This window comes from Streptomyces sp. MZ04, assembly GCF_004684775.1.
Taxonomy (GTDB): Bacteria; Actinomycetota; Actinomycetes; order Streptomycetales; family Streptomycetaceae; genus Streptomyces.
In genome coordinates, this window is the sequence record NZ_SRIC01000005.1 from 1 (window position 1) to 57671 (window position 57671).

General features: G+C 68.8%; 61 protein-coding genes and 1 pseudogene (1 of these 62 running past the window's edge). 54 read left to right on the forward strand and 8 right to left on the reverse strand.

Annotated features, from left to right (window positions below):
• Positions 1–18 precede the first annotated feature (18 nt).
• From E2651_RS02290 to E2651_RS02330, 8 genes are all read left to right on the forward strand, one after another.
• Entirely contained in the window at positions 19–2628 is a 2610-nt protein-coding gene (locus E2651_RS02290) for a hypothetical protein (RefSeq protein WP_135329253.1), read from the forward strand.
• Complete coding sequence (locus E2651_RS02295; protein ID WP_135329254.1) at positions 2628–4868, forward strand: hypothetical protein; 2241 nt, start codon at positions 2628–2630, stop codon at positions 4866–4868. The genes E2651_RS02290 and E2651_RS02295 overlap by 1 nt, the downstream gene beginning before the upstream one ends.
• A 16-nt stretch (positions 4869–4884) precedes the next feature.
• Complete coding sequence (locus E2651_RS02300) at positions 4885–5346, forward strand: hypothetical protein (RefSeq protein WP_135329255.1); 462 nt, start codon at positions 4885–4887, stop codon at positions 5344–5346.
• A 133-nt stretch (positions 5347–5479) separates the two neighbouring features.
• A complete protein-coding gene (locus E2651_RS02305) occupies positions 5480–6055 on the forward strand; it encodes a helix-turn-helix transcriptional regulator (protein WP_167828664.1) in 576 nt (191 codons plus the stop codon).
• Positions 6052–6477 (forward strand): hypothetical protein, encoded by a 426-nt coding sequence (locus tag E2651_RS02310; RefSeq protein WP_135329257.1) that lies wholly within the window; start codon positions 6052–6054, stop codon positions 6475–6477. Before E2651_RS02305 ends, E2651_RS02310 begins: the two co-directional genes overlap by 4 nt.
• 235 nt (positions 6478–6712) lie before the next feature.
• Positions 6713–7225, forward strand: a complete 513-nt coding sequence (locus E2651_RS02315) for a hypothetical protein (protein ID WP_135329258.1) — start codon at positions 6713–6715, stop codon at positions 7223–7225.
• A 120-nt stretch (positions 7226–7345) separates the two neighbouring features.
• A complete protein-coding gene (locus E2651_RS44995) occupies positions 7346–8542 on the forward strand; it encodes a hypothetical protein (RefSeq protein ID WP_245238514.1) in 1197 nt (398 codons plus the stop codon).
• Between the two features lie 196 nt (positions 8543–8738).
• Positions 8739–10055: a hypothetical protein gene (locus E2651_RS02330; RefSeq protein WP_135329259.1), complete on the forward strand. Its 1317-nt coding sequence runs from the start codon at positions 8739–8741 to the stop codon at positions 10053–10055.
• Positions 10056–10132: 77 nt separating this feature from the next.
• On the opposite strand, the gene E2651_RS02335 is transcribed toward E2651_RS02330, so the two are convergent.
• Complete coding sequence (locus tag E2651_RS02335; RefSeq protein ID WP_348541600.1) at positions 10133–11692, reverse strand: ADP-ribosylglycohydrolase family protein; 1560 nt, start codon at positions 11690–11692, stop codon at positions 10133–10135.
• Positions 11693–12032: 340 nt separating this feature from the next.
• On the opposite strand from E2651_RS02335, the pseudogene E2651_RS02340 reads away from it, so the two are divergent.
• A pseudogene (locus E2651_RS02340) lies at positions 12033–12365 on the forward strand (HU family DNA-binding protein); the annotation flags it as partial.
• 321 nt (positions 12366–12686) lie between these two features.
• A complete protein-coding gene (locus E2651_RS46080; protein WP_209446045.1) occupies positions 12687–12848 on the forward strand; it encodes a hypothetical protein in 162 nt (53 codons plus the stop codon).
• Between the two features lie 33 nt (positions 12849–12881).
• Here the strand turns inward: E2651_RS46080 and E2651_RS02350 are convergent, their stop codons facing one another.
• Together E2651_RS02350 and E2651_RS02355 are read right to left on the reverse strand one after the other, a co-directional pair.
• Positions 12882–13316, reverse strand: a complete 435-nt coding sequence (locus tag E2651_RS02350) for a hypothetical protein (protein WP_135329261.1) — start codon at positions 13314–13316, stop codon at positions 12882–12884.
• 157 nt (positions 13317–13473) lie between these two features.
• Positions 13474–14814: a tetratricopeptide repeat protein gene (locus tag E2651_RS02355; RefSeq protein ID WP_245238515.1), complete on the reverse strand. Its 1341-nt coding sequence runs from the start codon at positions 14812–14814 to the stop codon at positions 13474–13476.
• Positions 14815–14991: 177 nt separating this feature from the next.
• Between E2651_RS02355 and E2651_RS02360 the strand changes: the two genes are divergently transcribed.
• The 17 genes from E2651_RS02360 to E2651_RS02445 all read left to right on the forward strand — a co-directional run bounded on the left by E2651_RS02360 (position 14992) and on the right by E2651_RS02445 (position 25969).
• Positions 14992–15426 carry a hypothetical protein gene (locus E2651_RS02360; RefSeq protein WP_245238516.1) on the forward strand — a complete coding sequence of 145 codons (435 nt, stop codon included), beginning with the start codon at positions 14992–14994 and terminating at the stop codon, positions 15424–15426.
• On the forward strand, positions 15423–15614 hold the full coding sequence (locus E2651_RS02365; RefSeq protein WP_135329262.1) for a hypothetical protein: 192 nt from the start codon (positions 15423–15425) through the stop codon (positions 15612–15614). Before E2651_RS02360 ends, E2651_RS02365 begins: the two co-directional genes overlap by 4 nt.
• A gap of 263 nt (positions 15615–15877) precedes the next feature.
• The gene (locus E2651_RS02370; RefSeq protein WP_135329263.1) at positions 15878–16306 is read left to right on the forward strand and encodes a hypothetical protein; all 429 of its coding nucleotides are present in this window, start codon (positions 15878–15880) and stop codon (positions 16304–16306) included.
• A 78-nt stretch (positions 16307–16384) separates the two neighbouring features.
• The gene (locus E2651_RS02375) at positions 16385–17137 is read left to right on the forward strand and encodes a class I SAM-dependent methyltransferase (protein ID WP_135329264.1); all 753 of its coding nucleotides are present in this window, start codon (positions 16385–16387) and stop codon (positions 17135–17137) included.
• Between the two features lie 23 nt (positions 17138–17160).
• Positions 17161–18054, forward strand: a complete 894-nt coding sequence (locus E2651_RS02380; RefSeq protein WP_135329265.1) for a hypothetical protein — start codon at positions 17161–17163, stop codon at positions 18052–18054.
• Between the two features lie 169 nt (positions 18055–18223).
• A complete protein-coding gene (locus E2651_RS02385; protein WP_135329266.1) occupies positions 18224–19198 on the forward strand; it encodes a restriction endonuclease in 975 nt (324 codons plus the stop codon).
• A gap of 519 nt (positions 19199–19717) precedes the next feature.
• The gene (locus E2651_RS02395) at positions 19718–20272 is read left to right on the forward strand and encodes a hypothetical protein (protein ID WP_135329267.1); all 555 of its coding nucleotides are present in this window, start codon (positions 19718–19720) and stop codon (positions 20270–20272) included.
• Positions 20273–20463: 191 nt separating this feature from the next.
• Complete coding sequence (locus E2651_RS02400; protein WP_135329268.1) at positions 20464–21084, forward strand: GNAT family N-acetyltransferase; 621 nt, start codon at positions 20464–20466, stop codon at positions 21082–21084.
• Between the two features lie 46 nt (positions 21085–21130).
• Positions 21131–21430, forward strand: coding sequence for a hypothetical protein (locus E2651_RS02405; RefSeq protein ID WP_135329269.1), 300 nt, complete (start codon positions 21131–21133; stop codon positions 21428–21430).
• A gap of 281 nt (positions 21431–21711) precedes the next feature.
• Complete coding sequence (locus E2651_RS02410) at positions 21712–22176, forward strand: hypothetical protein (protein WP_135329270.1); 465 nt, start codon at positions 21712–21714, stop codon at positions 22174–22176.
• 102 nt (positions 22177–22278) lie between these two features.
• A complete protein-coding gene (locus tag E2651_RS02415) occupies positions 22279–22578 on the forward strand; it encodes a hypothetical protein (RefSeq protein WP_135329271.1) in 300 nt (99 codons plus the stop codon).
• A gap of 154 nt (positions 22579–22732) precedes the next feature.
• Positions 22733–23023 carry a hypothetical protein gene (locus E2651_RS02420; protein ID WP_135329272.1) on the forward strand — a complete coding sequence of 97 codons (291 nt, stop codon included), beginning with the start codon at positions 22733–22735 and terminating at the stop codon, positions 23021–23023.
• 158 nt (positions 23024–23181) lie between these two features.
• The gene (locus E2651_RS02425) at positions 23182–23778 is read left to right on the forward strand and encodes an N-6 DNA methylase (RefSeq protein ID WP_135329273.1); all 597 of its coding nucleotides are present in this window, start codon (positions 23182–23184) and stop codon (positions 23776–23778) included.
• A gap of 82 nt (positions 23779–23860) precedes the next feature.
• A complete protein-coding gene (locus E2651_RS02430) occupies positions 23861–24136 on the forward strand; it encodes a hypothetical protein (protein ID WP_135329274.1) in 276 nt (91 codons plus the stop codon).
• Between the two features lie 134 nt (positions 24137–24270).
• Positions 24271–25110, forward strand: a complete 840-nt coding sequence (locus E2651_RS02435; RefSeq protein ID WP_245238517.1) for a DUF4007 family protein — start codon at positions 24271–24273, stop codon at positions 25108–25110.
• A 26-nt stretch (positions 25111–25136) separates the two neighbouring features.
• Complete coding sequence (locus E2651_RS02440) at positions 25137–25322, forward strand: hypothetical protein (protein WP_135329275.1); 186 nt, start codon at positions 25137–25139, stop codon at positions 25320–25322.
• A 161-nt stretch (positions 25323–25483) separates the two neighbouring features.
• The gene (locus E2651_RS02445; RefSeq protein ID WP_135329276.1) at positions 25484–25969 is read left to right on the forward strand and encodes a hypothetical protein; all 486 of its coding nucleotides are present in this window, start codon (positions 25484–25486) and stop codon (positions 25967–25969) included.
• 807 nt (positions 25970–26776) lie between these two features.
• On the opposite strand, the gene E2651_RS43635 is transcribed toward E2651_RS02445, so the two are convergent.
• Positions 26777–26944, reverse strand: coding sequence for a hypothetical protein (locus E2651_RS43635; protein WP_167828665.1), 168 nt, complete (start codon positions 26942–26944; stop codon positions 26777–26779).
• A complete protein-coding gene (locus E2651_RS43640) occupies positions 26944–27093 on the reverse strand; it encodes a hypothetical protein (RefSeq protein ID WP_167828666.1) in 150 nt (49 codons plus the stop codon). The genes E2651_RS43635 and E2651_RS43640 overlap by 1 nt, the downstream gene beginning before the upstream one ends.
• A 429-nt stretch (positions 27094–27522) precedes the next feature.
• Between E2651_RS43640 and E2651_RS02455 the strand changes: the two genes are divergently transcribed.
• The 25 genes from E2651_RS02455 (at position 27523) to E2651_RS02575 (ending at position 53542) form a co-directional block, all read left to right on the forward strand.
• Positions 27523–28416, forward strand: coding sequence for a hypothetical protein (locus tag E2651_RS02455; RefSeq protein ID WP_135329325.1), 894 nt, complete (start codon positions 27523–27525; stop codon positions 28414–28416).
• A 262-nt stretch (positions 28417–28678) separates the two neighbouring features.
• Complete coding sequence (locus E2651_RS02460; RefSeq protein ID WP_135329278.1) at positions 28679–29053, forward strand: hypothetical protein; 375 nt, start codon at positions 28679–28681, stop codon at positions 29051–29053.
• A gap of 49 nt (positions 29054–29102) precedes the next feature.
• Positions 29103–29654, forward strand: a complete 552-nt coding sequence (locus tag E2651_RS02465) for a hypothetical protein (RefSeq protein WP_135329279.1) — start codon at positions 29103–29105, stop codon at positions 29652–29654.
• 38 nt (positions 29655–29692) lie between these two features.
• Positions 29693–30310 carry a hypothetical protein gene (locus E2651_RS02470; RefSeq protein ID WP_245238518.1) on the forward strand — a complete coding sequence of 206 codons (618 nt, stop codon included), beginning with the start codon at positions 29693–29695 and terminating at the stop codon, positions 30308–30310.
• Between the two features lie 475 nt (positions 30311–30785).
• Positions 30786–32549, forward strand: coding sequence for a hypothetical protein (locus tag E2651_RS02475; RefSeq protein WP_245238519.1), 1764 nt, complete (start codon positions 30786–30788; stop codon positions 32547–32549).
• A gap of 439 nt (positions 32550–32988) precedes the next feature.
• Entirely contained in the window at positions 32989–33984 is a 996-nt protein-coding gene (locus E2651_RS02485) for a hypothetical protein (RefSeq protein ID WP_245238520.1), read from the forward strand.
• Positions 33985–34083: 99 nt separating this feature from the next.
• Positions 34084–34809 carry an HNH endonuclease family protein gene (locus tag E2651_RS02490; protein ID WP_135329281.1) on the forward strand — a complete coding sequence of 242 codons (726 nt, stop codon included), beginning with the start codon at positions 34084–34086 and terminating at the stop codon, positions 34807–34809.
• Entirely contained in the window at positions 34806–35780 is a 975-nt protein-coding gene (locus E2651_RS44570) for a hypothetical protein (RefSeq protein WP_209446046.1), read from the forward strand. The genes E2651_RS02490 and E2651_RS44570 overlap by 4 nt, the downstream gene beginning before the upstream one ends.
• Entirely contained in the window at positions 35770–36207 is a 438-nt protein-coding gene (locus tag E2651_RS02495) for a hypothetical protein (protein ID WP_209446047.1), read from the forward strand. Before E2651_RS44570 ends, E2651_RS02495 begins: the two co-directional genes overlap by 11 nt.
• Before the next feature lie 110 nt (positions 36208–36317).
• Entirely contained in the window at positions 36318–36839 is a 522-nt protein-coding gene (locus tag E2651_RS02500; protein ID WP_245238527.1) for an AAA family ATPase, read from the forward strand.
• Positions 36836–37504, forward strand: coding sequence for a 2'-5' RNA ligase family protein (locus tag E2651_RS02505; RefSeq protein ID WP_135329283.1), 669 nt, complete (start codon positions 36836–36838; stop codon positions 37502–37504). The genes E2651_RS02500 and E2651_RS02505 overlap by 4 nt, the downstream gene beginning before the upstream one ends.
• A 1030-nt stretch (positions 37505–38534) precedes the next feature.
• Positions 38535–39128, forward strand: coding sequence for a hypothetical protein (locus tag E2651_RS02510; protein ID WP_135329284.1), 594 nt, complete (start codon positions 38535–38537; stop codon positions 39126–39128).
• A 275-nt stretch (positions 39129–39403) separates the two neighbouring features.
• On the forward strand, positions 39404–40096 hold the full coding sequence (locus E2651_RS02515) for an ATP-binding protein (protein ID WP_245238521.1): 693 nt from the start codon (positions 39404–39406) through the stop codon (positions 40094–40096).
• A gap of 20 nt (positions 40097–40116) precedes the next feature.
• Entirely contained in the window at positions 40117–40806 is a 690-nt protein-coding gene (locus E2651_RS02520; RefSeq protein WP_135329286.1) for an SAF domain-containing protein, read from the forward strand.
• Positions 40806–41627: a hypothetical protein gene (locus E2651_RS02525; RefSeq protein WP_135329287.1), complete on the forward strand. Its 822-nt coding sequence runs from the start codon at positions 40806–40808 to the stop codon at positions 41625–41627. The genes E2651_RS02520 and E2651_RS02525 overlap by 1 nt, the downstream gene beginning before the upstream one ends.
• A 179-nt stretch (positions 41628–41806) precedes the next feature.
• On the forward strand, positions 41807–43192 hold the full coding sequence (locus E2651_RS02530) for a CpaF/VirB11 family protein (protein ID WP_245238522.1): 1386 nt from the start codon (positions 41807–41809) through the stop codon (positions 43190–43192).
• Positions 43189–44118, forward strand: coding sequence for a type II secretion system F family protein (locus E2651_RS02535; RefSeq protein ID WP_135329289.1), 930 nt, complete (start codon positions 43189–43191; stop codon positions 44116–44118). The genes E2651_RS02530 and E2651_RS02535 overlap by 4 nt, the downstream gene beginning before the upstream one ends.
• On the forward strand, positions 44115–45017 hold the full coding sequence (locus tag E2651_RS02540; RefSeq protein ID WP_135329290.1) for a type II secretion system F family protein: 903 nt from the start codon (positions 44115–44117) through the stop codon (positions 45015–45017). The genes E2651_RS02535 and E2651_RS02540 overlap by 4 nt, the downstream gene beginning before the upstream one ends.
• Positions 45018–45047: 30 nt before the next feature.
• Positions 45048–45248, forward strand: coding sequence for a hypothetical protein (locus E2651_RS02545; protein ID WP_135329291.1), 201 nt, complete (start codon positions 45048–45050; stop codon positions 45246–45248).
• A complete protein-coding gene (locus tag E2651_RS02550) occupies positions 45245–45661 on the forward strand; it encodes a TadE family protein (RefSeq protein WP_135329292.1) in 417 nt (138 codons plus the stop codon). The genes E2651_RS02545 and E2651_RS02550 overlap by 4 nt, the downstream gene beginning before the upstream one ends.
• On the forward strand, positions 45658–46098 hold the full coding sequence (locus tag E2651_RS02555) for a TadE/TadG family type IV pilus assembly protein (RefSeq protein ID WP_135329293.1): 441 nt from the start codon (positions 45658–45660) through the stop codon (positions 46096–46098). The genes E2651_RS02550 and E2651_RS02555 overlap by 4 nt, the downstream gene beginning before the upstream one ends.
• A complete protein-coding gene (locus E2651_RS02560; protein WP_245238523.1) occupies positions 46091–46564 on the forward strand; it encodes a Tad domain-containing protein in 474 nt (157 codons plus the stop codon). Before E2651_RS02555 ends, E2651_RS02560 begins: the two co-directional genes overlap by 8 nt.
• Entirely contained in the window at positions 46564–50310 is a 3747-nt protein-coding gene (locus E2651_RS02565) for a LysM peptidoglycan-binding domain-containing protein (protein WP_245238524.1), read from the forward strand. The genes E2651_RS02560 and E2651_RS02565 overlap by 1 nt, the downstream gene beginning before the upstream one ends.
• Positions 50311–50500: 190 nt before the next feature.
• Positions 50501–52141: a DUF2637 domain-containing protein gene (locus tag E2651_RS02570; RefSeq protein WP_135329294.1), complete on the forward strand. Its 1641-nt coding sequence runs from the start codon at positions 50501–50503 to the stop codon at positions 52139–52141.
• A gap of 99 nt (positions 52142–52240) precedes the next feature.
• Positions 52241–53542: a hypothetical protein gene (locus tag E2651_RS02575; protein ID WP_135329295.1), complete on the forward strand. Its 1302-nt coding sequence runs from the start codon at positions 52241–52243 to the stop codon at positions 53540–53542.
• Between the two features lie 106 nt (positions 53543–53648).
• On the opposite strand, the gene E2651_RS02580 is transcribed toward E2651_RS02575, so the two are convergent.
• The 3 genes from E2651_RS02580 to E2651_RS02590 all read right to left on the reverse strand — a co-directional run bounded on the left by E2651_RS02580 (position 53649) and on the right by E2651_RS02590 (position 55594).
• Complete coding sequence (locus tag E2651_RS02580) at positions 53649–54434, reverse strand: SAM-dependent methyltransferase (RefSeq protein ID WP_135329296.1); 786 nt, start codon at positions 54432–54434, stop codon at positions 53649–53651.
• Between the two features lie 63 nt (positions 54435–54497).
• The gene (locus tag E2651_RS02585) at positions 54498–54728 is read right to left on the reverse strand and encodes a DUF397 domain-containing protein (protein ID WP_135329297.1); all 231 of its coding nucleotides are present in this window, start codon (positions 54726–54728) and stop codon (positions 54498–54500) included.
• Positions 54725–55594: a helix-turn-helix transcriptional regulator gene (locus E2651_RS02590; RefSeq protein ID WP_135329298.1), complete on the reverse strand. Its 870-nt coding sequence runs from the start codon at positions 55592–55594 to the stop codon at positions 54725–54727. The genes E2651_RS02585 and E2651_RS02590 overlap by 4 nt, the downstream gene beginning before the upstream one ends.
• Before the next feature lie 495 nt (positions 55595–56089).
• Here E2651_RS02590 and E2651_RS02595 point away from each other — a divergent pair, with 495 nt between their 5' ends.
• Together E2651_RS02595 and E2651_RS02600 are read left to right on the forward strand one after the other, a co-directional pair.
• Positions 56090–57520: a hypothetical protein gene (locus tag E2651_RS02595; protein ID WP_245238525.1), complete on the forward strand. Its 1431-nt coding sequence runs from the start codon at positions 56090–56092 to the stop codon at positions 57518–57520.
• Between the two features lie 14 nt (positions 57521–57534).
• On the forward strand, positions 57535–57671 hold the 5' end (the start) of the coding sequence (locus tag E2651_RS02600) for a 2'-5' RNA ligase family protein (RefSeq protein ID WP_135329299.1). It continues 622 nt past the right edge of the window; only the first 137 of its 759 coding nucleotides appear in the window; the start codon lies at positions 57535–57537; its stop codon lies beyond the right edge, outside the window.

A 57671-nucleotide genomic window follows, 5' to 3' on the forward strand; every position in this document is an offset into this window, starting at 1 on the left:
GCCCCGGGGTGACGCCTGATGGGTACCGGCAGCAAGTCCAGCCACGCCTCCTACGCGGTGGGGCCCACCGCCGTGGCCGAGGGCTCGGGGGAGGCCGTGGCCGAGGCGTCGGCGCAGCCGATGTCCGGCGAGGAGATCCAGGCCAAGGCCGACCTGCTGATGGCCATAGACAACATGAAGGAGCTCATAGAGCCCTTGGCCGATCTCGGCTGGGAGGAGCTGCCCCCCAGCGACCCGGTGGAACGGTACGAGCAGTTCGTCAACCAGGTTGAGCAGGCCCAGGGGGCCATCGAGGAGCTGGAGGAGGCGGGCGCCTCCGAGGAAGAGGTCGAGGCTCACACCAAGGCGCTCAAGGCGCACACTGTCGCGTTCTTGAACTCCCTTGACGAGGACGACCTGCGGGAGATCGCCGCGGCCAAGGGATTCGAGCACCCCGCCTTGGTGGGTCTGTCGGGCAAGGGCCAGCATCCCCTGGTCCACTGGCTCGACCCGGCGTACCCCAGCGACCTCCTGTCCAAGCAGAAGATCCAGGCCGCTGCTCTCGACCGGTACCAGCAGCTGCTCGCCGGCGGGACCGTCGGCGGATTGACGCTGGCCGACTATCACTACCTCGAAGGCACCGAGCCGCCCGTCAGCGGCGGATCATGGTCAGCAACGCCAGGAGAAGTGCTGGCCGCCGGAGGAGACCTCGCCGACGCCATCAGTGCCTACAAGCACGCCGCGAAGTACACGGCCGACGGGACTCAGGGCGAGGCTCTGCAAGCCATGCTGGCCGCCGAGCACAAGGTGGCGACGGTGGACTGCCCTGAGCTCGGCGAGGAACTCGACAGCGCGAAGGCCAAAGCTGCGTCCAAGGTCGGCCATGCGATCAACCTCAACCCGGTTCTGCCGAGCGATCTGCAGCCCCTGGTTGAGCAAGCCCTTGCGACCGGAGACCTGACAGAGACCGAGGCGAAGCATCTCACCGCGTGTCAACTCGTGACGCTCCTGCGGACAACGACGCCGGAGACCGAAGTGACGGCCCTGAAGGACATTGCCGTCCAGCGGCAGGATTCGCTCGCCGATCTCGACGCCGCCTACGCAGCCCACTCTGCTCTTGCCCCCGGGAGCGGGGAATCGCTGGCCCTTCCGCCTGCGGGAGAGCCAGCGGCACCGCAGAAGATCGCCGTTTGGGCGGAGAACGCCGGTGAGCTCCAGCACTTGCAGCAAGCAACGAAGTGGTACACCAACAGCCAGCAGGCCCTGAGCGGTGAGCCGTTCGCCGAGCACCCGGGTGTCGATGCAGCGAAGTACGTGCACCCCGAGAGCCTCACCAACGACTTCAAGGCGTGGGCAAAGGGGCAGAAGCTCGCCGACCTGCGCACCGTCGCCGGCGAGATGGGGCTGGACAACAGCGCCCAGGCCTCGCGCGCGCAGGTGCAGAACTACATCGCGGCGAGCTTCAACCCGAAGTACGACCAGGAGGACATCAAAGAGAAGGTCGCGGCCGCCACCGCGAAGAAGGCCGCCGCCAAAGCCGCGGCACCGGCGGCCAAGCCCGGTGGTGAACCGGCCTCCGACGAAGCGGTTCAGGCCCTTGCGAGCAAGCTGCCGAACAACGGCGCCGGCGCCGCCTCGAACGCCTCCGTGAAACCTGCGGCACCCCCCTCGCCGAAGCCTGTGAAGGCTCCCAAGCCGGGGTCGTTCAACGCCAACATCCAGGCGCTGATGGCCGAAGTCCAGCACGCGAAGGCGACCAGCCAGGACGTGCCGACCCGCATCGACGCCAAGGAGGTCGCCGGGTGGACCTTCGGGCCCGGCACGAAGGCGTCGAATCTCGGCGGAACGTACGTCAAGACCGTGCACGACGGCCCCGACGGCTCGAAGTGGCTGTTCAAGACCGACCATAACCACGGTGGCGCCCTGGGCCACACAGAGGCCGCCGCGTCCCACGTTCTGTCGCTGGGGGGCGTCCCGGCGGTGCCCGTGTACCACCACAAGCAAGCGGACGGGACGGCCGGCTGCGTCCAGCCGCTGCTCCAGGGTGCGAAGCCGTTCACGTCCAGCCCGAGCCAGTGGTCGCAGAGCCAGGTAGACGCGATCGTCCGCTCCCACGTCGGCTCGTGGTTCATCGGTGAACACGACGGCCATCAGGACAACTGGCTGGAGACCCCCTCTGGGGGACTGGTACAGGTCGACCGCGGCCAGGCCTGGAAGCACTTCGGCCAGGACAAGTTGTCGATCGGCTATGCCCCCAGCGGCGGCGGTGGGTTCACACCCGTCCACCAGAAGCTGTACCAGGCCGCTCTCGAAGGGGGCCTCGCCAAGGGCGTCAAGATCAACCCGGCTGCGGCACACCCGGTGATCAAGAAGTTCGAGTCCATGCCGGACGCGCAGCTGCGCTCAGTCCTGCACTCCACCGCTCACGAGGGTGCCAAGTCCGGCGTGGCGTGGGTGCCACAGATGCGCAGCCGGGCCGCCAAGGCCCTGAAAATCCCCCAGTCCCAGGTGACGCACGAGCAGATCGCCGACATGTTCCTGGACCACGCAGTCGAGAGGAAGAACTCCTTGCGTCAGAACTTCGCCAACTTCTTCGTCAAGCAGGTCATGCTGCCCTCCGGCGCCTCCCTCAAGCACGGCGGTAGCTGATGGGAACCGGGTCAAAGTCCAGCCACCAGAGCTATGCGGTCAGCCCGACCGCGGTCGCTGAAAGCCCTGCTGCCCCGGTGGAGTTGGGCGGTGCACCGACCGCGAGCGAGGGTGGCGAACTCGCGGGTACAGCGGGCGGCGCAGAGATCGAGATGCCGGAGCAGCCGCTGCTTACACCAGATGTTCCCGCGGAGTCGGCCGACGATGTCGATCTGGGTGTCGCGGACGAGCTCCTCAAGGAGATCGAGGTAGGCCAAGCCGGGCCCGGCGCTTCGCCCGAGGAGGACGTCCAGGCAGCACCCGATGACCTCGCACCCCCTGCGCTCAAGGAGGAGGAACAGACCAGCGGCGAGGCGCCGGCCGGTGACGAGGCGCTGCTGACCACGGAGGAGGCCGCGAACGAGGAGGACGAGGAGGAGACCGATCCGGCGCTGACGCCGGTGCCCGCAGAGCCTCCGGTCGGGCAGCCGACGGGCGCACCGATCCTGGTGGGCGGGGATGACTTCATCAACTCCGAGGCCGCGCTCGTCGCGTACGACTCGGCGGACGGTCCGCGGGAGGTACTCCTCACGCACGTCGCCGAGGAGGCGGAGGAGAAGCTGCTCGACGCGCTGAGCATCCCCGGCACGCACATGGCCGAGGTCGAGGTCGAGGAGGAGGTCAAGGAGCGGCTCACCCTCGACAAGGACAAGAAGCTGGGCGAGTTGACCTCGACGGCGGTCGCCTCGGTGCAGCACAAGCTGAAGAACGGCCTGCCGGCGTCGGAACAGTCGATCGCCAAGCAACAGGCGGCCGTCGACGCCGTCCACGCGGTGCTCAACGATCCGTCGACCAGCGACGACGAGAAGACGATGGCCCAGCACTACATGGACCAGCTGGACCTGGTGGAGGACAAGATCCACAACGGTGGGGCACCGCTGCCCTGGATGGCCCCGTACGAGGTGACCGGGACCAAGATGGTCACAACACAGGTTCCGGTGTCCGACGGAGATCCGGAGCCGGGAACGCTCCCGGCGGCTGTACGCAAGGCCAGCCGGATCAAGGCCACCTTGGATCCCGAGACCGGGCAGAGCTCCTGGGACGGAGTGACCCGCAGCTCCGCGGACGGGACTGAGTACGAGATTGACATGGGTGACGGCTGGAAGGCCGTCTACCGGCCGTACAAGGAGAACGATCCTTCCAGCACGGAGTACTCGCTGCGCGGGCAGCTTGAGGTCCACGCACCGCCCGGTGCCGGCCACGGCAAGGAGCTCGTGGAGCGGCTGGAGCAGCTGCACTTGATGAACAAGCCCGTGACCGCAGCCGAGGGCGAATGGACGTACCTGTCCAACAACATCAAGGCCCAGGGCCTGGACAATGCGGCCGGCATGAAGACGGCCACGGAGACGGCCCAAGGGCTTCAGGACCTCCAGGTCCAGGAGATCGTGCACCAGCGCATGGAGACCCTGATGGGCCTCGACAGCGAGGCCCTGCAGACCCAGATGAAACGGATCCATCTGGAGGCAGCCCACAAGGTCCTACCGATGAAGGTCGAGGTGATGCGGGATGCGGTCGCCAAGGCGTCCGGGTTCTCGAGCGGCGCCGAGCTGGCGGCCAGCCCGGGCTACGAGCCGACACCTGCGACGACCGGGAAGTGGCTGTCCTGGTCGCGTTTCGACGTCACCGGAAAGCAGGAAGAGGTCACGTCGGCCTTCAAGGGACGGTCGCTGACTCACAGACTCGGCGGCGGCGGCCTCGCCAGCTTGCTAGGCACCGGTGTGCTGGCCTCAACAGAGAAGCGGGCCCTCATGGGCATCGGTAGCGGCGTGGGCCAGAGCGAGGAGAAGGACAAGATGACCGGCGGAGCCAACTCCGTGTTCCTGCGGGTCCAGCCCAGTGGCTCGTACCTCGGAGGAGGCACGCTGATCTGGGACGACCCCACCGTTCTCATGCGCCGCAGCGACTACTACGGCTACAACGGCGACCACTACGGCGCGATCAACCCCGCGCATAGCGAGTACAGCAAGAAGGCGATCACCCGAGACCCGATGAAGATCGCCAAGTTCGCTGGTGACAGCAACGAGGTGATGTTCAGAAACGGAATCGACCTTCTCGGGGCTGAGGCTCCCAGCCGGATTGTGTGCACGTCCGTCGGCGAACGCAACACGATCCTGGCCTCATTCTCCTCCCGGGGCATCACGGAACTCGGCGGCAAGTCGGTCGAGGATGTCCTGTGCCTGGACGACCACTACTACAGCTGATGCAAGGAGCTGCACGATGACATCGGACAACCAGTGGCGGCAGCGGTTCACAGACCTCCTCGCCGGCACCCACAGCACCACGGGCGATCCCGTCGACGCCGGCGCGCGCCTGGTCGTCCTCGACCCCGATGGCAGTGAAGCTTTCCGCGCCGCCCTCGCCCGCCACCACCGCTTCGTCGACGACGACCAGATCGTGTGGATCCGGCCGCTGATCGGCGGTCAGGACACCACAGACGGGTACCTGTTCGATCTCGGCGTAACACGGCGCCGTTCCCTGCACTGGGCGACCGCCCGACTCGTCGATGAGGCGGTCGAGATAGACCTCGTCAACGGGCAACGGGCCCGCATCGAACCGGCAGACGGGGCCGATCTGACGGAGCTGAGCCGGTGGGACGACTTCACCAACCGGCTCACTCCGGATGAGGATGCGGAACTGCGGCGCCTGGAGGCGGATTCCTGGCAGGGCCGCTATGCCTGATGGACAGCTCGAAGGCGAAGGCCGGAGGCGAAGGTGCCGGCAGGCGTATTGGCATGATGGCCTCCCAGTCTCGCCTACCACGAGGCATCAGTCGGCTCCTCGGCCGACACAGCACATCAGGGAGGTGAGCAGCGTGGCAGCACGGCGTCGTGGCGTACGCGGTTTCGACGGAGCGGTGCTCCGGGCCGCCCGCATGCGCCGTGGCATGGCGGAGGAGGACCTCGGGCGTGCCACGGGGATCGCCGCCTCCTTGATCTGCGCCTACGAAGACGGCCGGCGCGCCCCGGAGTGGAAGACGCTGGCCGCGTTCGCGACCGCTCTCTCGTGCGCGATCGACGAGCTGCGGCCCGGGCACGCCACCACGATGGAGGATCTGCGGTGCGGCGCCGGCCAGAACCAGGCTGGGGCCGCCGCGGCCGCGGGACTGACGCGCAGCGGGTACGCCATGCTCGAGAACGGTTACACCCGCACCCTGAAGTCCGATGTTGCGGCCAAGCTGGCGTCCGCGTGGAACGTCGATAAGGACGAGGTGGCCGGGGCCCACGCGGCGGCCATCCAGGCCGTCGGCGAGCCGGCGCCCGTTCTTGAGGGCGCCGTCCTCGACGGCCTCGCCGTCCACTTCGGTGTCTCCTCCGAAGCCCTGCTTGCCCTGGCCCGCACCATGCAGAGCCGGACCGGCCGAAACCAGACCGAGGGGAGGAGTTCATGACCGTGCACCGCGGACACCCGGTGACAGACGCCCGGCACTCAGCGCTGCGAAGCCCGCTGGCCGAGCATGAGCGCGATCTACCTGTCGACGCGGCATGGCTGCGTCGGCGCGCCAAGCAGTTCGCGCATGTCTCCCAGCGGCCGTTCCACCTGGTCGTCGACCTCCAGGCGTACGCCTCGGTCACCGGGCTGCCCTTCTACGCGCACTACGCGGCCCAGGTCTACCGAGGCCCGGAGAGCGCCCGGTTGACCGTTCCGCTGATGGCCGTCAACCTGTCGCTGGTCACCACGCGCGAGGAAGCAGACCGCGCGTTGGCGCACGAAACCATGCACCTGGTCGTGCCCTCGTACGGCCACAAGGAGGCGGCATTCGCCCGCGCCCAGCTCCTGCTCGACGAAGTCGGGCAGCTGACCGTCGCGTAGAACGCCGAGCTGCCAGGGCGGCCAGCCGTGCACTACCGGCGGCCGCCCGCCCCAAGCCCTAGACACCACCCAGCGCGTTGCACATTCACGTTTCAAGCGGTATTGTGGTTTTCGTGAGGCGGGGGAACCCGCCCAGTCCAGGGCCGCCGTCAGCGGTTCCTGAAGTCCGCTCGGGCATCACAGGCCGCCAACGCGCCCGTGCTCCCGGACGCCCATCCTCATCTCGGAGAAGCTCATGCCGAGCACAACGATGAATTCTGTCTTCAACCCTCTCGAGCTTGCAGCTGTCACGGCAGCGATCAACCGCGCACGGACCGGCCGATCCGCTCCGCTGGGACCGGAACCGGGCATTCACAGCGAGAAGGACGGCGAGCTCGCATGGGTGGAGCGGGTGCTCCGCCACCGCCTCCGCCTCGATTCCCTCAACCGCCCTGTCGCCGTCCGGACCGAGTACGGCTGCATCCAGCCGCTCCTGACGGGTGGTCAGCACTATCGCGCGGCCGTCCTGACCGTCCCGTCCCGGGGGAACGCACTCAGCTTCCTGGCCACGTACGACGAGCAACGGCGCCTCAGCTTCGACCTCGTCGACCTGTGCTCGCTCTGCCAACAGCAGGTCCCCACCGAGGAGATCACCTGCTTCGAGGATCTGGGCGACTACCTACTCCAGGCCCGCGACGCCCTCGGCGGATCCCCCCGATTCCGCTACTCCCCCGCGCACGCCGCCGACTGCCCCGCACACGGCGACTGACCTGACCGATTCAGCTCTCCTCTCCACCTGGCGCCCCCGGCTCACAGAGCTGGGGGCGCCCTGCATGCAACCCGTCCACACCGCCTCGCCAGCGGCGCGGCCCGAGCGGGAGACACCGCCATGAAACTTCTCAACTCCCACCAGAGCCAGGGCCCCTTCGGCCTGGTAGTCGAGTCCCCGGGAAGCGCAGCCCCGCGCATCTGGACGGACTGGCTCCTGTTCATGGTCCCGCTGTTCATCGCACAGATGCAGGAGCAGGACATCAGCGACACCCGGGCCGCCCGGATGCGCGAAGAGGCCGCGGACCTGATTGCCGAGCACGGCGACGACGCCCAGCACGGCGGTCGGCACCAGGCCGGTGCGCGCACCGCCATCGCCAAGGGTCTCGCCCTCCTCGCTTGGGCCGAGGGCGGCGTGACCGCGCTCGGGATCCACGCATGCGTCCGGCCGCACGCCTGCTGCCCCGGCCGGGCCAACGCCACTCCTCACCTCACCCCACCTCACCCCACCCCACCCCACCCCGGAAGTGAAGAAGTGACAGACATGGCCGATGCAACCGACACGAAGAAGCGAAGCCCGCGCAAATGGCTCCTCACCCAGAATTCAGATCTGCGACGAATCGGCGTATTTAATTGGACACTTCCCGCTTTCGCAATTCAGCTTCCGGATGGCAGCAATTTTAACGTGTGCCCTCAGGCCGGAGCCTGTGCCCAATTGTGTTATGCGCGCGTCGGGACCTACCGGTTCAAGAACGTTCGCGCCGCCCACATGCGCAATCTCCTCCTCTGTCGGGACTCCCCGGAAGAGTTCGAGAAACGCATGACCGAGGAATTGAAGCACAGGAGATACACCGCGAAGTGGATTAGGCTGCACGACTCCGGAGATTTCTTTTCCGACGAGTATCTTCTGACATGGATGCGCATTATGGAAAATTCTCCAGGCGTGTCATTCTACTGCTACACCAAGGAGATCAGCCGCTTCAAACGGATCGTAGAGGGGAAATCCCCTGGCAACTTCCTCTGGTGCTACAGCCTCGGAGGGAAAGAGGACCACCTCCTCAACCTCGCCTCGGAGAGGCACGCAGACGTGTTCCCCGACGTGGAGTCGCTGATCGCCGGCGGATATTCTGACCAGACAGAGTCCGACCTCCTGTCCGTGCTCGGAGAGTCGCCGCTCGTGGGAATTCCGGCCAACCGGATCCCGCATCTCCTCAAGCGCCAGGGGAAGGAGACCTTCGGGAGTCTTCAGCGCGCACGAGACGCGAAGCTGGCTGCGAAGAATTCGGCAGCAAACCGCGAGTTCACACTGGCTCACTGACTGCCCGAGGGCCCTGAGTCATACGTTGCATATCATTCTAGCGCCATGTACTTTAGCGCCTGGCCCTGCGCGATCGGGGCCGACGCGGGCGGGGGTCGACGGTGTCGGCATCTTCCCGAGTCCGTCCCACTCACGTCTCCGGCTACGGAGCCACCCACCTTGGCCTGCACCTGGCCGGCCCGATAAGGAGCGACCAGTGATCCCCGCCGACGCTGACGAGGAGGTCCTGACCTCCGAGGAAATCGCGCAGAAGTACAAGGTCAACATGCCTCAGGTCGGGTACTGGAGCGAGATGGAGGGCTTCCCCAAGGGATGGCCGGCCGGCCCCGGCCGCACCCTGGTCCGCGACGCCTGCGAGGTGGACGAATGGCTGCGTGAGAACCTGCCCGTCCACTGGGCCCGAGGCCAGGAGTCGGACAATCCCTACGGTCTTCCAGAAGGCAACCCTAAGGACCTGCTGTCGCTGAAGGACATCGGCGTATGCGAGGCACAGGCGCTCGGACGCGACGAGCCAGTGCCGACTGCAACCCTGCGCGGGTACCTCTCCAAGCGCACGATGCCCCAACCGGACCGCACACCCGGAGACGGCCTGAAGCCTGAGGTCACGGAGCGGATGTGGTTCCGCGAGACCGTCTACGACTGGGTCAATCGCCCGCGGACGATGCGACGCCAGACTAAGGCCGGCAGGCGGAGTGACGAGGCGTCAGCATCCACGCCGAGTCGGCCCCGGAAGCAGGCCTCCAGCCGTGCGCAGGAGTCGTCGCGGGTAGATGTGGACGGCATCGCTGCGAAGTACAGGGTCAGCCGGCCTACGGCCGGCAGGTGGACGCACGCGGAAGGCTTCCCCTCGACGGACAAAGCCGACTACGACGCGGCCGCGGTGGACGCCTGGGTGCGTTCCGAGCGGAGGCGGACCTGGGAGGCGGCACCGAAGCGATCGGTGACGGCGGCTGAGCAGAAGGAGCCGACGTCCGCAGAGGCCGGCGGACGGTCTCGCCGCAAGAGTGGTGTCGAGCTGACCGCAGACCAGATCGGCCCGCGGTACGGCGTTCCCGCAGACACCGGCCTCAACTGGATCAAGGTCAAGGCAAAAGTGAAGGACGGCAAGGTCGTACGCCGATCCTTCCCTGCGCCTCTGCGGACAGCTCCGCGTGTGTGGGAAAAGAACGAAGTAGACGACTGGGTGAAGGAGGCACGCCCGCACGTGTGGGCGGCCTTCAAGGGAACCGGCCCGGTGCTGCTCAACCCGCTCCCCGAGGGCGACCCTCGGGACCTGCTGGACGTGGATGATTTCGCCGAGGTCTGGGGCAACGCGACGCGGGGCGAACCCTTGGCGCGGCAAACCATCTTCGCTTACCACAACCGGGGTCAGATCCCGTACGCAGACCGGGTTCCGGACGACGGCAAGACGCCCAGAGTGTTGTCGTACCACTGGTATCGCGAGACGGTGTACGACTTCATCACCAGTCGGCCTGGGTCAGGGAACTACGAGCCCAAACGGCCCCGGGAATGAGTTTGGCCCGGTACCCCCACGATGGGGGTACCGGGCCAAACTCATCTTCGAGGGACTCCGGTTAGGAGGAACTCCGGTTAGCCAGAGCGGTGTTCAGAGGGGCGTGCAATGTCGAGGAGGAAGCGGCGACGCGGACGAGGCCGGTGGGGCGTAAGTCCGGCCAGTTCGTACACCGCGTCATGCAACTGCGGGTGAGCCAGGAGGGTCCAGTGCCGCCCCAGGGCCCGGTAGATGTTCACCAGAGCCGTGTGCGGATGCACGCCGAGGAGCGTGCCGTAGGCGGCCGCCACAGCGGGGGTACGCGAACGGCCCGCGACGCAGTGGAGGAAGACTCTCTTGTTTTCCCGACGCAACCGGAGGATCTGGTGGGCGGCCTGGGAGAGCACGAAGTGAAGGTTGGTGTTCGCGCCTTCCTTGTCGACCAGCCAGACCCTGACATGTTCGACGTCGGTCCCGGCGAAGATCGGTTCCTGACCGACCCGGCACAAGGACACCACCGCATCGATCGGCGCCTCGCCCTGGAGCTCGGTCACGGGCAGGTTGCCCATGCGGACCCAGGGGTCTTCCGGATGCGGCACAGCGAACGCCCTCCCCGCGTAGGCGGGGGTTCGGACGCGGGCGGCCGAGGGCCAGCCGTCGGCGTCGTCTGCTCCGTTGTGCGCCGTCAGCACGGCCAGGCGGACAAGGTCGGGACCGGTCAGGTTCGGCCAGCCGTTGACGGCCTGCTGCCAGGAGAGCGGGATCGCCGAGACGCCCCAGCGTGCACCGAGTAGAGCGCCCGCGATCGCGGCTACGGTGTCGGTGTCGTTGCCTGCCCGTACGGCCGCCTCGGTCGCCAACTGGAAGTGCTGGGCGGGGAACGAGCCGCGCTCGGGCGCGTGCTCCGGGACGGCGGTGCGGGTGATCGCCGACCAGGCGGCCTGGAGCGCCGTAACCACGTACCCGTTCGACGGCCAGTGGTGCGGAGGGTTGGCCTCGGCCTCGTCCAGCCGCGTGTTCCACAGGTCCTGGCGGTCGGGGGCCAGGAGGGCGACGCCGTCCCGGACGCCGTCGAAGGTGCCGTATAGGACGGCGGTACGGATGCCGGAGCACCACAGGATGCATGCCTCGACGCACTCGGGGTCGCTGTGGGTCAGGGAGCTGATCAGGGTGGCGGCCTCGACCATGCCGTCGATGTCGTCCAGGTAGGCGAGGGCCACGATGCCGGTCCGCATCAGGGAGCCGTTGCCCGCACTGTAGTGGGTGCGAGCGGTGTAGGCGTCGGCCGCCGCCGTCACAGCTTCTGCCGGTGAACCGGCCTTGTCGGCCTTCGCCGCGCCCAGCACGCTCTGGGTCTGGGAACCGATGTCGCTCGCGCCTCCCTCGCGCCATGCGTGGAAACGGCGGGCGATCTGATCGAGAGTGGAGCGGCTGGTGAGGTCGGCTCCGGTGGCGGCGACCTCGGCGATGCAGACATGCATCTGAGTGTCGTCGCTGTACTCCCCCGGCTTGTAGGGACCCAGCCCACCGCCGATCATGGCGGGCAGCTGCCCGTCCGTCAGACGCGGCTGAAACTCGTAGGGGACACCTAGAGCATCACCACACGCGGCTCCGATGAGGACGCCAGCCGCACGGTCGGCCGTGTGGATGTCCAGCAGCCCTGGGGTGGAGGGTTGGAGGGTAGTAGCGAAGGCGGTGAGCGGCGTCATCACGTGGTGTCTCCCGAAGTCATGGGGTGTGCGGGAAGCCTGAGAGGGACGGCGGCGGGGAGCGCGGCGTGAACTCGCCAGGCACTCCGACCCGATACCGTTATGTCAGCCTGACATAGCAATCCAATATCGTCAACTCGACCATATGCGTTGCATGTTCATGTTGTGCGATGTACTGTCGCTATCGCTCGGGTCGATCAGCCACCGCCTTGCTGGCTGATCCCCTCGGCTCAACGTGGAGGCCTCACGCCTGCACACCGCATTCCATTTCCCTAGGCAGGAGTTCGACATGAACAAGGCCCAACTCGTCGAAGCCATCGCGGACAAGATGGGCGGCCGCCAGCAGGCCACCGACGCCGTCGACGCCGTTCTGGATGCCATCGTCCGCGCGACCGTCGCCGGGCAGCGGGTCTCGATCACAGGCTTCGGCTCGTTCGAGAAGGTCGATCGCCCGGCGCGGTTCGCCCGCAATCCCCAGACGGGTGAGCGGTTCCGGGTGAAGAAGACGTCAGTGCCTCGGTTCCGTGCGGGCCAGGGCTTCAAGGACCTGGTTGACGGGTCGAAGAAGCTCCCCGCGATCGGCCAGGTGGCCGTGCGGAAGTCACCCAAGGGCACTCTGTCCGATTCTGCTGCGCAGCCGGAGACGATCGCGGCCTGACGCCTTCTACGTTCTCGCCCGTACGGTTCACCTCATGGCGACGGCCGGGCACTTCGGTGCCCGGCCGCAGCAGGGAGCTACCCGCGCCGCACCGGCTTCTATCCGAAGAAGAACCGTGACGGGACGGCCCGGCCCGGCCCGTATCAGCACCTGGCCGAGGAGTTCGAGCGCCGATTGACGGCTCTGCGGGAGGCGGGCGAGATCCCCGACCCTCGCACCGCTCAGATTGAACGGCTCAAGGCGGAGGTCGCCGGGCTGTAGAAGCGCATCACCGCCCGCGATACCTTGATCGCGGAGCTGGAGGCCTTCCGCACGCGGGCCGTCTCTCAACTGGCCGCCCAGCACCTGGAGATCGAGCGGCTGCGCCGACAGGGCGCCCAGGGCAGCAACGTGCGCCGTCTCCCGGCCTCTCGCGGCGGCAGTGCGCCTTTCGGCTCATGCAGCTGACAGCCTGAACCTGAGGTGGGCGGGACGCGGCGGCTACACGCAGGCCGCGTTCCGCTCAGCATGGCGGGCGGCGGAGGCGTCCTCGGCCTCGATGACGCAGCGCAGGTAGGGCCCGAAAGCGGCATCGCCCATCTGGATGCGGATGGCCTCGATGACGACGGCGGCCCAGTCCAGGTAGGCCACATCCTCCCCTTCGGGGAAGGTCTCCCGCAGGGCAGTGTCCCGGCACAACGCATAGCTGAGCGTCTGCTCGTTCAGGTAGCGCTGATGGGCGGCGAGTGCACATCGGGCGATCTTCACGAAGACCTTGTGGCCCGTCAGGGAGCTGACCGTGCCCAGCAGAGCCCATGCCGCCTGCGCGTCATGAGGGAGTTCGACCCACTCGTCCGCGGCGGCTGCAGGGTCGGCGTAGAGGCGGGACAGCCGCCGGTCGAGTTCGCTCCGGAAGCACATGTCATGGAGGTCCATGGCGCATGGCTACCGGCTGCCCGGCCGGCAGCCGGGCCGACACACCCGCCCGGCTGCTTCCGGTCACCGGTTCAGGCCATGCAGGCTCCGACTGCCACGGCCGGCCTCTTCGCCGGGTCCCCTGGATGTGGTGAGCGGGGAAGGACCTGCGGGCCGTTCACTGGCGGGCGAGGAGGGCGGTAGCCCGCCGGTTGAGGACGGCTGCCTCGGGCACGTCCTGGTAGCGGGCGAGGCGGACCCGCATGTCCATGGCTGCGTCGCGCACGCGGACGGATTTCACGTCGTCCGCGCAGTCCAGGAACTCGCTCCATACCGTGAACGCGCCGTCCAGGTCGCCCTGTTGGAGGTGGATCTCGCCGAGGTTGCCGAGCACGCTCGCGCGGCTGCGGCGCCGGTCGAGACCGTGGACCTCCAGGGCCTGGTGGAGCTGTTCACGGGCGCCGGTGAGGTCGCCCATCTTGGCCAGGATCATGCCGGATGCGTGGGCCCACCGGCCGATGGTGAAGTGCGAGGCCCAGGACTGGCCCGGCGGGGCGGTGGCGGTGCGCTCGATGGCGCTCTGGGAGGCGGACAGGGCCTTGGTGGCGAGCCGGTGGTTGCCGTCCAGGGCGGCGGCCTCGGCGAAGGTGGACTGGTAGTAGGCCACCGCGCGGGGGTCGGCGAGGTCCTTGGCGTGGTCCATGCACTTCTCGGCGAGTGCGAAGGCTTCTGCCCGGTGGCGGGGTCCGAGCCCGATGGACTGGACCGTCAGACCCCGTAGCGCGGTCGCGGCGAGCTCGCTCTCGCCGGACTCGTCGGCGAGGCGGAAGGCGTGCGCGTAGTAGGCCTTGGCCAGCAGCTGCGGCTCGCCGTCAGCGCCCTCGCCGCTCTCGTCCTGGTACATCCAGCCGATGAGGTGGGCCAGTTGAGAGGCCGCCGCGTACAGCTCACGGCCGATGGCCTCGCTGTAGCGGCCATCGAGCCAGGGGCCCGCATTGTCGGTGAGGTAGGAGACGGCCAGGCCGCGGAAACGGCTTCCGCCGTACTCGGAGGCCAGGTCACCGAGCGTCTTGACCATAGACAGGATCGCATCGACCTCGCCCTTGCCGACCCGCACGGCCGTGGCGGGCGCCCGCCGGACACGGCGGGTGATGGCGTCGGGGTCGGGGACTCCCAGGAGGGACAGGGTGGCACCGCTGGAGGCGGTAAGGAAGTTCCGGCGGTCCACTTCACTCCTCCCAAGGGCCAGGACTGAGGCCACGGTATCGACGGGGACGGCAGAGGGCGCGGTCATCTCGCTGACCTGCGGGGAATCCAGGGCTAAGACCTGGATCAGGTAGGGGAGCCAGAAGTCGGGGTTACGCTCGCCGACCATCAGCTTGCGGGCGTACTGGCGGCCCATGCCCCGCGGTCCCCGTCCGGCGGCAACGCCCAGCTCACGGGCCAGTTTGGAGGGGCCCCAGCCGCGTTGTGCGCAGGCCTTCTGGATCATCTCCGCGATGCTCTGGACTCTCTCCACTTCCCTCGGCCCCCTCTCCTTGGGGTTACGCGGAGCTACACGGGGTTACACCTTGGCACCTGTCCAGACCCCTTGACCATGCGTTGACTGAACATCACGCCCCTCGGTGAACGGCCGCCTGCGGCCACCGGGTTGGGCCATGACCAGCCGCTACCGTGCGAGGGGACTGAGGCGATCATGAACGGAAGAACGGCCGCGCATCTGCCGTCGCAAGGAAGCGGGGTCGGCACAGCAGCCCCATTCTTCCCCCGCCTTGGTGACCTCGCCTCTGACCGGGAGCAAGGCCGCATCGGGGTGATCATCGCCCTCCCCGGCGAAGGCACCCCCAGTTACCGCCTGCGGCCGGTGGGCGGCGGCGACGAGTGGTCGGCAGCCGCCGACGGGACGAGCCTGAGCCCGGTCCCGGCCAAGGCCACACACGCCACCCCCAAGGAGGCGGGGGCCCTCTACGACCACCGGGCCGGGCAGGCCAGCCTCCCGCTGCAGGTGCACTTCGAGGACGGCAGTGCGGCCGAGGTTCCGCTGATCCTCGCCCCCGCCGATATGGAGCGTCTCTACGCCACCGTGAGCCGTCTGCTGGGCGACTGCGACCAGAAGGCGGCCAAGGAGTGAGCGGGCAGCACCGCGCCGAGGACCGGGACCGGCCCGATGTGGTCTGCGCGCTCATGGGGGTGATCGGCACCGCGTGCACCCTGGCTGGCATCTACCTGCTCGGCACGGCCGCCGAGAGCGAACTGCACGGCCAAGCACCCCGCACCCCCGTGTCCGTGCCCGCCGTCGACGCGGACGGCATCTCTTGAGACCAGCCGCCGCCCCTGTTCCCCCGAGCGCGGGGCGGGCGGCCACCGGCCGGGGTCTGACGGGCAGTTGGGGACAGCCCGCCGGACGCACGAGTCCCGGCCCAGGGGCCGCACCGTCCGTGCGAGCGGTGCGGCCCCTCACCCCCAAACGCGGCCCGTGTCGCCCGACATAGGCCGGCGGCCATGTCCCCGACACGGCCGAAGGACGGTTCCGCCCGCCGTCGGCGGCGGGCGGAACCACCACAGGAGAAGGAGGACGGCACATGCCTGAACTGCCCTTCGAGAGCGGTGACACCCTGGTCCGCTACCGGGTGCTCACCGGGGAGAACGACGACCCCGAACGCCGGGGCAACAAGCACCTCGTGGCGCGTTCCGAGTGCGCGCTGGCCTGCCCGGACATGGCCAGCATCGAACGGACCATCGAGGCCCTGCGCTCATCTGACGAACAGCTCCAACAGCGTCCGGCCGACGAGAAGTTCTACGACTGGACCAGCACCTACATCGAGATCGACCCGGCCCAGGCCGATGGCGGCCGCGTCCTGTTCGGTGTCGCCTGGTACGACGAGGACTACTTCACGCAGAAGTCGCAGGCGTTCGGGAACACGATGCACCTGCACATGTTCAAGGCGCTGGGCGTCGCGCTGGACGCGATCCAAGTGACCCACTGGCGTGAGGTGGCACTCGCCGCCTGACGTCCGCACCACGGGGAGGACCCGGCCACGGCCGGGTCCTCCCTCCTTTCTGTCCGCACCGCTCAAGGGAGTTGGAACGTGGAGGAGATCGACCGCCAGGCGGCCCGCTGGGACAAGTGGGCGCCGCACTACGACGAGCTGTCCACCGGGCGCCAGATCCAGCACGATGCCGAGCGGCTCCAGGATCTGGCCCCCGAGGGTCCCGCGCTCGAACTGGGCTGTGGAACCGGACTGGTGGCGCTGGAGCTGGCCCGCCTGGGCACCAAGACGACCGGCCTGGACGTCTCCCCGAAGATGGTGGAGGCCTTCAACACCAAGGCCGAAGCGTCCGGCCTGGACGCCCGCGCGGTCCTGGGCGACATGACCCGCATCGACCTGGACGAGCGGTTCGCGCTGATCTTCATCGTGGCCTCGACCCTGTTCACCCTGACCACGCAGGAGGACCAGGTCGCCTGTTTCCGGGCCGCCGCGGACCACCTGTGCGAGGGCGGGGTGTTCATCGTGGAGGCCCGCGTCCCGGACTGGCATCCCGGCACCCGGCAGGCCCTGAGCGTGCGCGAGGTCTCCGACACGCACGCGCACTGGACGGCGATGGTGCACGATCCCGTCAACCAGACTGTGCGCTCGCAGGAGGTCCGCGCGGAGGAATCCGGGATGCGGCTGCTGCCCATGGTCACCCGCTACGCGTATCCCGCCGAGCTCGACCTCATGGCCCGGCTCGCCGGGATGCGGCGTGCGTGGCGGTTCGGGAACTGGGAGGGGGCTTCCTTCGATGCGGGCAGTCCGCGGCACGTGACGGTCTACACTCTCGAACCTTCGGATGACCGTTAGCGCACTCGCCCCGGACGGAACCTGTGGCCCACTCTCTTCACACCACCGTGCACCAGCTGATCGCTTCCGTGTGGGGGGAGCAGGCGCCCGCCGCGCTGGTCGCCGACCGGCGCGGCACCTGCCTGTGGCGGGTCGATACCCGCTCGGGCCCGTACGCCCTGAAGATCACCGTCGCCTGTGACGATCCCCAGGGTCATGTGGACTCCGAGCGCCTCGCGCTCGTGGAGGCCGAGCTGCTGCTCGGCCTCCGGGCCGACGGCATCGTCACGGACCTGTACGAGGCCCACGGAACCCTGCCCGACGGCGCCGGATCGTGGCTGGCCTTGCGGTGGGTCAGCGGCGACGACGCCGAGGCCGCGTTCGCCAAGCTCCGCACCAACCCCGACCCGGCCCTGGCCGCCGCGCACGCCGCCGCCATGAGCCGGGCGGTGGCCGGCCTGCACGCGGGCGGATGGCGCCACGGCGACCTCCAGGAAGTGCACTTCATCCTCGACGGCTCCACGGCCCACCTCCTCGACTTCGCCATGGCTCACGCCCCCGGCCGCCCCGTCGGCGGCGGGCCCGTGGTCTACCGGGGCGCATACGACTGGTTCATGTCCCCTGAACTCGCGCACGCCCGCCTGACCACCACCCCCGCCGATGACCTCCCGCTGACCCCCGCCTCCGAGGTGTGGTCGCTGTGCGCGGTGATCTACGCCTGCTGGACCGGCACCTACCCGATCAGCTCCAGGACCACGACGCAGACAACCCCCGAACTCCGCGAGGAACTGGCCGCCGGCCGTATCAAGCCCCTGCGGCAGACGAGGCCCTGGCCCTTCGCCGCGTTCGAGGACATCATCACCGGCGGCCTGAACACGGACCCGAACCGCCGCCCTACCGCCCGCGACCTCCAGCACGCCTTCGAGTCGCTGGCGTAGCTCGGACGCAGCCGCCTCCTGCCTCACCGACATCACAAATTGTGTCCCTGTCTGTCCCTGAGGCCGTGCCTGCAGTTCCCCTCCGGCGGGCATCATGAGCTATCTGACCTGCGGGTATCACGTAGCGGCGCGATTCGGCATTGTCAGTGGCTCTGTGTAGCCTCCGGCGGTGATCATCGACCGCAATGCTGAAGTTGTCCCGCCCCGGCACCCCGAGCCGACGTTCAGAAAGATCATGGGCAAATGGATCGGCCAGGCTGGCTACGACGACCTGCTGGCTTCTTTTCTCTGGGTACGCGAGGGGCGCCTCGCCCGGGCCGTCCGGCACTACCACGAGGAGCACCGCGACCGGGTACAGCGGGAAATCGATCACGCCCGACACCGCGCAGAGCAGGGCTTCTACTCATCAGCGCCCCTGCACGAGGACTTCATCGACATCGCCTCGGGCACCGAATTCGCCCTGGACGAGGAACTCGGGACCGCGGAGCTCAACTACCAGAAGGCCCACAAGCTCTGGCAGACCCTGAGCGAGGATTACGGCGACTTCGACGCGATCAACGAGCGCTACAGCCGTGACGCATCCGGCGAATCACCGCTCATGGGAGAGCTGGCCAAGCTCTGGGACGCCTGCATCGACGCGAGCATCCGCGTCGACAAGATCATGGCCGCAGACCGTGACTGGACTCACGCCATGGCCCTGGACGAAGCACGCATGCTCGCCTATCGCTCCAGCCCGGCCAGTCTCAGCTTGGAACGCATAGGAACGATGCACCACACCGAGTTCGAGCAAACCATCGCCACCCTGGCCGAACGCGACGGCTACCAGGTCACGCGTGCACGAGGCGGTGCCGGTGACCTCGGGGCCGATGTCATCGCGGTCGCCGCAGATGGCACCCGAGTGGTCATGCAGTGCAAGCACACCCGCACCGGGGCCACCACTGGCTCACCCGCCCTCCAGAGACTCAACGGCACCGCCCGGCAGATCCACCGTGCCGACGTCGTCCTGGCGGTCACCAACGGGACCTACTCGACGCCGGCCAAGCGTTTCGCCTACTCGCAGAACATCAACCTCATCAACTGGTCCACTCTGGAACACTGGGCGACCTGGGGCATACCTCTACCAGAGATCCTCGAGACTCTCTGACGCAGCCTCAACTAAAGTGTGATGCCAGACATATGACGGATAGCCGAAAGCGACACACCATGCGGCATCGGCAGTGCCAGATCGCAGCGGGATGGTGCCCGCCCTAAAGGGACACACCTGCGTGGGACACGGCAAGTGTCGCGACACCGGACGCGTACATGCCGGGCCTCGGGACGCCCACCTGGACCTCGTGCACCAGGCCCGTCCGCCGGTCGGCGAAACGGTCACGGTAATCCGGGGCAATCGCGGAGAGCCCCACGTTCCGGAGGACCCCGCGCGAGGGCTGGTCTGGAGAGCGATCGAGGACGCGGTCGACAGCCGACTGGCCTGTGACCGGTTCCAAGCGGGTGCGGACCTCGCACGGCGTGGAGGGGACGACACCACTCACTGCGTTGCACATTTCTATTTCAACGTGTATTGTAATTCTCAGGTCGGGTCACCGCCCCGCCACACCAACCCACTTGACGAGCGCCGCTCCAGGCGTCGCGCCGTCTCAGCGCATCTGGGGGACTGATAGAGATGAAGCGCAACAAGCCGATACGGAAGCACCGCAAGTCCGGTACCCAGCGCTCACGGCGGCGTGCGTACTGGTTCGACCACCGTGGCTCCTCGCACTGGGTGTTGGCTGTTCCTCAGGCGTTCGCGGGAGCAGATCAGTCCGTGTTCGACATGACGGGAGCTGTGGCAGCGGGCAACAACCCCGAAAGGCCGGAGGATCCACGATTTGGCTCCGTGCTGCGTTGGCGGATCGACCGGGACGGGCAGACAGCATTCGTCTACGGTCAGGAAGGGAGCCCATACCGCAGCAAGCGTTCCTCGGACTACGGCAAAAGTATCGCGGAGTCCTTCCGGCAGAGCATTCCCACGTCACCGGACGTGTACCACGTCTTCGTAGCCGAGCGGGAGAGCTGTACCCGCGGCACGAAGTGCCCCCTCACCTGGTACTTCTACACGTACCCCGACTTTGATAAGCCGTCACATCGGCCCGACCGGTGCCCCATGAGCGTCCTCAGCGACGGCTCCCCCTGGCGCCTGATCGGCCGCACTGTGCCGGACGGCCGCCTGATCTTCTGATCACGCTCGCCGTGTCGTCCAGCCGCTTGCATCCGCGACATCAACGACGGAAACGCTGGTGACGCCTCCAGCCCTTCGTCTTCTCTCACCGCCCACCCCTGACGGAGGCGCCTCGCCTCCGGGATCCTGGGAGCCCTTCCGTGAAAGCAACGCGCACCCGCCTGCCCGGCATTACCCTCCGCGACACCACCGTGTCCGACGCCATCATGCGCCTGGCCGCAGAAGCGAACCCCGGCGACCCCGAGGCGTTCGAGGGTGCACGGCTCAATCTGGCAATGCCTCAAGCGGGCCCGCTCTCGCACTCCAGGGCCCTGTCCATGCTTGCCGAGGACAGTGCAGGCCGCCCGGTCGGAGTCCTCATGGGAGGTGCCCCGCTGTGGCTGTTCGAGCACCCGGGCGTCACTGACGACGCCCTACTGGAAGAGCTGATCACCCGGATCGGCATCATCTCGGCCGTGGCGGTGGATCCCGGCTCCCGGGGCGTCGGCGTGGGAGCGGAACTCATCCGTCACGCCGTCCGCCGGTTCACCCGCGCCGGATACGGTCTGCTGACTCTCAACTGCTTCCCGGCGCTGGAGAACTACTACCAGCGGCTCGGATTCTCGATCATGGACACCTTGAACGTGAACCTCAACACCGGACGCACACTCGGGCAGCAGTGGAACGACACACGGGTTGCCGCCAGGGCGCTGGACCGGTACACGGACCTCGCCACCGTTCCCGGCTTGGTGTCGCCGGTCGTCTCGGGCATCCTGCCCGGCAGTCGGGTGCCCCGTGGTGCGTACTTCGACGGCGAACGGCTGCGCAGCTGACTGCCCGCCAGGGCGGCCTGGGTGATGATGCTTTCGCTCAGGCCGCGTGAGCGCCGGTGTGCAGGGTGCGGCCGGCATCAGAATCCAGGAGGAATTGATGGAGGTTGACGGCGCGCAGAGCCCGAACCGGCGAGCGTGGAAGCGTTGGGCGTTCTTCTTCGGCTCACCGAGCGCGGTGGTCGCGCTGAGCAGCGTGTGGCTGTTTGAACCGGACAGCCAGGCGGAGGCGATTGCCGCGGCGGGGGTCGGCGTGGCGGCGCTGTTTGTCTTCGTGCTGACGATGCCGCGTCGTACGGCCGAAGCGGCACGTCGCTCGCGCTGGTCTTCGCCCGACGACCCTTCGTAAGGGCGTAAGGGGCGTCGAGACCGTCGCGCGATGGGGGCGGACGAGGGCGCCCCGGGCGGGGTGCAGGTCGGCATGGCCTACACCCCGCCCAGCTGTATCTGTAGTCCGGTTCCCTTGACCTCTGCCGCGGGCGGTGTTCTACGGAGCAGTCCGCCAGTGGCGTGGAGACACTGAAGCTGCGTTGCATATTCCATTTTCAATGTGTATCTTAAATGATGTCGGCGGTGGTCACCATTCCCGCCGAACTCCTCCTCCCGCCCTTTCCGTTCAGGAGCCCTCCCATGCCCACTGCCGTCGTCCCCGATGTCACTGCCGCCCTCATTGCCTACCGCCGCAGCACGGGCGACACATGGGTGACCTTGGTGGACGTCACCAGCGACTTGATGCACCTGGCCAGCTATATGCGGACCGACATCGAGCGCTGCCTGGAGGGTGACGCAAACGCCCGGCTGGACGAGCGGGCATTCTCCGCCATGCCGAACCTCCACCCCTCCGTCGAACCGATCGCCAACGCCGACGAAACGGCCTCGGACGATCATTGCTTCGACCACTACGTCCACGCCAGCGATGCGGCTGCGGTCCTCCTCGTGCACACCTCCGAGGAGACGCACTCCACGTTCTCCGCCGCCTTGAACAAGCTCCTGTCCGATCTGCGTGCCTTCGCCGAACAGAACGGCTTCAGCTACGCCGACGTCGTGCGCTCGGCCCGCACCTCCTACCGGATCGAGCAGAAGAGAGCCCGGTAGCACGCCGACAGCCCAGCCGGTCGGCACCGGCTCACGCTCGCGCCGACCGGCCCCGAACATCGGCCCACTCCACAACTCGCACCGACCGGAAGGAAATCCGTCATGACCGCCTTCACCGCCGCCCCGGCCCGCTCGGGCCGCGGCTCCATACGCCAGCACCTCGACCGGCGCGTGCACCCCGCCACTGGGGCCCCGCTGCTCGACACCGACCTGTCCAACCCATCCGCCGTCTGCGGAGGATGCGCCCACAGCGTGCTCAAGAAGCACCGCGACGGCCAGGACCGGCTCAAGTGCGGTCTCCTGCCCCGCAGTAGCCGCGGTCTGCGCGGCCCCGACCTGCGGGACACGACGCCCGCGTGCGTGAACTACGCCGCACCAGCGGCGTCCCCGCTCAGCGCCTGAGCCACTTCGCCGCCGGTCGTAGCGGCCGTGCCACGGCCGCACCCGCTCGAACCCGTTGCCACGGCCGTCTCTCCCGGCCGCGGCAACGGGCGCTGACGATCGCGGCCCGCCCTTCTCCATGCCCAAGCACCAGACATCCCTCAGGGAGCCGAGGATGCCCTCCCCCACCGCCGCCGACCTCGTCAGCGAGAGCGTCACCAAGGCCCTCCCCGGATCGCCCGGCGACTGCACCGATCCGAGCTGCGCCCGGCACGCAGGCACCATGGAGTGCCCTCCGTTCGAGACAAGCCGCAGCTCCGGCGCCGTATTCGGCGAAGCCGTAGCCGCGGCCTGGTATGCCGCGGGCGGGAGTCGGCTGGACATTCCCGCAGGGGTCGTCGCGGCCCTGGCGCTGTGGCCCGTCAAGTCGCCTGGCGCCGAGCACGCCGACGCCCTCGCCTCGTAAATATCGCCGCGCAGCCGCCGCGCGTCCTGGTCCGCGGGCTGGCCGAGTGCGCGGACTCCTACTGTGGGCTGCGCCCGGACCTGTGGGAGGTCGCCCGGCCACTCTTCGCCTGGATGCGAGAAGGCCTCAACTCCACGCATCTGAACGGTGTTGTGGCCGTGACGAAGGCGGCGCTGCGCCACGGCGTGCTCCATCACACGGGAGACAGCGACCCCGCGGAGCGGTCGCACATCGACCTGATGTCCTGGGTGATTACGGGCCTGAGGCATCGTCAGTCCCGGCGCGCCCTGGGCGAGTATCACACCCCTCCCGACATCAGCGACTTGATCAGCGCAATGCTGGCGGCCGATCGCCGGCCGCAGGCGGACGCGTTCCTCGAGCCGACGGCCGGCACCGGTGGCATGGTCCGCTCCGCGGCCCAGGACCTGCGTCGCGAAGGTCAGGATCCGTCCGACTTCCCCTGGGTCATGCTCGAACTCGACCCGCTGTCGGCTGCCGGAGCGGCCGTGAACGTGCACGTTTGGGGCCTGGGCCCGCGCGCGGTCGCCGCAAGCGGCGATGTCCTTGCCGACGGCGACCTGGACCAGCAGGCGCGCGCCCACCGACGCGACATGGCCCGGCACCGGGACCTGCTCGTCGAGCTGATCGGCTTCGCCATCGCCACCCGCACCTCTGATCAACTCCTGCGCTCGCTCTTGGCGCAGCAGCCGAACGCCCACCGCCGGACCGATGACCGGCCGACCGGAGCTACCTGATGCCCGAGATCCACGACCACGCCGACAGCCAACTCGTCGCCCTGGCCCTTCGAGAGGTTCTGCCGGCCCCAGCCGCACCCGCGTGTGCACACTGACCTGCGGATTCCCCGACTTCGACGACCAGTTGTTCTGGAACGTCGACATGGAAACGCGTTCCTACGAACTCGCCCTCGTTCCGGACGGGACCGACCTCCGGGCCGTCCACCTGACCAGCAGGCCACACTCCGGTGACGACACCATCTGGTCGACCACCTTCCTCGTCCGCGACACCTCGACTGGCTGGGCGCAGTCTCTCGCACAGCTCGTCGCCCGCCTGCCCCTCGCCGACCGAAGCCCTCTCGCGCTCTCCGGCAAATGAGGACCGAAGGATGCCCGTGCAGAACCAGACCCCCTTGGCCGGATGCCTGCCAGCCTTCGGCCGACACCGCGGCTACCCGCCCCGCTACGGGGCTCCGCAAGGTCCACCTCGCCCTCCTACAGGATCCGCACGCCATGCATCGGCCCGACGCAACGGTCGTGCTCGGCGTCGGCAAGAGCATGCTCCCCGCCATGAGCTTCTGGTCCCAGGCCTTCGGGCTGGCCAGCCGTGAGGGCCATGCCCTCGTTCCCACAGCCCGGGCCCGCTGGCTCCTGGACGACGAGCACGGGGCGGACCCCTTCCTCGAACTCGACACCAGTCTGTGGCTGCTGCACTGGTGGCTGCTGAGCGCCTCGCCCTGCCACGTGCCCAGCTGGCGCTACCTGTTCGGGTACGCGCCGGTGAGCCGCTACAGCCGCGCCGAGCTGCACGGGCGCCTCACGGCCGCCACCGACACCGCCGACTGGAAGCCACCGGCGCCCTCCGTGCTCGCCTCCGACATCGCCTGCATCGTCAGCATGTACGCAGCTGGCGACCGGACGACGACGAACCTCGAAGACGAGCTTTCCAACCCCTTCCGCACCCTGCGCCTGGTCGCACCGGAGCCCTCTGCCGGCAGCACACAGGACCGCAGTCACCTCGTGACAGTCCACCGAGGAGCAGGACAGCTCTGCCCCAACGTCATCCAGGCGTACGCCAGCTTGGACTACGCCGCCCGCACCGCCGGCCCCCAGCCCGGCTCCATCAGCCTCACCAAGCTCGCTTCCGCACCTCTCGGGCCAGGCCGTCTCCTACTCACCCGCACCGAGGAGCTTCGCCGCGCCCTGCACCAGATCGCCGCACAGCATCCGGACCTGGCAGTCGTCCACTCAGCCGACGGCGAAGAACTGCTGGCCTTCCCCTCTCGCCCGGACCACCTGGCCGGACGTCTCCTGGAGGGCGCCTACCCCGCCTGCCGACCAGCCAGCAGGTGATGAGACGACACCAGGGCGTTGCATACGTGCCGCAACCGGAGTTCGTCGGCACGGTGATCGCCTGCACCCGGAACGGGAACTACATGGCTCGGGACCCGGAGCACGGCACCGCCAAGGACTACGACGCTCGACGGGAGTTGCACAAGCTGGACACGACCCCAGCCGCCGAGCAGCACCTGGCGTCCAGCGGTGCCGAACGACCCGACGGGTGAGTCCTCCTGCAGGTTGCGCCTGTGCCCGACGACGCCAAGTGCCGCCCGTCCTTGAACCCTTGATCGTGCCGCCCGCGCGGCGCAGCCCCTCGTCTGCGTGTCGAGGCCGCAGGGACCACTGTTACGTTGGCATGTCCCGTCCCATGGTCAGAGGAGATGTTGTGCGTAAGGTTCATGCGATGGCGGCCGTGGTCCTGGCCGGGCTCGTACTCAGCGGCTGCGGGGCCGACAGCGACGAGCCGCAGAAGCCCGGCAGCACCCGCACAGCCTCGGCTGACGCCAAGCAGAGCCCTACCCCGAAAGCGTCGGCTCAGGGCACGATGATCGAGCGGGCGACCGGCTCCTGGACCACCATCTCCAAGAAGAGGACCGCCACTTCCCTGGAAACGGTAACCATCGAGGACGGCCAGGTCACCGCCAAGGGCGGCAAGCTCGACTGCTCGGGCACACTCAAGCCGCGCACGAAGGGCGGCAAGGAGTCGCCGACACTGGCCCTGTCGTGCAAGGGCGGCAGCGACGGCGGACGAGGCCTGGGAACCCTCTACCTCATGGACAAGGAGACGAACGATGACGCGCTCGCCTTCGACTGGGAGGGCCCCGAGGGCGGCTGGGGCGGGCCGGTCGACTCCTTCCGCCGGGACCACTGACGCCTCTCGGGCCACCGGCGGCTGAACCTGCACAGCCGGACGGGCGGGCGGAGTTTTGCGGGGCGACTGCGATCCAGATGTCCGGGCTGCCGGGTCCCCACCCGCGCTCAGCAGCCCACTCCGTAATGACGTCGGGACTCTCAACGCCCAGCGGGCCGGGCTCAGTGACGGGCGCGGTGGGCGCCTCGCCGAGCATGACGGACCAGACAACGCTCATGGCTGCTTCCAGGGAGCGATGCGGCGGACGGTGGGATTCCACCGTCCGTTGTGCTCATTCAGGGGCCGATGATGGGTCCCGATGTAGAACCCCGCTCGGGGCCATCGACCTGTTGCATCACGGATCGCGACGTTAAAGCTCACACTCAGGTTCGCCGGGAAGCGGCGAGCCGGTGCTCTTGGCGGTCATCGCCACAGTGGGGCAGTACGTCCACTAGGACGTACTGCCCCACAAGTACGCCCGGGAGCAAGGGCCCGCTGACTATGCAGCGAGCCTGGCCTCTACCAACGCGACCGGGATCGTGAACTGCTGCGGCGGGCCTGGCTCTGGCAGGAGCTGGGCCCGCCGTTGTACGCGAGAGTTCAACCCTCAAGAACCATGCGGGTCTCTCGCCCATTCACCATACCGCGCTCACCCGAGGTGGAGGATGGCTGTCGTTGTTCGCATGAGGAAGGCCTACACATGGCGGACCTGCTGTTTCCGGGCATGCCGGATCTGCGGCTCAGTGTGCCGGGCCACCACTGGACGAGGGTGGCGCCGAGGATGCAGACGCCGACGGTGACACCTCCGAGGGGCACGTAGGTCATGAGTCAGTGGCTCCAGATGGCCACGACGAACGTGGTGGCGACGGTGAGGACCGCGGCGGTGCGCACCGCGGGCAGCACGTAGCGACCGAGGTCGTGTTCGGGAGCGCAGGCGGCGAGGCCGAGCAGAGCGAGGGTCACAAGCAGCGGGAAGATGAGGGCTCCGAGGACCATCACGTGGCCCCCATCCGTAGGTAAGGGTTGACGGTCTCCGCCTTCGCGTTGACGTCGGCCACCTTGTAGACGAAGACGTACGCCAGCGCCTTGTCCGGATCCGTGATTCCGGCGGCCTTGGTGGTTCGGACCGCGTCCTTCACGGTCATCGGACCCGTGGGCGGTGGCCCAGACGACAGCGACGGCGACCTCAGCCCGGTCTCTGCGTCTCTGCAGCACGTATCGTTGCTTAATCACAATTCGCCGTGTACTTTAATTGTCGATGGTGCGGGTACGGAGCCTACGACTCTCCCCCGCTTCACGCCCATTACCGCAGTCAGCTCCCGCCGCGAGCCACCCAGCACCGAGCCGGGCGAGCCACCTGGTTGCCCACGCCCCGCCAGCTCACAGAACAAAGGACTTGAAGCCCAATGACTCCACCTCGCTTCGACACCGGCCTTGCCGAGGAGCAGTTGCTTGCGGCGCTGCACAACGGCATCCACACAACTCAACGGTCCACCGATTCATGCACGGCGGACGCCATCACCGACTTCCTGATTCAGCAGCTCAGGGCCGGGCTCCTCCAAGGGGCGACCACCATGGCGGAGACCGAGCACGAGACGGCACGCCGCGACTTGCGCCGCGAAGTCGCCGGAACCATCGGCCTGTTGGCCGACGAAGAGGACTTCGCGGCCATGCGCCGATATCGCACCTTCACCTTCGGCGACCACCAGGCGTATCTCCGCCAGGCCGAAGGCCTGCTCAGAACGCTCGCATCCCAAGGCAGGCACACCGCCGTCGCCCTCTTCGACCCCGAGGAGTACGCGGAGTTCTGCGCGGAGAGCGGCCTGGAACCTGACACCCCGGATAGCCGCACCCGCTTCACCGCCGAACTGGCATCCACCGGCACCACGGTCCCCTACGAGGGACAACCCCTCGCAGAACTTCTCCCCGACCTCATCGACGAGGCGGTCCGCCAGGCCACATGGGAGTACGCGACGACGCTCCTTGCCCGTATCGGCGACTGCGCAATCTGCGGAGAGGACATCGGCAGAGCAGCCTTTCGGCGGGCATCACACCTGGTCACGCGGGCCATCGAGACGCCAGGGCCCGGCCCCCGGCACCTGGTCTGCAGCGTCCCCTCCGGCCCCGAGACGCTCCTCGCCGCATTGCACGTCGGGTGCGACTCGGAGGGCAACCCCCAAGTGGACGAGACCGAAACCCTGGAATTCACCACGGTCCTCGCCGTCGCCATCGCCACCCACAGCAGCGCAGGCCTGGTGATGCGCACGAGCGCCGACGGCACGCCTGACCATGTCCAGGGCTGGCGCCTGCACGGCGAGCGCCTGCTGCCCCTCACTGCGGCCGAAGTCTTCGACGCTTACTGCACCCACGCCGTCTCGGGCGAACTGATCGCCCCCGAACCAGGTATCGAATACCGCCCGGCGCCGGTCCTGGACGACAGCGAGCCAGAAGACGGACACCAGCACTGAAGCGCCAGAGGAGGGGCGCCCCACCGCTTCACGTCCGGCGCCCCTCGCGCGAGACGCCGGATGTGAAGCCCAGGTGGAACGAACCCGTCCAGGGAAGCTCGCCGCCGAGACGAGCAGAGCACCTGCCCATCCCCCCTGGCGACGCCGCCCCTGCCGGTCGTCCGGCGGGTCCGACGGGCTCACCGGACGTACGCAGGGTCGAGGTCTTGCCTCCCATGTCCGCGGCGTTGGTCGCCGCCTGATCCCACTGAGAAGGCCTGACATGAAGCTGCTCGTTCCCGCCCTCGACTGCAACTACCGCATGTCGAATGCGGATTACTCCTGGACCGATCCCGGTGAGATCCTCACCATCGGCACCAACGACGACTTCGTTGGCCTCGACTCCGGCCGGTTCACGACCCTCGGCCGCGTCACCGACGTCAACGTCACCCGCGCCCAGGTCCGCCAGAAGATCACGGATTACCTCACCCGCACCGGCTGGTACGAGCCGGGGCGCGAGCGGCAGAGCACCGAAACGCGCAAGCGCATGGGAGAAGTCTTCGGCCTGGCACGCGGGTTCGACGTCGGCACCGTCATCGAACTTCACCAGGGCAGACCTCGCCCCATCACCGATCCCGCAGACCGCGCCGCGCCCTGACCCATCGCCGCACCCCATCCCCCTCCAACACCCAGAAAGAGCAACCCCCTTGGACACCACGGCCCCCAGCCCCACGACCCAGCAGATCTGGTACCTGGCCACCCTCGGACACGACGCGCTGCTGCAGGCGCTTGCTCCGCTCCGCCTGCCGACCTCCGTCACGTACGACCCGCTGAGCCTTGCGGCTCGGGTCGTCGCCGCCGACCCAAACCGCCACTCCGACTTTCACCGCACCGGGCAGGCAGTCCTGCGGCCGCTGTTCGAGGCCACGACGTTCTCCGTCATAGTCACTGACGATTTCGGCCCTATGGAGGTCACCGGCGTCGTGCCGGTGATCGGCGAGCACACGGTGGACAACCTGACGGGCCAGTACGCCGAGCTGCTCCTGTTCGATACGAGCGGCCCCAGCGCCGCCTTCCGCCTCTCGAAGATGCCCGGCGACAAGACCTGGATCATCGACACCGACTTCCAGCCCAGCGGACACCCCAGGACGCAACAGCCCTTCGGCTCTTCACGCCTCGGCCGCAAGCGCACCGTGCGCCCCCCGCTCATCTCCGCGCTCAACCGCCTCGCCGCGCAGGCGGACGGGCACGCAACGTGACGCTGTACGGCATCCCGCCCGCTGGCTTCCGCCGCTTCATGGCACCCGAGAGCGGGCGGAAGCACGCGCACGCCATCGCCGCGCACGTCTGGTGGGTGTCCCACCGCGGAGGTTCGGGCGACAGGGCCATCACAGTCGGCACGCTGGCCGGTCTCGCCCTCGCGGCGCCGAGCCGGCCGGACGGACCCGACTACGGGCCGCTGCTGATCCACCTGAGCGACGAAGGCCTCCTGGACACGCTCAGGGCGGGATGGAACACCTTCCGGACCTACGATCCCGACCTCGCGGAAGCCGCCCGCCCGCTGCACGACTGGCTCTCCGCACCGACCGCGAACGACGTCCGCGGCCTGGCCGACTACGCTCGCGTCCTCGTGCGGGCGGGCCTGCTGGAGTACTGCAGCGATCCGGCCCGTGCCGAGTCGGACGACATCCTCGGCCTGATGATCACACGGATGCGCACCTACGCCGAGCGGCAGAGCACCGGCGAGTTCTTCACCCCCGCGATCATCGCCGACAACGTCGGCGAGGCCCTCTTCACCACGAACCGACAGCCCGGCGACCTTCTCCTCGAGCCCGCCGCCGGAACCGGCACGATGGCCCGGGCCGCCGCCGCAGCCCTGCGGTTGCATGGCATGGATCCCGCCAGCTACCACTGATGGCTCAACGACATCGCCCCCCTCAGCTCGGCCGCCTGCTGCGCCGTCAATGCCCAGCTCTGGGGCTCGGCCGACAGATCACCGTCTCCTACGGCGACGCCTTGAACCGCCCCAGGCTGCTGGAGGAGCCGGTGCAGCGGCGCGCCGAGCGGGCGATCGACGAGCTAAAGGACAACCCGGTGCTCTACCCCACACGGACTCGATCCCCGTTCTGGCCAGTCTGACTCCCACTCAGCAGACGAAACGGCCCTGGTGACCTGGTGCTCTTCCGGCGGCCCGTACGGCATCGCAGGCAGCCCGCCCCCGGACGGGGCTGCTTCGCGGGCGACTCCCACCCAAGAGTGCGTTGCACATTCATTCTTCAGTATGTACTTTAACTGCATGGTCCGGGGTGTCCCCGAAACCCCTCCTCACCCCCCTTCTCTCGCGCGAGGTCGTCATGTTTTCGCATCTTCCCCGGGTAACGGACTCCGACGTGCTGCCCCGCACCGTCGCTGCCTCCACACGCCGCCAGGAGCCTGTCGGAGAGATCAGCGTCATCACCAAGGACCAACTCGCGCTGTACCGAGCTCTCCACGCCGCAGCCGCCGAAGCGGTGCACTCGTGGGAAGCCCCGGGCCCGGGACCAGCCAGCTCGGTCCTCGCCGAAGTACTCGACGGCGTCCAGGCGTTCATCGACCAGTCCAAGGTGCTGAACGCCGCTCAGAGCATCATCGACCAGTCCGCGCAGATGAGCGTCTTCTACCAGGCGTACGCGCACCTGGCGAATGCCGCCATCAACGACGTGCACATGGAGGACGAGGCGCTAGCCGTATCCGGATCGGTCAGCGGGCCGGGCACCTCGCTCCTGCGCCGACTGCTGCGCTTCGCGACCCGTAACGTCCCACCGGAGACGGTCCAGGAGTTCATCAGCCAGTTCCTCGAGATCGCGGATGAGGAATACGTCCGCGCAACCCTGGCTCAGCTGGCGTGCATCGAGTGGCAGATCGATCCGCAGGACGCCTACCAACTGGTGTACTTGGACAGCGGCGAAGGGGTGATCGACGACGGCCAGGCGCGGGCGAGCAAGTTCCGCTTCGTGTTCGGCTTGGCGGCCGAGCCCGAGTACGTTCCCCGCCCGGCCCTCACCGACAACGGCAACTGCGACTGGGAGAAGCCAACTTGGCACCGAATCCGTGACTGGCGCCGCCGCTACGCGGCAGCCCACTCCCGGAACGTCGACTGGGCCATGGCCAAAGCGGAGGTTTACCGCCAGGGCCGCGAGCCGCTGGCACCCTACTGGCACCCCGACGGCCTGGAGGCGGCGGTCGCAACCCAGCTGCAACACGAGGCGGAACGGGCCGCGTCCGCGCGTCTGAGTCACATCACCGACTCCGTCGCCCAGATGGCTCTGCGCCGCGTACAGCGGCGCGCCAGCAAGGAAACGACCCCCTTCGACCCGCGCCACCTCCCCTCCGCACGGGGCATGATGCTCCTCGACACCCCCTTCGCGCTGCCCAACGGTCGCCGCATCGTCGGCTACGTGTGGGGGCCTTGGTCTCCGTCCGAGAAGGAGGGCTGGGCACGGGCCCTCGGGACTGACTGGGAGCTGGAGCGGCTGAAGGTCCCGCAGGGCGACGCCGTCTGGACCTGGGTCACTCCGCTCACGTGCGACCAGTCGCTGCTGTCTCTGCCCTTCTCGCCCTACGACACGCTGCTGCTGCGCCCGGGGGACACACTGGAGCCGGAAACCCGGCTGCGCGACCCGGAGAACGCCGACCGCTACCAGGAAGGGGCAGGACGCCGGGGCCGCAACGAGCTGATGACCCGGCATGTGCGCAGCCTGTGGGAACTGCTGACCCAGCACAAGCGGTCATCCGTACGGATTCTCGCCGAAGAGACCCACGCGGCCAGACCACGCGACCAGCGCTCGGACCGGCGCCGGGGCATCACCGACTCCGGCCAGGTGACGACCGTCTGGGTCGACCCGGACGCGGGCGCGCGCTACCGGGCACAGCGGCGCAGCGAGGGCGGGTCCGGCTACAAGCTGAAGGTGAGGTACTGGCGGGACGAGCACGAGCGTCAGCAGTGCCCCAACTCCCACCAGCACGCGGCCCGCCAGACTGCGGGCGGCTGCTCGCATGACGAGATCACCATTCCGGAGCACGTCGTGGGACCCGCCGGGGCACCGTGGTCCGACCGGATGCAGCGCGCCCGGAGCCGACGAGGTGCCCAGCCCCACAGCAACGCGGGCGCGTAGCTCCCGTTGCACCCAGTCCGGCCGGGCAGCACGCCTGCCCGGCCCTCGGCCCCGGTCCCTTGGGGCCCGCCTTCGCCAGTTCCGTCCATCCGAGGAGAGCCATGCCCTCGAAGCCCTCCGCAACGGCTGGGGTGCTGACCTGACGGACGACCAGCTCGACCAGTGCGCGGCGGACGCTGAGCGCCATCCCCTCTCCAACACGTCGCGCGCCGCCGTCGCACCGCGCTGCCTCCCGGCCACCCGCTTCGGATCCGTGTCGGTGACCAGGAGTACTTCCTCGACCCCGTCCCCATCACGCTGTGACCTGACCGTCCGCAGGGTCCGAGCACCCTGCAATGGGCGGAACTGGCGCTGCCTGCAGCGGCGTTCGGCCCCGGCCGACAGCGTTTTGGCAGGATCCCCGTCGCCCAAGAACTCAGACCTGACGCCAGGGGGAACCATGCCCATGTCCACGCAGCTGCGCCGACTCCTGCCCACCGCGCTCCTCGCCGCATCCGTCCTGATCTCCGGCTGCGCCACCAGCGACGGCACAGCCGGGCCCGCGGGGCGCCCTGCCGACAACAGCGCCTCCCCGGCCCGGCCTTCGGCCGCCGCGAAGCTGCCGAAGGGCATCGTGCGCCCGGGAACGCAGCAGCCGGTCGGTGACGGTTCCTGGACCGTGACGCTGCGGCGCCTCGAGCGGCTGTCGGCAGGAACGGTCCCGGAGGTCCCTGCCGGATCGAGCGCCTACCGGGTCCGGATCACCGTGACGAATGAGCGGCCCCAGGTCGCAACGGCACCGCGGATCGCCGTGACCGCTCGCTACGGGCATCTCGGTCGCCAGGCCACCGAGGTGAAGACCGCCGCGACTGCCGCCTCACCCGGGGCAGATGAGCCCGTGCGTATCCGGCCGAACGGTTCCGCCGACCTGGACGTGCGGCTGGCCTTTCCCGATCGGGCCCAGGGTCGGCAGGTCACCGTGACGGTGGAGGCGACACCCGAAGGGCTCGCCGAGCCGGAGCTGCTGTTCTTCGAAAGTGCCCTGCAGGGCCGGCCGGCCACATCACCTCAGGCACAGGGATCCCGCGATGCCGAAGGCCGGCAGGGCCTCACGCCTCTGGGGCAGTGGAACGCCGGGCTGCGCCTGTCGAGCGTCTCCGTCACCGGCCATGGCGCATCCCGCAGCGCACGCCTGGAGGTGAGCGTGGCGAACCGCACCGGCGCGCCGATGCCCGGTCTCGGCACCACGCTGCGCGTTCTGACTGGCCGAGATCTCCACCTGGCCACGACCGTCCGCCCGGTGTACGGCTACCACGACGCCGCCATCGCCCCGCACCACTGCGCCACCCAGGCCGTCGTCTTCCGCATTCCCGAGTCCGCCGTCGGCGGCCCGGTGACCATCGAGGCCGTCAGCGCGGACGGCTCCCGCGTCACCTTTGAGGGCCAACTCGGCTGATCTCTCAAAGGAATTCCGGTCGGAGTGTCACACCGCCGCGCTGCCCGACACCTATAGCAAGTGACCGTGCCGCTCCTTCGACCTGAACAGGAACTCGCCATGGCCCATCGCCTCCCCGCCGCCGGCTTCGTGCTCGCCGGCGCGCTGGCCTCCTCCGCCTGCGGCCCACTGACCGCCCCGCACTCCAGCGCCGAGGCGGCGCCCGCGCACGGAGCGGCCACAGGGACATCCCCAACTCTGGCCCAGTTGGAGGAACTGCCGGTGCGCTCCCCCAGTTCCCTTGCCGACTACAGCCGCGAGAGCTTCGGGCCGACCTGGAGCGACGAGGGCACCGTCGGGCTGTCCCGCAACCACTGCCCGACCCGACAGGACATCCTGGCCCGGGACCTGGCCGAGGCGGTGCGGGCCAAGGACCACTGCACCGTCATCTCCGGCGTTCTGCACGACCGGTACACCGGCAAGACCATCCGCTTCCAGCGCGGCCCGCGTACCTCCCTGGCGGTGCAGATCGACCACATCGTGCCCCTGGCACTCGCCTGGCAGTCCGGAGCTCGCAAGCTGAGCGCCGGGCAACGGCTGAACCTTGCCAACGACCCCGAGAACCTCGTGGCGAGCGATGGTCCGACGAACGCGGGCAAGGGTGCCAAGGACGCCTCCATGTGGCTGCCGCCGCGCGGCGACGCCCACTGCTGGTACGCGTCCGCGCAGGTGCGGGTGAAGGCCAAGTACCGGTTGTCGGTGTCCTCGGCGGAGAAGACGGCGATCCGTACGGCGCTACAGTCCTGCCCGGCCTCCGGCCAGGACAAGGTGGGAGCGGCCCGGTGACGCAGCAGCTCGCAGCCCAGCCGATGCCCTTCGGCGGCGACGAACAGCGATGGAACCACGCCGTGCGGGACACGGCGCGACGCCTGCACTCCGAACCGGTGGACACGGACCTGGTGGTGCGTGAACGGACGCGCCAGGGGTGGCTGCGCTGGGAGGTGGTCGCCGACGAACGGTCCCATCTCCACGGTCGGCTGCGGGAGGCTGGGGTCTTCCCGCCCGTGCAGGGCCGTGGCTGGCTGTGGCTCTGCAAGACGGTGTGGGGACGCCAGCCGCCCACGTACATCTGGGACTTCGCAGGCCAGGAACTGCCGCGCCCCATCCCCATGGGCCGGGCAGTCGTCTTCACCGCCGTCACCCTGGCCGCTCTCGGACCCGCGATGGCGATGCTGCCCGCCATGACTCGGCTGCTCACGGCCGGAGTCGTCGGCGCCGTCGCAGCAGCCGGGCTTCCTGCAGCCACACGACACGCGACCAGACGGCGGGTGCGCGTGGTGGGCAAAGAAGAGGTGCACGCGCCGGTCTTCTTCCGGATTCTGACTGGCGCACAGCAGCTGCATGTTCTCGCCCTGCGCAGTGAACGGCCCGAGCTGGCACGAGCGGTGGCGATGCTGCCCGGGCTGTTGTGGGACGCGGCCGGCCTGGTCGCCCTCGCCGAGGACAACGCCGAGGCCCGGCAACACCTCCTCGGCTACGAGGAAGCGCTGACGCTGCTCCTCGAGCAGGGCATCGAGGTGGAGCGCCAGGAGGAAGCCGTCGAATCCGCGATCCGTGAGCAACCTGCGCTCCTGGCGCCCGGTGCCGACGCGGCCGCGCTGCCGGACCAGCTGATGCCTCGATCCGTGCTCGACGAGGCACGGCGGGAGCTGGAGGAGCTGGGCCACGGGCTGCGTCACGCCCGCGGAGTCCTGCGCGGCGCATCCAACAACGAGACAGGCGACAGCACTCGGAAGGGAGACGGACATGCGCGGTGATCACACACAGGCCCAGCAGCCCCGGTGGCGGGAACAACACCCGGAGGTCTTCGCGGAACTCAAGCGCACCTACGGGGTGCTCGGGCACAGCTGCGTTCTTATGGTGCTCAGCCTGAGCCTGATCGGAACGGCGCTGACCATCGGGTTTCTGCATCCGTCGGAGTGGCTGGAGCGGACGGTGCGCCTCGTCGCGAGCTTTGCGGCGGTCTGCTGCGGCCTGGTCGCCCTGGGGCGGCTGCTGCGCGCGCTGTGGCGGACGCTGCGGGCCGCCCTGCGCACGCGTCGCCGGGCACCGCAGCTCTCGACACCTCCCTCGCGACCTCCGCACCGCGCCCTTCGCAAGGCGAAGGGCCGCACCGAAGCCCGTGCCCGCAACAGAGGCATCCGTCCGCAGCCTGATCGCGGCCGCCAGAAGACGCACCGGTGACCTCCACACGTGCTGAGCCGGCCTGCCGTTCCGGCGGTCGTATCGAAAGCATCCCCGACCAAACCCCGCTGCCCGCTCTCGAATTCCACAAGGAGTCACCCGTGACCACGATGGACACTCCCGTCACCATGATCCCGCGCAGCTACCTCCCCCTGGCCGAGGGAACCCTCGCCGTGCTGGTCGGCATCCCCGGCTGCGGCAAGTCGACCTTCACCCGCCAGTACCCGTCCAGCTGGCGGGTGTGCCTGGATGAATTCCGCCTCGCAGCAACTGACGATATGACGGATCAGTCAGCCACACCGGTTGCCGCCCAGATCCAGAACCTGCTCCTGGAGGCGCGCCTCGCCCGCGGCCGGACCACCGTGGCAGACAGCGCCAACATCCACCCGCACGTCCGTGCCGGGCTGCTGGCCCGCGCCCGCTACTGGCAGCGCCCCATCGTGGCGGTCCTGTTCGACGTGCCGCTCGCCACGGCCCAGGCGCAGAATGCCGCCCGCGCGCGCGTCGTGCCCAGCCACGTGCTGCACGACCTCAACGCCATGATGCCCACCGCCGACCAGCTGCGCGCCGAGGGCTTCACCGCCGTGCACCTCGCCTCCGAGCTCGCCCATGCCGCCGGGGGTGCCAGGTGACGACGGTCGTGAACAACTTCTTCCACACGGTGGAGTCCCGCCGGCACGCCTGGCCTGTGCGACGCGCCGACCTGCACTGGCACCTGCTTTTCGACGAACAGGTCGTGCGCGATGCGCTGGTGGAGCCGTACCGGGCGATAACCCACCGTCCCGGTCTGGCCCCGGTCCCGGCGCGCTGGGCGCACTGCACAGTTCTCCATGGCGGGCCCGTCGACCAGTACCGCGACGGCGAGATCACCGAGATCACAGAGCGGGTCGCCAAGGAGTGCCAGAACCAGATGATCCTCTCCTTCGACCTCGCCTTCGACCGGCCCAGCGTCGGCACGGTGGCCCTGGAATGCTCGGCCCGCCCCGGCGAACCCGCCCGTCGGCTGTGGGAACTGACAGCCCGCGTCGACGCGGAGGTCACCGGCGGCCGCTTCCCTTTGACGCCCGCCGTGTACGCCCCGCACGTCTCGATCGCCTACGGCACCGCCGGTCCCATCCGGGCTGACCGGCGTGAACTGAAGGCGGCGCTGTCCGACCAGCCCGGTGAGCCGGTCGTCCTGCGCGCCACCCGCCTGTGTCTGGTCGCCCAGTCGCACAACCGGCGGCACATTACCTGGGACTCACTCGCCGAGATCGCTCTGCCGCGGGCCGATTCCTCAACTGCGGTCGCCGGATGATCAGTTGGCCCCGCAGGCCCGTCGCACCCCCTTAAGTATGCGAGGCGTGTTTCACCGCTTCCGGATGCCACGGGTTGCATGGAGGGCGGCGTGATGTCGCCCACACACCTCGCCCGGCGGGCTCCGCGGAGTGCGGTGGATGACTTTGCGGAAGTGAGCACGGGAAGGCGCCCCGTAATCGCTTCAATACCGTTGAAATCAGGTGCTGATGACGGGTCAGGCTCGACGACGGCAGCGGCGTGGCGAGGAGCCTACACCTGGCCATCAAGCCCACAAGCGGGGGCATTTCACGCTATGCGTATCAGTGAAGAACAGATTGGACATTGGTTACCAATGGCCAGATCGTGGTTGCAGATCTTCCTTGACGCAACGAAACGACCATGGAAGATTCGGACACGATATCGCTTGGATTCATGCGCCAATCAAGTGCAAATCTCGCGGAGACCAAAGGGCAAACGGGGTGGGGTGACGATGGGCGTCCTTTCAGCCATGGATGCGGTCGGGCACACCCTTGAAGACGTGCCCGCCCGCTGGTCCGGGTTTCCGCTCCCAATTGCACAGCGAATGCTGCCGCGCCCCTTCGTGGTGGACCCGGGCCCGGGTCCACCACCCCACGGTGCCGCTCGCCCGGCCTTCGAAGCCGGCGGCACAGCACTGTGTGCACGGTCCAGTGGAACCCCCGAAGCCTCCTCGGCAGGCGGCCATCGCTCACCTCGGCGCCGCCTCCCCGGACTGGGTGGGAATTTGGCGGAGGCGCTCCGGCCTGTGCGCACCCTAAACGGCCCTGGCTACCGCACAGTTCAAAGCGCACCTCGCGCAACAGAACCTGCGGAGCAGTACCGCACGCCCCCCATGCGCACGCAATACGGCGGTGGCGGGAATTCAGCGGTTCTGCCGCGGCGAACACCCCCGGACGGCACGGCGCACACGGCCCGGGGCAGCGGCTCCTACCTGCAGTAGGTACGAGGAATCCCGGCAGCAGCAACAAACCACAGACTCCGACGAACACTCCACCGAGGGGGATATGCCAGTGTCAGTTCCGATGATCGCGGCCGGTGCGTACCGTCGCCCGCGTCAGCTCGCCATCGCAGCCGCGTGCACCGCCGTGGCCGTGACGCTGGCCGGCTGCAGCAGTGATGGCGACGCCAAGGACAAGTCCTCGCCCACCGTGGCGCCGTCGAAGACGACCGATCCCAAGGCCACGGCGGAGCAGAAGGCCCAGAAGGCTGTCACGGCCGCCTACCGCGGGTACTGGGACGCGCAGATCAAGGCGTACGCGAAGGCGGATCCTAAGGGCAGCGGCTTGGACAAGTACGCCTTCGACCGGGCCTACAGCAAGACCTTCGCGGAACTGGCCACGATGAAGGGCGCGGGCAACGTCCTGAAGGGACAGCCCCGCATCTCTCCCGAAGAGCCCGAGGTCAACCTCGACAAGTCGCCGCAGGAAGCGACGCTGAAGGACTGCGTGGACGTCTCCGGCTGGAAGCTGCAGAAGGAGAAGTCGGGCAAGGAAGTTCCGCTGCCCAAGAAGCGGCTGACACGGTTCGTGACGAAGGTGTCTGCCCGGACGGTGGGCGACAAGTGGATGATCATCAATGTCGACCAGACGGACCTCAAATGCTGAGGCTCCGGGCCGCCGCGATCCTTTCGGCCTGTGCCTCGGCAGCCGCGCTCCTTGTGTCCGCGCCGCCCGCGGTCGCCGGCGACGGGGACACGGATGTGGGCGCGTGCCAATCCCAGTGGATCTGTGCCGGTGTTGAGGTACCAGGCGAAAGCCACCAGGGGACGGGAGGCGGCGGGAACAGCAAGCCCGTCGGCGGGGGAGGCAGTGGTGGAGGCGGTGGCAAGCCCACCAAGGGCTGTGCTGCGGGCGATGAGAAGAGCGCGTCGAAGCCGTCTGTGCCCTGTAGTTACGGCGGCAACAAGTTCGACGAGCGCAGCAAGTGCTACTACGGCAAGCCCGGCGTCCAGCCGCCCAAGTCCGACCCGGTCTGGAAGGGGCACAAGAACGGCGCGATCTATCTGCGCGCGTGCATGGACGGCAGCGGGGGGCTCCCCGGTATGGGACAGACCGACTTCTTCTGGTCGGCGACCGACCCGCTGGCCGCCGCGCAGGGCCCCACGGCTGAAGAGCTCGCCCAGCAGGCGCTGAGCAAAATGCGGCTCGACGGCGCAAAGATCGGCCAGGCCCCGCGGGCCGGGAGCAAGGGGCTGATCGGCATGCCGGTCTGGATGTGGACGGAAGAGACGCCCAACACCTGGGGGCCGCTCTCCACCACCGCTGCCGCGGGCGGCCTGTCCGTCACCGCCACCGCCGAGGTCAAGCACATCGCCTGGTCGATGGGGGATGGCCGCACGGTCACGTGCACCAAGCCCGGTACGCCCTACCGGCCCAGCTACGGCAAGAAGGACTCGCCCGACTGCGGTCACCGGTACACCAAGGTCCCCAAGAGCGGCACCTACAAGATCACCGCGACGACCACGTGGGAGATCGAGTGGGAGGCCACCAACGGAGAGACCGGCGCCCTGCCCAATGAGACCCGCCAGGCCCAGACCCAGGTGGCCGTCGGTGAACTCCAGGTCGTCAACTAGCCCACGAGGAATCGCGAACGATGCCGACGTTGAGTACGAAGAAGACCAAGGCGGCCGATGCCCCTGCGCCGCCGCAGGGGCCGCTGCCCATCACCCAGGACGCGCCGCGCCGGCGGCGCCGTCCGGCCGTGGTCGGGCTCGGCCTGGCCCTGACCGTGGTGGGTGCCCTCGGCAATGTGTACTGGTTCGACTCCGAGAGCGACCGGGTCAGTGTGATTGCCGTGGCCCGCGATGTGGCCGCCGGCGACGTCATCCAGGCCTCAGATCTGGCTTCCGCCGAGATGGCCCCGGATGCCGCCCTCTCCCCCGTTCCTGTGTCCCGGCAGAGCGACATCGTCGGCAAGACCGCGGTCGCGGACCTGAGCAAGGGAGCCCTGGTCACCGACCGTTCGGTGCGTGTCGGCAGCGACGTGGCCCGGGGTAAGGACACCGTCGGTATCCAGGCCAAGCCCGGCCAGCTGCCGGCCCGCCCTCTGCACGCGAACGAGAAGGTGCTGCTCGTCCACGCCTCTCCGGAAGGTGATGCAGAGGGCCGCAAGGGTCAGTCCAGCACGCCGGACACGATCGACGCGGTGGTCTCCCGCGTGGGCGCGCCGGACGCCAACGGCGCCCGCGTGGTCGACGTCGCCGTCGCGGGCACGGACAGCCCTACGGTCGCCACCTGGTCGGCCAGTGGCAGCGTCACCCTCGTGCTGAAGGCCGATGACTGATGGCCGTCCTCGCCCTGTGCTCCGGCAAGTCCTCCGGCGTGACCACCTCCGCCCTGGCCCTGGCCCTCTCCTCGCCCAAGCCGTCCCTGCTGGTGGAAGCCGATCCCGCCCGGGGCACGATCCGCGACGGCTATCTCGGCAGCGAGGGGAGTGCCGCGGTCGGCATGCACCGCCTGGCTGCGGCAGACCGGCAGGGCACCCTCGCCCTCGAACTTGAGCACCACTTCGTATCCCTCAGCCAGGAGCACAACGGCCAGCGGCTGCTGTTGCCCGGGCTGACCGATCCCTCTCAGGCCCCTTCGATGGCCCGCACCTGGGATCCGCTGGCCACGCTGCTCGGCGTGATGGACCAGGACGGCTACGACGTCATCATCGACGCCGGCCGGATCGCCTGTGAGTCCGAGACCCGCCTGAGCAACACCAACTACCCGGCGCCGCTGCTGCGGCGGGCCGACGCGGTGCTGCTGGTCGTGCGCAACACCCCGGCATCGGTCACCTCGGCCGCCCCCGCGGTGCGCATCCTGCGCGAGGAGCTCACCCACAACGGCACCGGCGCCGACGCCCTGGCCCTCCTGGTGATCGAGGAGGGCAGTCTGCCCTCCAGCTATCTCCAACAGCTGTTCCAGGTACCGGTGATCGGCATGCTCGCCTGGGACCCGGACACCGCGGACGTGCTGACCCATGGCCAGTACAAGAAGACCGCGCGCTCGCTGCTGCGCTCGGCGCGCACCGCGCACGGAACCATCAACGAGACGGTGACCCGCCGCCGGGTGCGGCTGCAGCCCGCCGGCACCCCTGAGGCGGCATGGAGGACCTCATGACCGACCAGAGCCCCAACTCCGTGCCCCGGCAGGTCCCCCTGGCCCAGCGATTCGCCCAGGCCCTGGAGCACCAGGCCGGCACGCCGGCCTCGCCCCCCGCTGCCCTGCAGAGGCCGGCTCCCGCGGCCGCGCCCACCCCCGCAGGGCCGCTCCACCCCACGCCCGCGGGACTGCTCCCGGTGGGGTACGAAGTCATCGCCGAATTGCGCCATCGCGCCAGCCTGAAGATAGGTCAGGCCAGCGCGGAAGATCCCACGATGACCGAACAGGACCGCCGCCAGCACGGCCAGAAGATCATCATTGAGACTGTCAGCGAGTGGGCCACCAAGTACGCGGCCACCGCCACACCGTTGAGCGCCGCTCAGGAAGCTCAGCTGACCCAGGCCGTGTACGACGAGCTGTTCCGTGCCGGCCGCCTGCAGCCGCTGCTGGACGACCCCACCGTCGAGAACATCATCATCCGCGGCGCCGACAACGTCCGCGTGGACTACGCCGACCGTCCTTCCAAGCAATGGGAGCCGATCGCCCCGAGCGACAAGGACCTGGTCGGTCTCGTCAATCACATCGCCCGCATGCAGGGGCAGGGGGAACGGGCGCTGACCCCGGCGACGCCCAACTTGAACATGCGCCTGAGCGACGGATCGCGGCTGGCGGCTTCCTACTGGGTCACCCCCGAGCCGCACGTGGTCATCCGCCGCCACCGCACCCGCGGCAAGAGCCTGGAAGACCTGACGGGCTGGGGCACCATCGACCCCTCCATGGCCAGCTTCCTCAGGGCTGCTGTCCGGGCCCGTAAGAACATCGTGGTCGTCGGCTCCCAGGGGGTGGGCAAGACTTCCCTCTTGCGCGCCATGGCCCGGGAGATCCCCTCCAACGAGCGCGTGGGCACGCTGGAGAGCGAGTACGAGCTCTACCTTCATGAGGACCCTGAGGGGCCTGAGGTGGTGCCCTTCGAAGGCCGCGAATCCAATGGCGAGCGGGGGCCGGACGGCAAACTCCAGGGGGAGCTGACGCTCACCGACCTGTTCCCGCAGCTGCTGCGCATGAGCCTGCGCCGCGTCATCGTCGGCGAGGTGCGAAGCCGGGAGATCGTTCCGATGTTGCACGCCATGAACGAGGGCGAGGGCGGCTCTATGTGCACCCTGCACGCGCGCAGCCCGCAGCTGGCCATCGAGCGTATGGCGACCCTGTGTCTGGAGGCCGGGATCGGCATGAGCGAGACCCTGGCCTACCGGCTCATCGCGCAGGCCATCAACCTGATCGTCTATGTGCGGCTCGTCGACGAGACCGAGCTGGTGGGGCCGGACGGACGGCCCGGACGGAAGCATCGTTTCGTCAGTCACATCATGGAGATCACTGGGATCGGCGAACACGGCCGGCCCTCCCACCAGATGGTCTTCGCCCCGCGCGATGACGAGCGCGGCCGCGAGCCTCGCGGCGTGCCGCACGGCAACATCAGCCAGGTGTGTCTGCAGGACCTGGTGCGTGCCGGGTTCGACCGCAGTGTCCTGCTGAATCCCCGGGGTTCCTGGACGCGTCCCCTGGAGACGGTGATGCCGGTATGACCCTGTCGGTCACCACCCTCTTCGGCGCGCTGACCGGTATCGCCGTCGTCGGCGGGCTGGCCCTGGCCGTGGCCGGCTGTGTCGGCTGGACGCCCAGTGGGACGGTGCAGCGGCGCAGCCGCACCGAGCAGAGACTGCGCATGCTGCTGAGCCGTGACTCCGCCGCGGCCAAGGCCTGGTGGGCTCGCGGCAGTGCGCGGATCGCGGCCGCGGCGGTGGGCGGACTGCTGGTGTGGCTCTTCACGTCCTGGCCGCTGGGCGGCCTGATGACCATGGCCGTCGTCCTCGGGCTCCCGTGGCTGTTCAACACCGGCTCCGGCGCCAAGGACGAAATCGCCCGACTCGAGGCGGTGGAGGAATGGGTGCGCCGCCTCAGTGACATCCACACCGTCGGGGTGAGCCTGGAGCAGAGCATCCAGCGCAGCCTGGAGACCGCTCCCCAGCCCATCCGCAACGAACTCACCCTGCTCGTCAGCCGCCTGACCGCCGGATGGCAGCCCCAGGATGCCTACCGGGCCCTGGCCGATGACCTCAACGACGCCACCGCCGACGAGGTCATCGCCCTGCTCATCCTCCACGTCCAGGACCGCGGCGCCGGCCTGAGCCGAGCGCTGCGCGACCTGGCCGCCGCCCTGCAGCACGAAGTCCTCATGCGCCGCGAGGTCGAGGCCGACCGGGAGAAGCCGCGCACCAACGACCGCTGGGTGACGATCTTCTGCCTGGCCATCGTCGGGATCTCGGTTGCCTCCGGCTCCTACGTCGAGCCGTTCAACACCGTCGTCGGCAACCTCGTCCTCGTCGGCCTCTGTGTCGGGTTCGTCCTCATCAAGATCTGGATGCAGCGCCTGGCCGTGCTCGAGCCCGCCCCCCGCTTCCTGTCCTCCGCGGACCACGGCGGCCCCAAGGTGAAGGAGCCTGCCGCGTGAGCGTGGATCCCATCGTCGTCATCTGCGGTGCCCTGATCGTGCTCGGCCTGGTCATCGCGGTGCGCGGACTGCTCCCCGGTCAGCCCGACCTGGCCGACGTCCTGGCACGGATGGACGCCAACCAACTGTCGAACCTGGAGCCGCAGCGCCACCTCGCCGCCCCACGCACCCCGCTGGACAAGGCGGGGGCGCTGCTGCTGCGCACCCTGGGCGAGGGCACCTTGCGCCTGCCGCGCCAGGAACTCGAACTCGTCGGCCGCAGCCCCGCGGCCCACGCGGGCCGCAAGCTGGGCCTGGCCCTGTACGGACTGCTGCTCCCGGTGCTCTGCGGCTACGGTGCCGCCCTGGCCGGAGTGGCGCTGCCCTTCGCCATCCCCGCAGTGGTCGGCGTCGCGCTGGCGGCATGCTTCTGGTTCGTCCCCGACCTGCAGCTCAAGCAGCAGGCCGTGGAGGCGAAGGAGGACTTCCGGTACGCCATCAAGGCCTACTTGCGCCTCGTGCAGCTGGAGCGGGCCGCCGACGCCGCCCCCACCCAGGCTCTCAAGCGGGCCGCCGAGGTGGGCGAGGGCTGGGTTTTCATGCGGATCCGCGACACCATCACCCGCTCCGAACTCGAAGGCATCAGCCCCTGGGAGGGCCTCAAGCGGCTCTCGGTCGAGCTCGATGTCCCCGAGCTCGGCACCCCCGCGGACATCATCGCCATCGCCGGCGAGGAGGGAGCCGCGGTCGGCGACAGCCTCGGCGCCCAGGCCACCTCGCTGTCAGGAGCGCTGGTCACCGCAGCCAAGGCCCAGGCCAACAAGGCCTCGGAAAAGATGGTCATGCCCGTGGCCGCACTCGTGCTGCTCATGACCGTCTACATCGGCTATCCGGCGCTGTCCCGGATCATGGCCAGCTGAAATCCCATACAAGAGAAAAGGAAATCTGTCATGCACAACGACCCGAACTGGGGCTTCATACGGGCTCTCTTCGGCGCGCGCATCGAGCGGCTCAAGAACCTCAAGCATCAGGACCGCGGCGCCCTGTCGATCGAAACGCTGATGATCGTCGCGGGCCTGGTCGTTGTGGCCGGCATCGCGGTCGCCGTCATCACCGTCAAGGTCAACGAGAAGAAGGCCACCATCAAGTGACCCACCTGGGACAGAAGCTACGCCGACGGTCCCGCGCGCTCGCAGCCCGCGGCGACCGCGGCGCGCTCTCCCTGGAGCTGGTCATCATCTTCCCCGCGGTGCTCATGCTGATCCTGATCGCCGTGCATGTCGGGCTGTGGTGGCATGCCCGCAACACCGCGCTGTCCGCAGCTCAATTGGGCGTGGAGGCGGCCCGCCAGCGCCATGCCTCCATCGGCGACGGCACCGCCGAGACCCGTGCCTTCCTTGACCGGGCCGGCGGCTCCATCTCCAGCAGGCAAGTCGCCGGCTCGCGCGGCCAGACGGTGCGCATCGAGGTCACCGGCTACGTCGAGACGATGATCCCGGGCCTGCGCCTGCGCGTCGACCAGCACGCCGACGCATCCGTCGAGCGGGTCACGGAGACACCATGAACGTGATCATTCAACGGCTGCGCCAGGACCGCGGATCGCTCTCCCTGGAGGCAATGATCCTGCTGCCGGTACTGCTGCTGGTGCTCCTGCTCATCATCGCGTTCGGCCGCATCAGCTCCTCCGGCAACGCGGTCGATACCGCCGCCCGCAACGCCGCCCGCGCCGCCTCGCTGGAGCGCACCGCGGGCTCCGCCCGCACGGCCGGGGAAGGGGTGGCCCGCCAGGTGCTGAGCGAGCAGGGCCTGTCCTGCACTGGCACGTCGGTCGCCGTCTCCACGGCCGGTTTCGCCGCCGAGCTCGGCGAACCGGCGTCCACCACCGTGACGGTGCAGTGCACGGTACGCCTGTCCGATATCGGACTTCCCGGGATTCCCGGCTCAAAGACCCTTAAAAGTGACTTTACTTCACCTATCGACTCATACCGCCAGCGTGGCTGAGGACACCATGACAACCGCCCGCACCGTGTGCCGCCGACAGCCGCCGCGCCACACGCCTCGCCCCCCTGCGTGGTGGCGCCGGGACGACGGCTCGCTGACCTTGTTCGTCCTGGTCACCATCACGGCCCTGTTCGCCGTGGCCGCCCTCGTCGTCGACGGAGGCGGCAAGCTCCGCGCCCGCGCGCACGCCCAAGGCGTCGCCCACGAAGCCGCCCGCGCCGGCGGCCAGGCGGTCGACGCGGGCAAGGCGATCTCGGGTGACGGCATCACCGTCGACCGCAACGCCGCCGTAGCCGCCGCGCGGGCCTATCTGTCGTCGGCCGGAGTGAGCGGCACCGTCCAGGTCGGCGAGAACGGGGCAACGCTCGATGTCACGGTCAGCGAGACCTACGACCCCGTCTTCTGGGGCGGCGGGGGATGGACCGTGACCGGCAAGGGCAGCGCCGACATGGTCTACCGGGGGTAATGATGAAGAACCGCAGCACACTTGCCACGATCACCCGCGGCCTCTTCGCCCTGATCGTCCTGCTGGCCCTGCTGGCCGGCGTCCCCGCGCTGCTGTATGCGGTGGGTGTCCTGCCGCACCACATCCCCAGCGTCGACGAGATATCAACAGCCCTGTCCGGTCCCGACAACGGGCAGCTGTTCCTCGGCGCGATCACCCTGATCGGCTGGTACGGCTGGTTCACCTTCGTGGTGTCCGTGGTGCTGGAGGCCATCTCCGTCCTGCGGCACCGCACCGCACCGCGCATCAAACTCCTGGGCAGCACCCAGCAGTTGGCCGGAGCCCTGATCGGCGGAATCGTCGTGCTGCTGCCGACCGGCAGCGCATTCGCCGCCAGCACCCCCGCGGCCGCGGCCACCGTCGTCAGCGCCCCGGCCACAGTGGACTCCGCCCACGCTCCGCCAACAGCCAAGACCTCTGCCCCCGTTGAAAAATACTCCGGCCCCACCCACACCGTGAAGGCGCGTGAATCACTGTGGGAGCTCGCCGAGCACTACCTGAGCAGCGGCGCCGACTGGCACCGGATCGTGGAGGCGAACAAGGGAGCTTCCCAGGCCGATGGCAGTGTGATCACCCAAGACACCACCGTCCTGCGGCCCGGCTGGGTCCTGCGGCTGCCCGCCGACGCCGCGCCCGCGCCCTCCGCCGACACCAACGGGATGCAGACGCAGACCGAGCGCACCACCGCCTCGCCCACGTCCCACACCGTACGGCCCGGGGAAACCCTGTCCTCCATCGCCCAGGACGAGCTCGGTGAGGCCAACGCCTATCCCGAGATCGTCGAGCTGAATGACGGCGTCCAGCAACCGGACGGGGCAACCCTCACTGACCCCGACGAGATCTACCCCGGCTGGAAGCTGAAGCTCCCGGCCGCCCACGACGGCAACGACCCAAGCGACTCGGAAACCAGTGCCCCGCCGCGTGAACGGCGGCCCTCGCCGGAACGCGGCGGCGAGCAGCAGGGCGGCAGCACCGACAAGGGCCAGCCTTCTGGGCAGGACAAGCAGCACGACCAGGGCAAGCAGCAGGAGGACGGCGAGGGCGGCGGGCAGGCAACGGCCCGCCCCAAGGCGCCCGCCGAGCAGCCGGACGCGCAGACGCCGACATCCCGTGAACCGGCCGGGCAGCCAGCCACCGACGCGCCCGACGAGCAGGCACCGGCGGCGCCGGAGCCATCCGACGGCAGCGGTGAGAGCGTGACGACGATCGCGGCGGCCGGCTCCATCCTGGCCGCCGCCGTGCTCGCGGTCATCGCCACCCGGCGCGCACGCCAGCAGCGCAGGCGCCGGGCCAAGCGGCGCATCCCCATGCCCTCAGGGGCGACCGCCGACTTCGAGAAGCAGCTTCGGGCGACCTCCGACATCACCGGCACCCTGCTCGCCGACCGAGCCCTGCGCACGCTGGCCCTCAACTGCCGCGAGGCGGGCCGTCCGCTGCCCGAGGTCGAGGCGATGCGCATCACCGCGCGCGGCGTGGAACTGCACCTGGCCGCCGCCACCCCGCCCATCGCGCCGTTCACCGAACGCGAGGACAACCCCGGGCTGTGGTGGTGCCCGGGCCGCGGCTCCGCCCTGCTCGACGAGCACCAGGCCGCCGACATCGCCCCGCCCTACCCGGCGCTGGTCAGCCTCGGCGAGACCGAGGACGGCGACGCGGTCCTGGTCGACCTGGAGAGCATCGGTCTGCTGCAGCTGGCCGGCCACCCGGCCGACGTACGCGCGGTCATGCTCGCCCTCGCCGTCGAACTGGCCTCCTCCAAGCTGGCCCCCGCCACACAGATCGTGCTCGCCGGGGCCGGCAGCGACCTGCACCACCTCTACCCCGACCAGATCAACCATCACACAGACCTGGGCGGGGCCACCGCCGAACTCCAGTCCCACGACGCCTTCCAGCGCGAGGCCCTCGCCGACGGAGGGCACGACCACCTGCGTGCCGCCCGGCTGAGCGAGGAGACCTCCGGAGACACCTGGATCCCCCGCATCCTCCTGTCCACTGCCCCGGCCACCGGCCCGACGGCCGCCCGGCTCGAGGACCTGCTCGTCTCGCGGCCGCGCACGTCGGTCGCGGTGGTCGCCGCGGCAGGTACGGGCCTGGACCTCCCCGGAGCCTGGACGCTTCCCGCGAAGCCGGGCACCGCGGTCGAACTGCCGGGGCTGGACCTGGCGGTCAAGCTGCAGTACCTGGACGATGCGGCCTACGGCCGGCTCATCCAGCTCCTGGCCACCTCCAGCCGGACCGACGACGTGCCCCCGCCCGCATGGACCGGGCACACCGGACAGGCCGACCCCAACGGCCCCCAAGGAACGGTCGAGTCCCCCGGCGAGGCCTCCGCGCTCGCCCCCGAGACTTCCTGGAGCCCGCACCCCCCGGCCAACACCCCTGCACCGACAGGCGACTTGACCACCGCCCTGCCCGACTTCACCTCCCTCGTGCCCACGGTCGCCCCCGAGCCCTCCCCCGCACCCGGCGACGACACCGGCCCGGTCGAGGATGAGGGGGACAGCGCGCTGTCCCCCGCGGTCGCCGGTCCCTCCGCAGCCGCAGACACCACATACGGCGTGGTCGACCAGAACCGCGACGCCGCACTTGCCCCCGCAGCCGCCGACGGCGACGAGTCCGCCCATGAGGACGAGCCGGAACCCGTAGAGATCGTGGCAGCCTCCGCGCCGGGCACGGCGGTGTTCGACGGCGGGACGCCAGCCACGGACTTCGACTCGGTGCTCGGCGAGGTGCTCGCCGGGCAGGACGACGGCGTTGTGCCGGCACCGCACAACGACGGCGAGGAGGCGGAGACCGGGCTGTCGCCGGCCGCGCTCGGCACGAGCGAGGCGGAACCTGCGGCGAGCGAGGCACGCATCATCCCGCGGCCCAGCGCCGCGACCTCCACCGTGCTGGCGGCGCTGTCCACGCCTCCCCCGGCTCCAAAAGCGCCGCAAGTCCAGGTACTCGGGCCGGTGGCCCTGGTGGGCGCCCGCGGCCGGGTGGGCAGCAACCGCCGCAACAGCATCCTGGAGATCGCCGCCTATCTTGTGCTGCACCCATCTCTGGGCCGCCAGGACCTCGACGACGCGATCTGGCCCGGCATGCGCATCACCGCCGGCACCCGCAACACGGCGATCTCCCGGCTCCGCTCCTGGCTCGGCCAGGCCCCCCATCTGCCGGCCGATGACCCGCACGCCGCCTACCTCCCCCCGATCAAGGGCGGGATCTACCAGCTCAGTGACCGCGTCTCCTGCGACTGGGACCGGTTCCGCGAGCTGTACCAGCAGGGCATGCACCACGACGGGCCAGACGCCGACATCGCGCTCGCCCACGCCCTCGCCCTGGTCCGCGGCCGCCCCTTCGCCGACGTCGACCCGTCCAAATACACCTGGGCCGAGGCCGACATCCAGGAAATGATCAGCGCCATCGTCGACGTCGCCCACGAACTCGCCGAACAACGCCGCCAGGTACGCGACTACCGCGCAGCCGCCCAGGCCGTCACCAAGGGCATGCTCGTCGACAACCAGAGCGAATTGCTGTACCGGGACCTGTTCACCATCTGCCACGAGATGGGCGACCGCGAGGGCCTGGAGCGCGCCGCCCACCAACTCGCCCGCATCAACGCCGAGGAAGGCATCGACTCCTCCCCCGAGACCGTCGGCCTGCTGCGCACCCTCCTCAAGGGCGAGCGCGCTCAGCCCACATGGGGATCCGCCGTTTCATGACCCGCACCAACAGATCCGCCGTCCCTCGGTGTCACACCGCACCGCTCCCGAACACCTGTAGAGAGCGAGGAGCCTCTTCGGCTAACCGCCCGATCAAGGAGACCGCGCACATGATCCGCCGGCAGCACGCCGCCGACCCGTCCGTGGAGCCCGCCGCCTTGGCAGGGCCCGCCCAGGAAGGAGGCCGGTGATGGACCTGTCCCCGTGGGCGCTGCCCGCCGGCCTCGCCGTCGCAGGGATCGGCGCGGCCGTAACCGTCGGCATGCTGCTCGGCCACCGGCGCCGCGCCAATCAGCAGCACGCCACCGCCGAGGAACGCGCCCAGCTCGCCCTGCAAAACCGCCAGGCCTGGCAGCGCCGTCTGGCCGTGATCGCGCTCGCCATCGGCTGCGTGATGATGTTCGTCCTCGCGGGCATCGCCGCCTGGCTCAGCTTTGGGGCGCAGCGCGAGTACGCCCACGCACACAACGGAGGGGACTGGGACGCGGCGACCGGGTTCGCGCTGCTGCTGGACGCCGGCGCGCTGAGCCTGTCCCTGATCCGCTTCTTCGAGGCCCTCACCCTGCGCTCCTCCGGCATCACCCGGATCCTGCTGCTGGGATTCGTCAGCGCCTCGGCGGCGATGAACCTGCTCCACGCGCCAGAAGCGGGCGCCGGGAGCGCCTTCCTCGCGGTGGTGCCGCCGTTGGTCTACGCCGTGCTGCTCGAGATGCTGCTCTACAAGATCGAGCAGGTGATCATGGGCCGGCAGAAGCGGCGCAAGGCCGGTAGGGAACGGGGCTACAGCCTTCTGCTGTGGCTGCCCTGGCCGATCGGCGCTCCCGTGCGGATGTGGCAGGCGTGGAGGAAGGAGCTGATCTCGACGGTCGACAACGTCCGCGTGACCGGATCCCGGCGCCCGCTGCCGGCGGCGGTCGAGCCCGTCCCGACGACGCCTCCGCCCGCGGCCGTCGTCGACGTGCCGCTGGAGAACACCGGTACTGTCCCGCCCTCTTCCCCCGCCGTAGCCGCCGTGGGCAAAGGGATGACGCCCGTGGTGAACCCTTTGCCCGCCGCTGCCCAGCCGCCTGCCGAGCAGGGCGTGCAGCCCTCCGTTCCCGCAGCCACCGCCGCACCGCTGCCCGCGGCCGCGGTCAGCGAACCTGCCGCGCCGACCGAGAAGGATGGCGACCACGGGGCATCGTTCGCGGCCGCCGTCGCCGACTCCGGCGCCACCCCGGAACCCGAACCGGTTACGGAGGCCGCCCAGCCAGCGCCCGCCCCTGAGCCTGAGACCGAGCCGGCTGCCCCCAAAGCGGAGACCGACCCCGGCCCCGGAGCAGAGGAAGGAGAGCGGTTCGCGACTGGCTCCGAGAGCTTCGCACAGGAGACAGAGGACAGCGCCGCCGCACACGGCGAGGCCCAAGCAGGGGCGTCAGCCGACGAAGACCCTGAAGGCAGGGAGCCCGACACGCAGCACGAGCACGCCTCCTCCGGAACCGGCGACGATGCCGTGCGCGGGCAGCAACGCATCCAGATCGACCTGTCCACGCTCCCGAAGGATGAAGGGCCGCGGCAGCTCGCCGAGCGGATCTATGTCGCCCACCACGTCGCGGGACTGCCGCTGGACAAAGGCGACTTGGCCAGGTGGGCGGGATACACGAACCCACGCTCGGGCGGCAACGAGTACCGGCGACTGGTGAAGGAGTACGGGCCGATCCTGGAGAGAAGAGGGGCTGCGTACGTGGACCTGGACTGGTCCAGCCTCGACCAGCAGAGCCAACCGGCCGCCTCGCAGACCGGAAAGGCCGAGCACCTTCAGCATGTCGAAGAAGGGGCCCAGGCCGCCTAACACCCGCCCCGACCGGCGGTGTTGATCGGTCTGCCGCCCGGCGCTGGACAGGGCCGGTAATCTCGGAGCGGCAGGACATGGGCGGAGTAGGGGGACGGGATGAGCGGCCGCTGGCACCAAGCGATCGCCGAGCTGCGCGCCCAGGGCGACGCGGCTCGCGCCGCCACCCGACGTGTTCGCGAGATCGACACAGACGCCACGATCAGTGAACGCAACACCGCCGTCGCAATCAAGCACACGGCCGAGACTGACTATCTGCGCAGCGCCCTCATCCTGTTGCACGTTCATCTCGCCGATCGGCGCCCGCCCCGGCGACTGCCCGTCGCCCGGGTGTGGCCGTGCCTCCGCGACGCGTGGAGGGACCAGGCGCTGAACCGGCTCGGCGGGGTGTGGCGGACCATTCCCCGGCGTGGCGCACTGGAGCAGGTGCGCAGCGCACCGCCCGAGCCGCTGCTCGACGCCGTGATCGAGCAGGCCGAGGCCCTGCAGGCCAGCCTCACCGGCCACCGGCGGCGTGATCGGATGTACGAGTCGTACATCCCCTCCCCGACCAGCAGCCCGATCGACGAGCTCGTCGGCAACGCCGGCCGGTCCGCCCCCACTCTGCCCGGCTTCCCTGACCCCGGGCACCCTCTGAACCGTGCCTTTCCGCGCGGGCAAGGGACGCGTATCCGGCCCGACAGGATCGCCGCGTTCAACCAGCTGGCGACTGACCGGGCTAGCGTGCACCAGCGGGCCCTCGCCTTCGGCGACGCGGTCCTGGCCCTGCTCGTCGAACACCGCGCGGATGGCGTCCGACCGCAGGCGGGGAAGCTGCGTGGCGTCGGCCGCTGGGTGGCACGCGAACAAGCACTGGTCCCACACCGGCCGACGTGGCCGGACAAGCTCAGCGTCTTCCAGATCGCGACGCTGGCCGGACTGGCGCTGTTGGTGATGACATGCACCGGGCTGCCGCTCACCTTCGGTCAACGCGCCCAGGTGTTGGCGTCCCACGGCACGCTGCTGTTCCTGGCGGCGGGTGCCATCGTGGGCCTTGGCATCGGAGCCATCTACCGGTTCGGACCGAAGCTGATCCAGGCACCCGGTGTCCGCGCCGCGGTGCCGGGGGCCGTCGCCGCCGTTGTCGCCCTCTTCGTGGGGCAGGGGCAGGGGCCCGTCGCCGACCACTTCTTTGCCGGTCCCTACGACCGGTACGAGCGGGAGTACACGGACGGATGCCTGGCGGCCAGCCCGTACCGGCATGACGCCGTCCAGTCGCGCGTCAGTGACGGCGTGCTCATCGTCGTTCCGATCGGCGGCGGCACGACGCTGCGCCTGGGCCCGGCGGAGGACGGCGGCATGCACCCGCTGCGTCCCGTTGGCCGGGCCACCCGGACGGTGCTCGACAAGTACGGGTGCTGACCGGGCACTTGGCCGAGGACTGCGACGGCCCTGGATGCCAGCGCCTGCCAGTCGAGCGGAAGAAGGGCATGTGCTCGGCGGGTTCACGCACCGGGAGTCCGGGGCCCTACGGCTTCTGGGCGACTCCGACATAGAGGGGCACCTGCGCGTCGTTGATCTCTTGGTCGGGATCCGGGTGCCACCTGGTGGCGACCTGTACACCTGGGTCGACGAGCTCAAGCCCGTCGAAGAACCGAGCGAACTCGTCGCGGGAGCGTACTTGGGCAGGGACACCACTCTTGCGATAGATCTCAACGGCCTTGTCCCAGGCCGCGGGATCGAAGTCCCCTGTCACATGCGAGAGCATGAGGAAACTCCCGGAAGGAAGGGAGGACAACAGCTCGCGGACGAGCTCGTAAGGTTTGTGCTCGTCGGAGACGAAGTGCAGTAGGGCAACGAGTGAAAGTGCAACCGGTCCCTCGAAGTTGAGGGTCGCCCTAGCGTCCTCGATGATCTTTTCGGGCTCCCGGACATCTGCCTCGATGTACTGGGTCTTCCCCTCGGGTGTGCTCCGCAGAAGGGCCTCTGCGTGGCGGAGAACGACGGGGTCGTTGTCTACGTAGACCACATGCGCCCTTGGGCTGACCGCTTGGACGACCTGATGGAGATTGGGCTCGGTCGGGATGCCAGTTCCGATGTCCAGGAACTGATGGATTCCGCGGTCGGCCAAGAATCGAGAAGCTCGATGCATGAACCTCCTGTTGGCCTGCGCGACGACCTTGATATGCGGAACCAGGGATATCACCCGCCCGGCAGCCTCCTCGTCGACGGGATAGCTGTCCTTCCCGCCGAGGTAGTAGTCGTACATGCGGGCCGGGTGGGGGCGGCTGGTGTCGATTGGCCGTAAGGTCATGCCTCTTCCTTCATTCTGTTTGGAGCTCTTACTGACTTTGCTGCTGGTCGCACCCTGTCTGGGTCAGGAGAGGAGGTAGTCTGCTTCGCCAGCTTTGGCTCCGGTGATGAAGGCGTTGATCTCTTCCTCCGTGTAGATGAGGGCGGGTCCGTCTGGCTCTTTCGACTGCCGCAGGGCCACACGTCCATCTCCGAGCTTCTTTGCCTCAACACAGTTGCCGCCGTTGGTGCCGCTCCAGGGCTTCAGCCACTCCTCTGTGCCCAGTTCAGAGGCGGCGCTCAGGACAAAACTCATGGGTATAGCTCCTTGCAAATGTCACCAAGGAATCTCTTGGTGTCTTCCTTTGATAGTGCGTACACGCTCATCTCGCCCAAGGCTTCGCGAAAGAGCGCGACCTCTTCTTTCTCCTCGCCGTAGGCGGCGCGGCTCAAGCTGTCGGTGCAGACGACGTCCGGAAGCTCCGGAATGTCGAACCGGAAGATGGTGAACGGTCCGAATGCGCCCGGATGAAGCCCTGCCGAGAAGGGGCATACCTGCAGCGTCACATTAGGCAGGTCGGCCATCTCCAGCAGATGATCAATCTGACCTCGCATTACGTCCGAACTGCCCGCTGGTCGACGGAGAACTGTCTCGTCCAGAACCGCCCACAGCTGAGGCGGCGACGGATCCGTGCGCGTGAGGAGCGCTTGGCGTGCGGCGCGCAGATCGACCCGCCGCTCCAGGACATCAGAAGACATGCGGGGAAGGCCGCGCTCCAGCACGGCGCGTGCGTAGGCCGGCGTTTGGAGAAGGCCAGGGACAACGGCGGGCTCGTAGGTGCGGATGTTGGTTGCGGCGGTTTCCAACGAGACATGCACGCCGAACCAGGCAGGCAGTACATCGCGGAAGCTCTGCCACCAGCCAGGCGTCGTTGCCTGGTCGAGCAGGTGGAGGAACTCTTCGGTCTCCGACTGGCTGACGCCATAGATTTCAAGCAGCGCTTTTGCGGTCGTGTACTTCAGCGCCGTTTCGGACTTTTCCATCCTTGTGATCGTCGACGGGGACATGCGCAGACGTTTGGCGGCCTGCGCTGCCGTGAACCCGGCTGCGTCGCGCAGGGCGGCCAGTCGTCGGCCGAGGACGATCTCCAGCACCGTCGGGGCCGACCTTGGTTCACTCATGTCGGGCCTCGCTCCCGTCCGGCGGCGGTCGTTCGGTGCAGTGTGCCACGGCACTCGTAAGGCAGCCAGACTGCAGCTCGAACTATGCATGTTGCAGAGTGAGGGTTGCCAACTCCATAGAGTGGCGAGCATAGTTGCGTCGTGACCCAGCTCACGTAGCCCGGATGCACGCTCTATCACCTTCACCCCCAGGAAGGTTCGAGATGCCCGCCCGCCCCACGCTGTTCCGCCTGCTGGTACAGGAGCGCCAATGGGACAACTGGTGTGTATTTGCTGGGCACTTCGCGCGGGCAGCCCAAGATGTGGCAGTCACGTCTGACTCGCCGGCGCTGATGGGCGTCACCGTCGCCCGGCGCACCTTCGACCGGTGGATGGCCGACGAAGTGCACGGCGTGCCGCAGTGTCACACCCGGGCGGTCCTGGAGCACCTTCTCGGGTTCCCCTGCGCCGAGCTATTCGGCGCGGCCTCGGCTGGCGAGCCTGACCGGCGTTCCGATGCTGACGTTCGACGAGCTGGGCCGACACGGCCAGGTCCTGGAGGCGCACACGATGCCGATGTCGTTGTTCTGCAAGATGGTTAAGGAGCGGCACTGGACCGCACTCGAGACCTTCAGTACCCACTTCACCAAAGCGGCACGGGAGCTGGCCGAGCAGACCGGTGACCGTCACCTCGCGGCTGTCTCTGTCACCCGCCGGACCTTCGAACGGTGGCTGGCCGGCGAGCTGAGGGGACTGCCGCAGAAGAACACCCGGATCATTCTGGAGCACCTCTTCGAGCGGCCCGTCTCGGAGCTGTTCGCTACCCCGAACAGCAGAGTTAAGGCTGCGACCCGCCCCAGACTCACGGCTCCGGCGGGCTCGCCGCCTGCCGCCCTGCCTTCCGAAGACACGCCCGGCGGCGCCTTTGACGACGCGCATGCGGTGATCGCGCAGACGCAGTTGCTGACCAGTTCCAGCACCGATGCGGCGATGCTGGAACTGCTCAGCGGGCAGCTCCAGGGGATCGTCGACCGCTACGAGAGCCGCGGTCCTCAGATGTTGGCCGGTGAGGCGCGAGTCCTTCGGGGCACACTGCATGGGCTACTGGGCAGCCAGCACTTACCGGCCGTGCATGCTGAGCTGTTCGGGCTCACCGGGCGGGCGGCAGGCCTCTTGGCCTATATGGCCGTCAACGCCGGAGCCGAACCTGCTGTTGCGGAAGCGTACTGCGCGGAGGCCGAGTTGCTCGCCGAGCACATCGGCGATACCCAGCTCCGAATGTGGGCTGCTGGCACCCGGTCGCTGAGCCTGTACTACCAGCATCGTTACAGCGAGGCTGATGCGGCGGCCGCCGCCGGAATCGACCTGGCGCCCGACGATGGCCAGGCCATCCGGCTCCTGATCAACGGACGAGCGCGCGCTCTGGCCCGACTCGGCGACCGGAGGGGCGCGGAGCGGGCCATCGGGAGAGCGCAGGACGTCTCCGAACGCCAGCCCTCCCTGCCCTCAGGAATCACCTCGTGCATCTCCTTTGCTCCCTACAGCCTGGCCCGCACCCTGGCCAACGAGATCACCGCGCGGCTGTCCCTCAACGACACCGGCGAAGTTCTTTCCTGCGCCGACCAGATCGACGGTTTGCTCGAGAAGTCCGATTCCGAGTGGAGCCGGGCGCTGGTTCGTCTTGATGTTGCCGCGGCGCTTCTCCAGCACAAGCAGCCGGAGGTGGAACACGCCATGGCACTGGGGCGGCGTGCGCTCCACGCCGGAACCACAGCACCCATCGCATCTGTATGGCAGAGGGCGAACGAGTTGTACGAGCGCGCCGCGCGCTGGCATGCCGAGCCCGATGTAAGCGACTATGCCGAAGGACTTCGGACCTGGCGCTCACACCCTCAGGCCAAATCGATCGTCAGCGGTTCGGGCGCGGAACTCGCGCTGCAGCAGTGAGAATGAGGAGAGTCGTGACGCCCGAACTGGACGTCTACCCCGGAGCGTTTCCGCACCGGCCGCCACCAGACCTCGACAGCGCCGGGCCACTCGTGGAACACGACTGGCAGGCGTTCACTGCCGTCGAGCAGATGACCAATCACTGGGCGCG

Coding starts and splice junctions, on each gene's coding strand:
- E2651_RS02470 (WP_245238518.1), top strand. CDS start 29,693: ATGGCACCCGAGAGCGGGCGGAAGCACGCGCACGCCATCGCCGCGCAC.
- E2651_RS02370 (WP_135329263.1), top strand. CDS start 15,878: ATGCCTGAACTGCCCTTCGAGAGCGGTGACACCCTGGTCCGCTACCGG.
- E2651_RS02350 (WP_135329261.1), bottom strand. CDS start 13,316: ATGGACCTCCATGACATGTGCTTCCGGAGCGAACTCGACCGGCGGCTG.
- E2651_RS02570 (WP_135329294.1), top strand. CDS start 50,501: ATGGACCTGTCCCCGTGGGCGCTGCCCGCCGGCCTCGCCGTCGCAGGG.
- E2651_RS02315 (WP_135329258.1), top strand. CDS start 6,713: ATGCCGAGCACAACGATGAATTCTGTCTTCAACCCTCTCGAGCTTGCA.
- E2651_RS02455 (WP_135329325.1), top strand. CDS start 27,523: ATGGCGGAGACCGAGCACGAGACGGCACGCCGCGACTTGCGCCGCGAA.
- E2651_RS43635 (WP_167828665.1), bottom strand. CDS start 26,944: ATGGTCCTCGGAGCCCTCATCTTCCCGCTGCTTGTGACCCTCGCTCTG.
- E2651_RS02310 (WP_135329257.1), top strand. CDS start 6,052: ATGACCGTGCACCGCGGACACCCGGTGACAGACGCCCGGCACTCAGCG.
- E2651_RS02415 (WP_135329271.1), top strand. CDS start 22,279: ATGACCGCCTTCACCGCCGCCCCGGCCCGCTCGGGCCGCGGCTCCATA.
- E2651_RS44995 (WP_245238514.1), top strand. CDS start 7,346: ATGAAACTTCTCAACTCCCACCAGAGCCAGGGCCCCTTCGGCCTGGTA.
- E2651_RS02490 (WP_135329281.1), top strand. CDS start 34,084: ATGGCCCATCGCCTCCCCGCCGCCGGCTTCGTGCTCGCCGGCGCGCTG.
- E2651_RS02535 (WP_135329289.1), top strand. CDS start 43,189: ATGACCCTGTCGGTCACCACCCTCTTCGGCGCGCTGACCGGTATCGCC.
- E2651_RS02595 (WP_245238525.1), top strand. CDS start 56,090: ATGCTGACGTTCGACGAGCTGGGCCGACACGGCCAGGTCCTGGAGGCG.
- E2651_RS02495 (WP_209446047.1), top strand. CDS start 35,770: ATGCGCGGTGATCACACACAGGCCCAGCAGCCCCGGTGGCGGGAACAA.
- E2651_RS02435 (WP_245238517.1), top strand. CDS start 24,271: ATGCATCGGCCCGACGCAACGGTCGTGCTCGGCGTCGGCAAGAGCATG.
- E2651_RS02565 (WP_245238524.1), top strand. CDS start 46,564: ATGATGAAGAACCGCAGCACACTTGCCACGATCACCCGCGGCCTCTTC.
- E2651_RS02580 (WP_135329296.1), bottom strand. CDS start 54,434: ATGACCTTACGGCCAATCGACACCAGCCGCCCCCACCCGGCCCGCATG.
- E2651_RS02485 (WP_245238520.1), top strand. CDS start 32,989: ATGCCCATGTCCACGCAGCTGCGCCGACTCCTGCCCACCGCGCTCCTC.
- E2651_RS02360 (WP_245238516.1), top strand. CDS start 14,992: ATGAACGGAAGAACGGCCGCGCATCTGCCGTCGCAAGGAAGCGGGGTC.
- E2651_RS02395 (WP_135329267.1), top strand. CDS start 19,718: ATGAAGCGCAACAAGCCGATACGGAAGCACCGCAAGTCCGGTACCCAG.
- E2651_RS02300 (WP_135329255.1), top strand. CDS start 4,885: ATGACATCGGACAACCAGTGGCGGCAGCGGTTCACAGACCTCCTCGCC.
- E2651_RS02460 (WP_135329278.1), top strand. CDS start 28,679: ATGAAGCTGCTCGTTCCCGCCCTCGACTGCAACTACCGCATGTCGAAT.
- E2651_RS02585 (WP_135329297.1), bottom strand. CDS start 54,728: ATGAGTTTTGTCCTGAGCGCCGCCTCTGAACTGGGCACAGAGGAGTGG.
- E2651_RS02555 (WP_135329293.1), top strand. CDS start 45,658: ATGAACGTGATCATTCAACGGCTGCGCCAGGACCGCGGATCGCTCTCC.
- E2651_RS02520 (WP_135329286.1), top strand. CDS start 40,117: ATGCCGACGTTGAGTACGAAGAAGACCAAGGCGGCCGATGCCCCTGCG.
- E2651_RS02590 (WP_135329298.1), bottom strand. CDS start 55,594: ATGAGTGAACCAAGGTCGGCCCCGACGGTGCTGGAGATCGTCCTCGGC.
- E2651_RS02290 (WP_135329253.1), top strand. CDS start 19: ATGGGTACCGGCAGCAAGTCCAGCCACGCCTCCTACGCGGTGGGGCCC.
- E2651_RS02420 (WP_135329272.1), top strand. CDS start 22,733: ATGCCCTCCCCCACCGCCGCCGACCTCGTCAGCGAGAGCGTCACCAAG.
- E2651_RS02410 (WP_135329270.1), top strand. CDS start 21,712: ATGCCCACTGCCGTCGTCCCCGATGTCACTGCCGCCCTCATTGCCTAC.
- E2651_RS02545 (WP_135329291.1), top strand. CDS start 45,048: ATGCACAACGACCCGAACTGGGGCTTCATACGGGCTCTCTTCGGCGCG.
- E2651_RS02295 (WP_135329254.1), top strand. CDS start 2,628: ATGGGAACCGGGTCAAAGTCCAGCCACCAGAGCTATGCGGTCAGCCCG.
- E2651_RS43640 (WP_167828666.1), bottom strand. CDS start 27,093: ATGACCGTGAAGGACGCGGTCCGAACCACCAAGGCCGCCGGAATCACG.
- E2651_RS02575 (WP_135329295.1), top strand. CDS start 52,241: ATGAGCGGCCGCTGGCACCAAGCGATCGCCGAGCTGCGCGCCCAGGGC.
- E2651_RS02525 (WP_135329287.1), top strand. CDS start 40,806: ATGGCCGTCCTCGCCCTGTGCTCCGGCAAGTCCTCCGGCGTGACCACC.
- E2651_RS02500 (WP_245238527.1), top strand. CDS start 36,318: ATGGACACTCCCGTCACCATGATCCCGCGCAGCTACCTCCCCCTGGCC.